At 63.3% G+C, this 55,895-nt stretch carries 51 protein-coding genes and 2 pseudogenes (2 of these 53 running past the window's edge); 35 read left to right on the top strand and 18 right to left on the bottom strand.

The features are described 5' to 3' along the window. A protein-coding gene (gene purU, locus ACF8R4_RS08880; protein WP_060497200.1) for a formyltetrahydrofolate deformylase crosses the window boundary here: on the bottom strand, positions 1–817 show its 5' portion. It extends 50 nt beyond the left edge of the window; only the first 817 of its 867 coding nucleotides appear in the window; it begins with the start codon at positions 815–817; its stop codon lies beyond the left edge, outside the window. A gap of 211 nt (positions 818–1,028) precedes the next feature. On the opposite strand from purU, the gene ACF8R4_RS08885 reads away from it, so the two are divergent. Further along, positions 1,029–1,430, top strand: coding sequence for a hypothetical protein (locus ACF8R4_RS08885; protein ID WP_060497199.1), 402 nt, complete (start codon positions 1,029–1,031; stop codon positions 1,428–1,430). Positions 1,431–1,592: 162 nt separating this feature from the next. On the opposite strand, the gene ACF8R4_RS08890 is transcribed toward ACF8R4_RS08885, so the two are convergent. Next, complete coding sequence (locus ACF8R4_RS08890) at positions 1,593–3,269, bottom strand: sigma-54-dependent Fis family transcriptional regulator (protein ID WP_104834528.1); 1,677 nt, start codon at positions 3,267–3,269, stop codon at positions 1,593–1,595. Positions 3,270–3,643: 374 nt separating this feature from the next. On the opposite strand from ACF8R4_RS08890, the gene ACF8R4_RS08895 reads away from it, so the two are divergent. From ACF8R4_RS08895 to ACF8R4_RS08925, 7 genes are all read left to right on the top strand, one after another. Continuing rightward, positions 3,644–3,901 (top strand): phenol hydroxylase subunit, encoded by a 258-nt coding sequence (locus ACF8R4_RS08895; RefSeq protein ID WP_060497197.1) that lies wholly within the window; start codon positions 3,644–3,646, stop codon positions 3,899–3,901. A 55-nt stretch (positions 3,902–3,956) separates the two neighbouring features. Continuing rightward, positions 3,957–4,952, top strand: coding sequence for an aromatic/alkene monooxygenase hydroxylase subunit beta (locus ACF8R4_RS08900; protein WP_392492236.1), 996 nt, complete (start codon positions 3,957–3,959; stop codon positions 4,950–4,952). Beyond that, complete coding sequence (locus ACF8R4_RS08905; RefSeq protein WP_019097310.1) at positions 4,949–5,218, top strand: MmoB/DmpM family protein; 270 nt, start codon at positions 4,949–4,951, stop codon at positions 5,216–5,218. Before ACF8R4_RS08900 ends, ACF8R4_RS08905 begins: the two co-directional genes overlap by 4 nt. A gap of 32 nt (positions 5,219–5,250) precedes the next feature. Beyond that, entirely contained in the window at positions 5,251–6,765 is a 1,515-nt protein-coding gene (locus tag ACF8R4_RS08910) for an aromatic/alkene/methane monooxygenase hydroxylase/oxygenase subunit alpha (protein ID WP_104834531.1), read from the top strand. A 64-nt stretch (positions 6,766–6,829) separates the two neighbouring features. Beyond that, positions 6,830–7,189, top strand: coding sequence for a phenol hydroxylase subunit P4 (locus tag ACF8R4_RS08915; protein WP_016714637.1), 360 nt, complete (start codon positions 6,830–6,832; stop codon positions 7,187–7,189). Positions 7,190–7,200: 11 nt separating this feature from the next. Beyond that, positions 7,201–8,262, top strand: coding sequence for an NADH:ubiquinone reductase (Na(+)-transporting) subunit F (locus ACF8R4_RS08920; RefSeq protein ID WP_392492239.1), 1,062 nt, complete (start codon positions 7,201–7,203; stop codon positions 8,260–8,262). 75 nt (positions 8,263–8,337) lie between these two features. After that, positions 8,338–9,237, top strand: a complete 900-nt coding sequence (locus ACF8R4_RS08925) for a transporter (RefSeq protein WP_182408420.1) — start codon at positions 8,338–8,340, stop codon at positions 9,235–9,237. Positions 9,238–9,310: 73 nt separating this feature from the next. Here the strand turns inward: ACF8R4_RS08925 and ACF8R4_RS08930 are convergent, their stop codons facing one another. After that, positions 9,311–10,009, bottom strand: coding sequence for a pirin family protein (locus ACF8R4_RS08930; protein ID WP_060497192.1), 699 nt, complete (start codon positions 10,007–10,009; stop codon positions 9,311–9,313). Positions 10,010–10,183: 174 nt separating this feature from the next. Here ACF8R4_RS08930 and ACF8R4_RS08935 point away from each other — a divergent pair, with 174 nt between their 5' ends. Next, on the top strand, positions 10,184–12,700 hold the full coding sequence (locus ACF8R4_RS08935) for a UvrD-helicase domain-containing protein (protein ID WP_392492241.1): 2,517 nt from the start codon (positions 10,184–10,186) through the stop codon (positions 12,698–12,700). 7 nt (positions 12,701–12,707) lie between these two features. On the opposite strand, the gene ACF8R4_RS08940 is transcribed toward ACF8R4_RS08935, so the two are convergent. Beyond that, positions 12,708–17,582: an NEL-type E3 ubiquitin ligase domain-containing protein gene (locus ACF8R4_RS08940; RefSeq protein ID WP_392492243.1), complete on the bottom strand. Its 4,875-nt coding sequence runs from the start codon at positions 17,580–17,582 to the stop codon at positions 12,708–12,710. A gap of 182 nt (positions 17,583–17,764) precedes the next feature. On the opposite strand from ACF8R4_RS08940, the gene ACF8R4_RS08945 reads away from it, so the two are divergent. The 4 genes from ACF8R4_RS08945 to ACF8R4_RS08960 all read left to right on the top strand — a co-directional run bounded on the left by ACF8R4_RS08945 (position 17,765) and on the right by ACF8R4_RS08960 (position 20,960). After that, positions 17,765–18,691, top strand: coding sequence for an alpha/beta fold hydrolase (locus ACF8R4_RS08945; protein ID WP_060497189.1), 927 nt, complete (start codon positions 17,765–17,767; stop codon positions 18,689–18,691). Positions 18,692–18,766: 75 nt separating this feature from the next. Beyond that, positions 18,767–19,186, top strand: coding sequence for a VOC family protein (locus tag ACF8R4_RS08950; protein WP_060497188.1), 420 nt, complete (start codon positions 18,767–18,769; stop codon positions 19,184–19,186). Next, positions 19,183–19,962: an alpha/beta fold hydrolase gene (locus ACF8R4_RS08955; RefSeq protein WP_060497187.1), complete on the top strand. Its 780-nt coding sequence runs from the start codon at positions 19,183–19,185 to the stop codon at positions 19,960–19,962. The genes ACF8R4_RS08950 and ACF8R4_RS08955 overlap by 4 nt, the downstream gene beginning before the upstream one ends. A gap of 116 nt (positions 19,963–20,078) precedes the next feature. After that, positions 20,079–20,960 carry a sterol desaturase family protein gene (locus ACF8R4_RS08960; protein ID WP_104834534.1) on the top strand — a complete coding sequence of 294 codons (882 nt, stop codon included), beginning with the start codon at positions 20,079–20,081 and terminating at the stop codon, positions 20,958–20,960. Here the strand turns inward: ACF8R4_RS08960 and ACF8R4_RS08965 are convergent. Then, the gene (locus ACF8R4_RS08965) at positions 20,943–21,629 is read right to left on the bottom strand and encodes a helix-turn-helix domain-containing protein (protein ID WP_060497185.1); all 687 of its coding nucleotides are present in this window, start codon (positions 21,627–21,629) and stop codon (positions 20,943–20,945) included. The two genes, ACF8R4_RS08960 and ACF8R4_RS08965, sit on opposite strands and share 18 nt — an antisense overlap. 193 nt (positions 21,630–21,822) lie before the next feature. Here ACF8R4_RS08965 and ACF8R4_RS08970 point away from each other — a divergent pair, with 193 nt between their 5' ends. Then, a complete protein-coding gene (locus ACF8R4_RS08970) occupies positions 21,823–23,502 on the top strand; it encodes an MFS transporter (protein WP_060497184.1) in 1,680 nt (559 codons plus the stop codon). 128 nt (positions 23,503–23,630) lie between these two features. Here ACF8R4_RS08970 and ACF8R4_RS08975 read toward each other — a convergent pair whose 3' ends face one another. Further along, the gene (locus ACF8R4_RS08975; RefSeq protein ID WP_104834535.1) at positions 23,631–24,200 is read right to left on the bottom strand and encodes a hypothetical protein; all 570 of its coding nucleotides are present in this window, start codon (positions 24,198–24,200) and stop codon (positions 23,631–23,633) included. A gap of 35 nt (positions 24,201–24,235) precedes the next feature. Then, the gene (locus ACF8R4_RS08980) at positions 24,236–24,622 is read right to left on the bottom strand and encodes a VOC family protein (protein WP_104834536.1); all 387 of its coding nucleotides are present in this window, start codon (positions 24,620–24,622) and stop codon (positions 24,236–24,238) included. Positions 24,623–24,768: 146 nt separating this feature from the next. On the opposite strand from ACF8R4_RS08980, the gene ACF8R4_RS08985 reads away from it, so the two are divergent. Further along, complete coding sequence (locus ACF8R4_RS08985; RefSeq protein ID WP_060497181.1) at positions 24,769–24,954, top strand: hypothetical protein; 186 nt, start codon at positions 24,769–24,771, stop codon at positions 24,952–24,954. Between the two features lie 147 nt (positions 24,955–25,101). Next, entirely contained in the window at positions 25,102–26,007 is a 906-nt protein-coding gene (locus ACF8R4_RS08990; RefSeq protein WP_013972086.1) for a LysR family transcriptional regulator, read from the top strand. Positions 26,008–26,056: 49 nt separating this feature from the next. Here the strand turns inward: ACF8R4_RS08990 and ACF8R4_RS08995 are convergent. Beyond that, a pseudogene (locus ACF8R4_RS08995) lies at positions 26,057–26,320 on the bottom strand (hypothetical protein); the annotation flags it as partial. A 92-nt stretch (positions 26,321–26,412) separates the two neighbouring features. On the opposite strand from ACF8R4_RS08995, the pseudogene ACF8R4_RS09000 reads away from it, so the two are divergent. The 5 genes and pseudogenes from ACF8R4_RS09000 (at position 26,413) to ACF8R4_RS09020 (ending at position 31,307) form a co-directional block, all read left to right on the top strand. Continuing rightward, positions 26,413–27,762: pseudogene (locus tag ACF8R4_RS09000) on the top strand (hypothetical protein). Positions 27,763–27,896: 134 nt separating this feature from the next. Continuing rightward, complete coding sequence (locus ACF8R4_RS09005; RefSeq protein WP_060497180.1) at positions 27,897–28,493, top strand: paraquat-inducible protein A; 597 nt, start codon at positions 27,897–27,899, stop codon at positions 28,491–28,493. Then, positions 28,490–29,119 carry a paraquat-inducible protein A gene (locus ACF8R4_RS09010; protein ID WP_392492249.1) on the top strand — a complete coding sequence of 210 codons (630 nt, stop codon included), beginning with the start codon at positions 28,490–28,492 and terminating at the stop codon, positions 29,117–29,119. The genes ACF8R4_RS09005 and ACF8R4_RS09010 overlap by 4 nt, the downstream gene beginning before the upstream one ends. Beyond that, positions 29,119–30,759 (top strand): intermembrane transport protein PqiB, encoded by a 1,641-nt coding sequence (locus ACF8R4_RS09015; RefSeq protein WP_060497178.1) that lies wholly within the window; start codon positions 29,119–29,121, stop codon positions 30,757–30,759. The genes ACF8R4_RS09010 and ACF8R4_RS09015 overlap by 1 nt, the downstream gene beginning before the upstream one ends. 11 nt (positions 30,760–30,770) lie before the next feature. Beyond that, positions 30,771–31,307, top strand: coding sequence for a membrane integrity-associated transporter subunit PqiC (locus tag ACF8R4_RS09020; RefSeq protein WP_060497177.1), 537 nt, complete (start codon positions 30,771–30,773; stop codon positions 31,305–31,307). A 245-nt stretch (positions 31,308–31,552) separates the two neighbouring features. Here ACF8R4_RS09020 and ACF8R4_RS09025 read toward each other — a convergent pair whose 3' ends face one another. Then, positions 31,553–33,307 carry a phosphoethanolamine transferase CptA gene (locus ACF8R4_RS09025; protein ID WP_082426318.1) on the bottom strand — a complete coding sequence of 585 codons (1,755 nt, stop codon included), beginning with the start codon at positions 33,305–33,307 and terminating at the stop codon, positions 31,553–31,555. A gap of 158 nt (positions 33,308–33,465) precedes the next feature. On the opposite strand from ACF8R4_RS09025, the gene ACF8R4_RS09030 reads away from it, so the two are divergent. Beyond that, on the top strand, positions 33,466–33,624 hold the full coding sequence (locus tag ACF8R4_RS09030; RefSeq protein ID WP_082426317.1) for a DUF2986 domain-containing protein: 159 nt from the start codon (positions 33,466–33,468) through the stop codon (positions 33,622–33,624). Positions 33,625–33,795: 171 nt separating this feature from the next. Here ACF8R4_RS09030 and ACF8R4_RS09035 read toward each other — a convergent pair whose 3' ends face one another. Next, positions 33,796–34,146, bottom strand: a complete 351-nt coding sequence (locus ACF8R4_RS09035) for a hypothetical protein (RefSeq protein WP_104834540.1) — start codon at positions 34,144–34,146, stop codon at positions 33,796–33,798. A 211-nt stretch (positions 34,147–34,357) separates the two neighbouring features. Further along, the gene (locus ACF8R4_RS09040; RefSeq protein WP_392492251.1) at positions 34,358–34,948 is read right to left on the bottom strand and encodes a biliverdin-producing heme oxygenase; all 591 of its coding nucleotides are present in this window, start codon (positions 34,946–34,948) and stop codon (positions 34,358–34,360) included. 163 nt (positions 34,949–35,111) lie between these two features. Between ACF8R4_RS09040 and ACF8R4_RS09045 the strand changes: the two genes are divergently transcribed. Next, positions 35,112–35,603: a GNAT family N-acetyltransferase gene (locus ACF8R4_RS09045; protein WP_060497173.1), complete on the top strand. Its 492-nt coding sequence runs from the start codon at positions 35,112–35,114 to the stop codon at positions 35,601–35,603. Positions 35,604–35,616: 13 nt separating this feature from the next. Here ACF8R4_RS09045 and ACF8R4_RS09050 read toward each other — a convergent pair whose 3' ends face one another. Then, on the bottom strand, positions 35,617–36,525 hold the full coding sequence (locus tag ACF8R4_RS09050) for a LysR family transcriptional regulator (protein ID WP_060497172.1): 909 nt from the start codon (positions 36,523–36,525) through the stop codon (positions 35,617–35,619). A gap of 93 nt (positions 36,526–36,618) precedes the next feature. Here ACF8R4_RS09050 and ACF8R4_RS09055 point away from each other — a divergent pair, with 93 nt between their 5' ends. The 7 genes from ACF8R4_RS09055 to ACF8R4_RS09085 all read left to right on the top strand — a co-directional run bounded on the left by ACF8R4_RS09055 (position 36,619) and on the right by ACF8R4_RS09085 (position 42,377). Beyond that, entirely contained in the window at positions 36,619–37,566 is a 948-nt protein-coding gene (locus ACF8R4_RS09055; protein ID WP_392492252.1) for a ketopantoate reductase family protein, read from the top strand. Further along, the gene (locus tag ACF8R4_RS09060) at positions 37,563–37,961 is read left to right on the top strand and encodes a VOC family protein (protein ID WP_016714609.1); all 399 of its coding nucleotides are present in this window, start codon (positions 37,563–37,565) and stop codon (positions 37,959–37,961) included. Before ACF8R4_RS09055 ends, ACF8R4_RS09060 begins: the two co-directional genes overlap by 4 nt. Next, a complete protein-coding gene (locus ACF8R4_RS09065) occupies positions 37,958–38,413 on the top strand; it encodes a MaoC family dehydratase (protein WP_060497170.1) in 456 nt (151 codons plus the stop codon). Before ACF8R4_RS09060 ends, ACF8R4_RS09065 begins: the two co-directional genes overlap by 4 nt. Next, positions 38,410–39,642, top strand: coding sequence for a CaiB/BaiF CoA-transferase family protein (locus ACF8R4_RS09070; RefSeq protein WP_060497169.1), 1,233 nt, complete (start codon positions 38,410–38,412; stop codon positions 39,640–39,642). The genes ACF8R4_RS09065 and ACF8R4_RS09070 overlap by 4 nt, the downstream gene beginning before the upstream one ends. Then, positions 39,639–40,457 (top strand): shikimate dehydrogenase, encoded by an 819-nt coding sequence (aroE, locus tag ACF8R4_RS09075; protein WP_060497168.1) that lies wholly within the window; start codon positions 39,639–39,641, stop codon positions 40,455–40,457. The genes ACF8R4_RS09070 and aroE overlap by 4 nt, the downstream gene beginning before the upstream one ends. Positions 40,458–40,460: 3 nt before the next feature. Next, on the top strand, positions 40,461–40,898 hold the full coding sequence (aroQ, locus tag ACF8R4_RS09080; protein WP_060497167.1) for a type II 3-dehydroquinate dehydratase: 438 nt from the start codon (positions 40,461–40,463) through the stop codon (positions 40,896–40,898). A gap of 66 nt (positions 40,899–40,964) precedes the next feature. Beyond that, complete coding sequence (locus ACF8R4_RS09085; RefSeq protein WP_104834546.1) at positions 40,965–42,377, top strand: MFS transporter; 1,413 nt, start codon at positions 40,965–40,967, stop codon at positions 42,375–42,377. Between the two features lie 16 nt (positions 42,378–42,393). On the opposite strand, the gene ACF8R4_RS09090 is transcribed toward ACF8R4_RS09085, so the two are convergent. Beyond that, positions 42,394–43,161 (bottom strand): LysR family transcriptional regulator, encoded by a 768-nt coding sequence (locus ACF8R4_RS09090; protein WP_060497165.1) that lies wholly within the window; start codon positions 43,159–43,161, stop codon positions 42,394–42,396. 122 nt (positions 43,162–43,283) lie between these two features. Here ACF8R4_RS09090 and ACF8R4_RS09095 point away from each other — a divergent pair, with 122 nt between their 5' ends. Next, the gene (locus ACF8R4_RS09095; RefSeq protein ID WP_060497164.1) at positions 43,284–44,015 is read left to right on the top strand and encodes an SDR family oxidoreductase; all 732 of its coding nucleotides are present in this window, start codon (positions 43,284–43,286) and stop codon (positions 44,013–44,015) included. An 18-nt stretch (positions 44,016–44,033) separates the two neighbouring features. Here ACF8R4_RS09095 and ACF8R4_RS09100 read toward each other — a convergent pair whose 3' ends face one another. Further along, on the bottom strand, positions 44,034–45,407 hold the full coding sequence (locus ACF8R4_RS09100; protein ID WP_060497163.1) for an 8-oxoguanine deaminase: 1,374 nt from the start codon (positions 45,405–45,407) through the stop codon (positions 44,034–44,036). A gap of 194 nt (positions 45,408–45,601) precedes the next feature. Between ACF8R4_RS09100 and ACF8R4_RS09105 the strand changes: the two genes are divergently transcribed. Beyond that, the gene (locus ACF8R4_RS09105) at positions 45,602–46,813 is read left to right on the top strand and encodes an MFS transporter (RefSeq protein ID WP_060497162.1); all 1,212 of its coding nucleotides are present in this window, start codon (positions 45,602–45,604) and stop codon (positions 46,811–46,813) included. Here the strand turns inward: ACF8R4_RS09105 and ACF8R4_RS09110 are convergent. From ACF8R4_RS09110 to ACF8R4_RS09120, 3 genes are all read right to left on the bottom strand, one after another. Beyond that, positions 46,783–47,718, bottom strand: a complete 936-nt coding sequence (locus ACF8R4_RS09110; RefSeq protein ID WP_060497161.1) for a LysR family transcriptional regulator — start codon at positions 47,716–47,718, stop codon at positions 46,783–46,785. The genes ACF8R4_RS09105 and ACF8R4_RS09110 overlap by 31 nt on opposite strands. A 150-nt stretch (positions 47,719–47,868) precedes the next feature. Continuing rightward, positions 47,869–49,449, bottom strand: coding sequence for an aldehyde dehydrogenase (NADP(+)) (locus tag ACF8R4_RS09115; protein WP_164524636.1), 1,581 nt, complete (start codon positions 49,447–49,449; stop codon positions 47,869–47,871). 118 nt (positions 49,450–49,567) lie between these two features. Then, complete coding sequence (locus ACF8R4_RS09120) at positions 49,568–50,950, bottom strand: APC family permease (protein WP_060497159.1); 1,383 nt, start codon at positions 50,948–50,950, stop codon at positions 49,568–49,570. Between the two features lie 280 nt (positions 50,951–51,230). On the opposite strand from ACF8R4_RS09120, the gene ACF8R4_RS09125 reads away from it, so the two are divergent. From ACF8R4_RS09125 to ACF8R4_RS09135, 3 genes are all read left to right on the top strand, one after another. Continuing rightward, the gene (locus tag ACF8R4_RS09125) at positions 51,231–52,073 is read left to right on the top strand and encodes a helix-turn-helix transcriptional regulator (RefSeq protein ID WP_060497158.1); all 843 of its coding nucleotides are present in this window, start codon (positions 51,231–51,233) and stop codon (positions 52,071–52,073) included. 42 nt (positions 52,074–52,115) lie between these two features. Next, positions 52,116–53,498, top strand: a complete 1,383-nt coding sequence (locus ACF8R4_RS09130; protein WP_060497157.1) for an aspartate aminotransferase family protein — start codon at positions 52,116–52,118, stop codon at positions 53,496–53,498. Positions 53,499–53,663: 165 nt separating this feature from the next. Then, positions 53,664–55,157 carry an aldehyde dehydrogenase gene (locus ACF8R4_RS09135; protein WP_392492257.1) on the top strand — a complete coding sequence of 498 codons (1,494 nt, stop codon included), beginning with the start codon at positions 53,664–53,666 and terminating at the stop codon, positions 55,155–55,157. A gap of 69 nt (positions 55,158–55,226) precedes the next feature. Here the strand turns inward: ACF8R4_RS09135 and ACF8R4_RS09140 are convergent, their stop codons facing one another. Then, on the bottom strand, positions 55,227–55,895 hold the 3' portion of the coding sequence (locus tag ACF8R4_RS09140; RefSeq protein WP_016714594.1) for a FadR/GntR family transcriptional regulator. It continues 57 nt past the right edge of the window; the window shows 669 of its 726 coding nt (coding positions 58–726); the start codon falls outside the window, past its right edge; the stop codon is at positions 55,227–55,229.

A 55,895-nucleotide genomic window follows, 5' to 3' on the forward strand; every position in this document is an offset into this window, starting at 1 on the left:
GGTGGTACTTCACCGCGCGGGACAGGGCGATGGTCTCGGTGTCGCGGCCGATGGCAACCAGGTCGTCCGGGGCGTAGGCGTGATCCACGCGCTGCACTTCCTGCTCGATGATCGGGCCTTCGTCCAGGTCGCGGGTCACGTAGTGGGCGGTGGCGCCGATCAGTTTGACCCCGCGCTGGTAGGCCTGGTGGTAGGGCTTGGCGCCTTTGAAACCGGGCAGGAACGAGTGATGGATGTTGATCGCCCGGCCTGACAGTTGGCGGCACAGGTCGTCAGACAGAATTTGCATGTAGCGTGCCAGCACCACCAGTTCGGTGCCGGTGTCTTCGACAATGCGCAACAGTGCGGCTTCCTGTTCGGCCTTGGTTTCCTTGGTAACGGGCAGGTAGACGAAGCGGATGCCCTGGCGCTCGGCCATGGGGCGCAGGTCCAGGTGGTTGGACACCACGGCGGTGATCTGCATGTCGAGCTCGCCCTTGGCATGCCGGTACAGCAGGTCGGACAGGCAGTGGTCGAACTTGCTCACCATCAGCAGCACGCGCATCGGCCGGGCGCTGCTGTGCAGGCTCCACTGCATGTCGAAGCGCTGGGCCACGTCGGCAAAGCCCGCCTCCAGCTGCGGTGTGTCCCCTGTGGTACCGGTGTTGTAGCGGAACACTGCGCGCATGAAAAAGCGCCCGTTGTCCTCGTCGTCGAACTGCGCCATCTCGCTGATGTAGCAACCGTGCTCGGCCAAGTAAGTGGTCACCGCAGCGACGATGCCGGACACGGCCGGGCAACTGACGCGCAGGATGAAGTGATCGGGAGCGGGGTGCATGTCGGGTAGGCCTCGTGATGGAGTGGGGCAGGTCGGGCACAAGGGCAAAAGAAGCTTCGCGAGCAGGCGAAGTGATGTTTCTTGGTGGGAATATAAATTTCCTTTAGGAGATTTATAGGCGAAGTGAGGGGTGGCGGTCCAGGGGTTTGTGAAATTTTTTATCCTGGCAGGAAAGTTTTTTGAGGCCGCTTTGTAGGGCTATGCTTGCTCCATGACTACGCCACCCCCCTTGCGCCAACCATGCCCCCCTGGTGCCTGCGACTGCGGCCGCGAACATCTGGGCGAGCATCCGCAGGCCGCACAGCGCATCCTGCTACTGACCCGTCAGGAAGAGAAACGCCTGCTCGAACGCCTGGAAAACCTCAAGGACCTCGAGGACCTGCAACGCCTGCAGCAACGGATGTACGACAATCTCGGCATCCGTGTGCACATCGCTCCCGGGTTCAACGAAGTGCGCACCATGCGTGGCATTGTCATCGAACTGGATGACCAGCCAGGGCTGTGCCGCAGGACCCGGCAATCGATCCCGGCGGCGATCCGGCGCGGGCTGGAGCGTAACCCGCAGGTGGCCTTCCGGTTGCTCGATACCCATGACTTGCTGCGGGATGCCTGACGGTGGATCAGGTGTAGAAGCGGGTTTCCCCGCGAAGCTGGCGGCGCGGTACAGGGCACCGGTTGCGCCAATGTTCGCGGCTGAAGCCGCTGCTACAGGGATCGCGCCAGCGTTTGGTTTGTGTGCAAGGAAGCCGTTTGCAAAAAGTACGATCCGGTGGATTCACCCCTTCTTCAGCCTGTAGGCGAGGGCAGGGCGGGTCATGCCGAGCAGGCGTGCGGCTTCGGAAACGTTCTGCCCACAGCGCTGCATGGCCTCTTGCATCAGTACCGCCTCGACGGCGTCCAGGCCTGTACCGCTGTCGAGAATCTGCGCCACCCAGCCGGGCGAAGCCTGGTCACTGCCTGCCACCAGTCGGCCATCGCTGCCCAAGCCAATGCTGTCGGTAGCCGGAGGGGCATGCGGGAACAATGCGTCCAGGCCGATACTCTGGTTCTCATCGGTGATGATCACCCCGCGCTCCATGAGGTTTTCCAGTTCGCGGATGTTGCCCGGCCAGTCGTATTGCAGGCACACCTGCATTGCCCGGTCGCTGAGCCCACGGGTTTTCTTGCCGTAGCTGTGGTGCAGGCGGCCGAGGAAGTGCTCGATCAGCAGCGGGATGTCTTCGCGGCGCTCGCGCAGTGCCGGGATGTGCACCGGGAACACGTTCAGGCGGTAGAACAGGTCGGCCCGGAAGCGCCCATCCTTCACGGCCTGTTCGAGGTTTTCGTGGGTGGCGGCGATCACCCTTACATCCACCGGCCGCGTGCGGCTGTCACCCACGCGCTCCAGTTCGCCTTCCTGCAGCACACGCAACAGGCTGGCCTGGGCGCGCGGGGTAAGCTCGACGATTTCGTCCAGGAACAGCGTGCCGCCGTTGGCCCGTTCGAAGCGGCCCATGCGTGCCTGCTGGGCGCCGGTGTAGGCGCCTTTTTCGACGCCGAACAGCTCGGCTTCGATCAGGTCCGGGGGTATGGTCGCGCAGTTCAGCGCCACGAACGCGGCGCCAGCACGCTCGCTGCGCAGGTGCAGGCTGCGGGCGATCACTTCCTTGCCAACCCCGGTTTCGCCCAGCAACAGCACCGAGGCCTTGCCAGGGGCGACTTTGTCGGTGAGTGCGCAGCAGCGCCGGTATACCGCCGACTGGCCGATGCCGTAGAACTGCCCCGACTCGTACTGCAGGCGCTGGCGCAGGTTGGCCACCTGCACCTGCAGCGACTGCAGCTCGTCGATCACCGGGTCGCTCTGGAAGTAGCGCAGGAAGGTGTCGGCATCCTCCCATTGCTCCACCGGCTTGCCAATGATGCGGCATTCGCTGCCACCGCAGCCACGGCAACTGACCTCCTTGTACAGCACCTGGCGGCCGAGGAAGAACGAGCTGTAGCTGATGGCGTAACCGAGCAGCATCCAGCACACCGGCTGCTCGGAATGCAGGGCTTCGGACTGGCAGTTTTCCACCTCGAAGGAGTCTTGCCATTCGATGTCGGCGTAGAAATGGCCGTTGTCCAGGTCGATTTCCAGCTGCAGCGGGCGCACCTTCACCATGCCCTTGAGCGAATGCAGTTGCGGGCCGATGAAGAACATATCCACCGGGTTGCCATTGGGCCGCAGCTTGCGCGCCAGCTCGGCGTCCTTCAGCCCCGACTGGTAGCCCAGGCGCAGGAAGAAGCCCTTGGCCCGCTCCACGCCGAGCATTTCGATCAGTTCGCGGCGCATGCTGGCCATGGTTGCGGCCTGCACCAGCAGCATGCGCTGCTCGTCCAGCCAGATCTTGCCTTCGGTGCCTTCGAACCGTACCCGTTCGGTCAGGTCCTTCAGCGCCGGCGCAGGTTCCGGCGCCCTGTACTGGGTAATCATTCGCTTGCGCCCCTTGCTTGTAGTTGTATGGGGAGTCGGCGTGCGCCCGCTCAGGCAAGGCGGGTTTGCTGGTCACGCCGGGACGACCGCAGTCTGCAGGCAAGGCCTGGGTCGTTCTCTTTTCTAAACCGCCTGAAAGCGGCGCAAAAGTCAATCGTCGGTGACGTTTGCCATTTGCTCAAACGGCGCTGGCGCATTTGAGCAAATGATCAAACGGGCAGCCGGCAGCGTGCGCATAGCGCTGCCTCAGGGCAACGCGTAAAAAAATTAAAAGCCATTAAATACAATTGGTTGGGTTGAGTTTTTGGCGAACTTAACGCGCCTGGCACAGCCGTTGCTCAAGCCCATGGCACGTCCAACCAGAGCACCAGCGCATGACTCAAACCACCACCACCTTCGAGCAAATGCCGCGCTACGTCCGCGTACGTAGCGAGCCGGACGCCGCCTTCGTCGAGTTCGACTTTGCCATCGGTTACCCGGACCTGTTCGTCGAACTGGTCCTGCCACGCACGGCGTTCGCCAGTTTCTGCGCCAGCAACCGGGTGCGCCATATGGACGCTGCGATGGCCGCTGCCGTCGATGCCGACATGCGCAAGTGGCGCTATGGCGAAAGCCGCGGCGCGGACGAGTAGCGCGCCGCTTGCTGGCGCATTGCATTCCCACAACAACAAGTACAGGACGCCTTGCATGAGTATCGAGATCAAGACGGCCACGGTCGAGCCGATCCGCCAGACCTTCAGCCACACCCGCCGCCGTTTCGGTGACAAGCCGGCCAGCCGCTACCAGGAAGCCAGCTTCGACATCGAGGCCGCCACCAACTTCCACTACCGCCCGTTGTGGCAGCCCGACAAGCTGCTCAACGACCCCAGCCGTACCGCCGTGCAGATGGCTGACTGGTACGCCGTCAGCGACCCGCGTCAGTACTACTACGGCGCCTACGTGCAAGCCCGGGCGCGCATGCAGGAAAACGCCGAGCACAGTTTTTCCTTCTGCGAAAAGCGTGAGCTGCTGGCCAGCCTGCCGACCGAAACCCGTGCATTGGTCGCGCGCCTGCTGCTGCCGCTGCGCCATGCCGAGCTGGGCGCCAACATGAACAACAGCGGCATTGCCGCCGATGCCTTCGGCACCAGCGTCACCCAGATGCACATGTTCCACGCCATGGACCGCCTGGCCATTGCCCAGTACCTGTCGCGCATCGGCCTGCTGCTGGAGGACGACGGCCTGGCGTTGTTGGCCGAGGCCAAGCAGCGCTGGCTGGACGAGCCGGCCTGGCAAGGGCTGCGCCGCTACGTAGAGGACAGCCTGGTGGTGCGTGACTGGTTCGAGCTGAGCCTGGCGCAGAACCTGGTTAGCGACGGCCTGCTGTACCCGCTGTTGTTCGAACACTTCGATGCGCAACTGGTGGCCATCGGGGCAGGGCAGCTGGGCATGCTCACCGAGTTCATGCGCCTGTGGTTTGCCGAGAGCCAGCGTTGGGTGGATGCCCTGGTCAAGACCGCTGTTGCCGAAAACACGCACAACCAACAGTTGATCGAAGGCTGGGTGTGTGAATGGCGCAGCCGTGCCGTGCAAGCGCTGCTGCCGCTGGCCGAGGCCGGCCCAGGCCGTGACGCGCTGGATGCTTGTGACAGCGCCTTTGGCGCACGCCTGAAAAAACTGGGCCTCAGTGGAGACGCCGCATGACTTCCCTCGTGTACATCGCCTTCCAGGACAACGACAGCGCCCGCTACATCGTCGAGGCCATCACCCAGGACAACCCGCATGCCCAGGTGCAGCACCAGCCGGCGATGATCCGCGTGCAGGCCGAAGGGCGCCTGGAGATTCACCGCGCCACGGTGGAAGAAAAGATCGGCCGTGAATGGGACGTGCAGGAAATGCTGATCGACGTGATCACCCTCGGCGGCAACGTCGAGGAAGACGAAGACTGCTTCGCCCTGCACTGGAACTGATCCGCACAACGACAAGAACAAGGGAGACCACCATGGCCGCCAAACGCCTCAACCAGAAAGACAAGTACCGCTGCCTGACCCGCGACCTGGGCTGGGAACCAAGCTACCAGAGCAAAGACGCCATCTACCCCTACGAGCGGTTCGAGGGCATCAAGATCACCGACTGGGACAAGTGGGAAGACCCGTTCCGCCTGACCATGGACGCCTACTGGAAGTACCAGGCCGAAAAAGAAAAGAAGCTGTACGCCATCTTCGATGCCTTCGCCCAGAACAACGGCCACCAGAACATCTCTGACGCCCGCTACGTCAACGCCCTGAAACTGTTCCTGAGCGGCGTCACCCCGCTGGAGTACCAGGCCTACCAGGGCTTCGCTCGTGTCGGCCGGCACTTTGGTGGCGCCGGTGCACGGGTGGCCTGCCAGATGCAGGCCATCGACGAACTGCGCCACGTGCAGACCCAGGTGCACGCCATGAGCCACTACAACAAGCACTTCAACGGCCTGCATGACTTCGCCCACATGCACGACCGGGTGTGGTTCCTGTCGGTGCCCAAGTCGTTCTTCGAGGATGCGCGCACAGCCGGCCCGTTCGAGTTCCTCACCGCCATCTCGTTCTCGTTCGAGTATGTGCTGACCAACCTGTTGTTCGTGCCGTTCATGTCGGGTGCCGCGTTCAACGGCGACATGGCCACGGTCACCTTCGGCTTTTCGGCGCAGTCCGACGAAGCCCGGCACATGACCCTGGGCCTGGAGGTGATCAAGTTCCTGCTGGAGCAACACGAGGACAACGTGCCCATCGTGCAGCGCTGGATCGACAAGTGGTTCTGGCGCGGTTACCGGCTGCTGACCCTGGTCGGGATGATGATGGACTACATGCTGCCCAACAAGGTGATGTCCTGGGCCGAAGCCTGGGAGGTGTACTTCGAACAGGCCGGTGGTGCGCTGTTCAAGGACCTGGAGCGCTACGGCATCCGCCCGCCGAAGTACGTCGAGCAGACCACCATCGGCAAGGAGCATATCAGCCACCAGGCCTGGTCGATCTTCTACCAGTACAGCCAGGCCACCAACTTCCATACCTGGATCCCCACCGACGAGGAGCTGGACTGGCTGTCGGCCAAGTACCCGGACACCTTCGACCGCTACTACCGGCCGCGCTACGAGCATTGGCGCGAGCTGCAGGCGCGTGGTGAGCGCTTTTACAACCCGACGCTGCCGATGCTGTGCCAGATCTGCCAGATCCCGCTGGCCTTCACCGAGCCGGATGCGCCCACGCAGCTGAGCCACCGCAGCCTGGTGCATGAGGGCGAGCGCTACCACTTCTGCTCCGATGGCTGCTGCGACATCTTCGCCTTCGAGCCGGACAAGTACGTGCAGGCCTGGCTGCCGGTGCATCAGATCCTGCAGGGCAACTGCGGTGGCGGCGATGTCGAGGCGGTGGTGCGTGATTACTACAACATCGACCCCGGGCAGGACAACTTCGAGTATCAGGGTTCGCCCGAACAGCAGCGCTGGCAGGCCTTGCAAGGCACCGGGCGCAAGGCCGGCTGAAGCACCGAACCACCAGGGCGCCGTTAACGCGCCCTGGCCCTACAAGAACAAGAGGAACAACGCCATGCCCGTGACTGCCATCGGCACCTACACTGCCCAGCCCCTGGACCGCCAGGCCAACTTCCACGGCGCCCAGCTGGTGTACCTGTGCTGGGAAAACCACCTGCTGTTCTGCGCACCGTTCACCCTGCCGGTGGACCCGGCGCTGCCCTTTGCCGCTTTCATCGAGCAGGTGGTCAAGCCGGCCATTGCCCTGCACCCGGATGCTGCCCAGGTGGACTTCGCCACTGCACGGTGGCGCCTGGATGAGCAGCCCTTCACGCCCGACCTGGCCCGAGGGCTGGCAGCCAACGGCATCACCCACAAAAGCCTGCTGCACCTGCACACCCCCGGCCTTGAAGGCCTGGGCGGTAGCCACAACTGAGGAATGCCGCCATGAGCTATCAAGTCACCATCGAACCCACTGGCGAACAGATTGAAGTGGAGGAGGGGCAGACCATCCTCGAAGCCGCCTTGCGCCAGGGCGTGTGGCTGCCGTTTGCCTGTGGCCACGGCACCTGCGCCACCTGCAAGTGCCAGGTACTGGAAGGCGAGGTCGCCCTCGGTGCCGCTTCGTCCTTCGCCCTGATGGACATGGAACGCGACGAGGGCAAGGTACTGGCCTGTTGTGCCATCCCGCAGAGCGACCTGGTCATCGAGGCTGACATCGACGTCGACCCGGACTTCGCCGGCCTGCCGGTGCAGGACTACCACGCCGTAGTCACTCGGCTGGTCGAACTGTCACCGACCATTCGCGGTGTGCACCTGAAACTCGACCGGCCGATGGCCTTCCAGGCCGGGCAGTATGTGAACCTGCAACTGCCTGGCATTGAAGGCAGTCGCGCATTCTCACTGGCCAACCCGCCCCAGCAGGCGGACGAGGTGGAACTGCATGTGCGCCTGGTGGAAGGCGGCGTGGCCACCGGGTACATTCACCAGCAGCTCAAGGTGGGCGACGCGCTGGCGCTGTCCGGCCCGTACGGGCAGTTTTTCGTGCGCAGCTCCCAACCGGGCGACCTGATTTTCATCGCTGGCGGCTCGGGGCTTTCCAGCCCGCAGTCGATGATTCTCGACTTGCTGGCGCGTGGCGATACCCGCCGCATCACTCTGTTCCAGGGCGCCCGTACCCGTGCCGAGCTGTACAACCGCGAACTGTTCGAAGCGCTGGCTGCCCGCCATGCCAACTTCAGCTATGTGCCAGCCCTCAGCCAGGCTGCCGAAGACGCGCAGTGGCAGGGTGTGCGCGGTTACGTGCACGACGCCGCCAGGCAGCATTTCGAGGGCCGCTTCAACGGCCACAAAGCTTACCTGTGCGGCCCGCCGCCGATGATCGACGCGGCCATCACCTGCCTGATGCAGGGCCGCCTGTTCGAGCGCGACATCTTCATGGAGCGCTTCTACAGCGCCGCTGATGGGGCGTCTGAAGGCCAGCGCTCGGCCCTGTTCAAACGCATCTGACCCTTTGACGCCTGGCTCCCTGGCCACAGGGGGCTGGCGTGCACCCGACCGATAACAACAAAAAAGGTTGACCCGATGACTCCGACCCTTGCAAACCTGCTGCGCCTTGCCGTGTGCGCCTCGTTGTTCGGCGCTGCCAACCTGTCCCATGCAACCGAAGGCGGCGGCACGTCCTACCCGCTCGGTGCCGAAAACTACATGTCCGGCGCCATGCCACCGCCGGGTTTTTATGGCCAGCTGTTCGTCAACCACTACGAAGCCGACAACCTGCGTGGCAACGACGGTCGCAAACTGCCGGTGGACTTTCGTGTACGCGCCAATGCCATTGTGCCGCGGTTGATCTGGGTAAGCGATTACACCGTGCTGGGTGGCAGCCTGGCGCTGCATGCCATCGTACCGCTGGTAGACCTGAAGGTATCGCTCAACGGCCAGTCGCAGCATAACAGCGGCCTGGGCGACGTGATCTTCGGCCCGGCGCTGGGCTTTCACCACAGTGACAAGTTCCATAGCATCCTGGCCTTCGACATGATTGCCCCCACCGGGCGCTACGACAAGAACGACCTGGCCAACCCCGGGCGCAATTACTGGGTGTTCGAGCCGGTGTATGCGATGAGCTACATCGACCCGGCCGGGCTCAACCTGGATGCCAAGGTGATGTACGACTTCAACCGGCGCAACCCGGCCACCGATTACCGTTCGGGGCAGGAGTTTCATGTGGACTATGCCGTGGGATGGGGGCTTGGCAATGGCTGGGTGCTGGGGGTAGGGGGGTATTACTACCGGCAGACGACTGACGACCGCCAGGACGGTGAGCGTATCGAAAACAACAAGGGGCGCAGTTTTGCCATCGGCCCGTCGATCAAGTACAGCGGCAAGGATGGCTGGTTCGTGACGGCGAAGTGGTCGAAGGAAACCGAAGTGCGCAACCGCGCCCAGGGTGATGCCTACTGGTTGAAGCTGACCTTGCCCTTCTGAAAGGGGGCTGCTGCGCAGCCCATCGCCGGCAACCAGTGCAGGCATTACAAGGCTCCCTGCACTGGCTGATTCATCAGGCCACATCCACCAGCACGATCTCGCTGTCTTCGATGGCGGTCACCCGCAGCACTTCTTCCTGCTCGATTGCCACGCCATCACGTGCCTTGGCCCGCAACCCGTTGACCTCTACCAGCCCCTTGGCCGGCACCAGGTAACCCCGGCGTGCGGCATCGAAGCGGTACTCGGCGGTTTCCCCAGCTCGCAAGGTGGCAGCCACCAGCCGCGCATCGGTGCGAATCTGCAGGCTGTCTTCATCGCCCACGCGGCCGCTGGCCAGGGTCACGAAGCCTTCACCACGTTCGCCTTTGGGGAACGGCCGAGAGCCCCACTGCGGTGCTTCTCCGGTGCGCTCCGGCACGATCCAGATCTGGAAGATGCGTGTGTCGACGTCCTCCAGGTTGTACTCGCTGTGCACGATGCCGGTACCGGCGCTCATCACCTGCACGTCACCGGCTTCGGTACGGCCCTTGTTGCCCAGGCTGTCCTGGTGGCTGATCGCGCCTTCACGCACATAGGTGATGATTTCCATGTCGCGGTGCGGGTGCGGCGGGAAGCCGCTGCCGGCTGCGATCAGGTCGTCGTTCCATACCCGCAGGTTGCCCCAGTGCATGCGCGCCGGGTCGTAGTACTCGGCAAACGAGAAATGGTGGTGGGCGTCGAGCCAGCCATGGTTGGCGTGGCCGAGGCTATCAAACGGTCGCAGTTGCAGCATGATGGTGCTCCTTGAATCAGTGGAATGACGCCATGATGCGCGAAAAAAACATCGAAAATAAGCGTAAATATCGGCTTAAAGTAATCAGTTTAATAGATGTGATTTCTGTTGGCCTTTCTTCGCTTCATCGCCTAATCCACTGATCTGCAAGCATTCGCTGGCGATTTTCCTTCGATGCAGCGAACATGCCCGCTGATTTTGTTTTTCAACGGAGTGACCGTGGCCCACGAGCAACCCCAGGCCCCCGCCGACCTTACCCCGCCCGCCCAACTGCCCTGGTTTCGTCGCCTGGTCGCCCGCCTGCTGGGGCGTGGCCTGACCCGCCTGCAGGCTCAGCACCGCGACTCATGGTTCCTGGGGCACGCCGAGGGCCAGCGCAGTGGCCATGCCGAGGCTGAGCGTGAAGGGTTTGAGCGTGGACGGATGGAAGGCTATGAGGCCGGGCGCCAGGTGCTGGTGATCCGCGACTCCCGTCCAGACACCGCTGGTGTGCCGGGCCGGGACGATAACCTGTTCGACGACTGGCGCCTGCCGTTGACGGCCGAGCTGAAAAAGCGCTTCAAGGCCGATGTCGCCCAGCGTTTGCCCGCCGAGGCCCAGCCCAGTGCCGCACAGTGGAAGCTGATTTTCAGCGACACCCCGTCCACCTGCGTGGTGGCTGGGGCTGGCGCGGGTAAGTCCACGTCGCTGGTGCTGCGCATTTTGCTGCTGCGCCATTACCTGGGCTACGAGCTGGATGCGATGACCGTGGTCACCTTCACCCGCGAGTCGCGCAAGGATTTCATCAAGCGCCTGCTTCAAGTGTTTGCCCTGTGGCAGATCAATCTGCAACCGGTGCAGGCCCGCGAACTGGTGCGTACCTTCCATTCGCGCATCCTGCCGCTGGTGCGCAGCCTGCCGGGCTTCGACCAGGTGCGCGCCTTCGAGACGCTGGGCAACGAGATGCCCGCCGGGCGTGAGGCCGAGGCCGACAGCAACCCGTTCGACCTGCGCCTTAACGATGCCCAGCGTCAGCAACTGAACCAGTGCTACAGCAGCTTGCTGGGCGAGAGCCCGCGTTTTGCCGAACTGGTCGGCCTGTTGCGCAGCGAAGCGTTGCAACTGAAACCACTGGACCCGAACAACCCCGATGTGCAGAAGCGCGCACAGGTAACGCAGCTGGCGGCCCAGCGCGACGAAGAGCTGTGCGATGTGATCGAGGACCTGTGGTTCGCCGCTGGTGCCTGGCCGATCAAGGGCATCGAACCCTGCCGCGAAACCGTCGACATCCGTGGCAGCCGCTTCCATGTGCATGGCCGGCTGGAAGGCCAGGGGCCTTGGGTGGTGCTGGGCTTCGACCCCGCAGAAAGTGCCCAGTACCAGCGCCCCGGCGCCAAGCTGGCAGTGCGTGCCGAGTGGGCGGTCAAGCGCACTTTGTTGCAGGCCTTCTGCGACCGGCCGCTGATTTGGCTGGACAACTACGCCATGGCCCGGCGCCTGGCGGCCTCGCTGGCGGGTGATGCCGTGGCTGGCCCGGGGTTCGAGTACAAGGTCAAGGGTGAGCTGGCCCCGGCGCCACTGCTGGATGGCTTTGTCGGCGCGGCCAATTTCATCGAGAACCTTGGCCTGGACGTAAATAATGCAGTGGCGGCGATGAGTTTCCCGTCCGGCGACAGCGATGCCTTGTTCTTCGAGGCCCTGGCCCTGTACTGGAAAGCCCTGGAAGCGCACCTGCTGGACCAGTCGCCACCGGTGATGAGCTACAACCGCATGTTCGCCCTGTTTGGCGAGAACAACCCGGAAAACCTGCAACTGCTGCCCGACCCGCTGCTGCGGCCACTGGCGCACCTGATGATCGACGAGTTCCAGGACGTGTCGCCGCAGATTGTCAGCTGGCTGCGTGCCTGCCTGGCCGAAATACGCCGACGTGGCCCGGCCATGCACACCGGGCGCCATGCGCAGCATTCCTCGCTGCTGTGCGTGGGGGACGACTGGCAGTCGATCTACGGCTGGCGTGGCAGTTCGCCCAAGTATTTCATGGAGTTCACCAAGGCCTTCCCGTCGCCGGCCAACACCCGGGTGATGCTGGTCGACAACTACCGCTGCCAGCAGCAGGTGATCGACGCGGCCGAGCATCTGGTCAAGGGCACTCCGGCGATTGCCGGCAAGAAAGCCCGGGCCAGTGGCCCCGCAGCCGAGCTGCCGGGTTCGCCGGTCAAGGTGTTCGACCGTGACGAGGCCGCCTTGGGCGAAACGCTGATCGAGCACTACCAACGGGGCGAGACGGTGATGATGCTTTACCGCAAGGGCAGCGACAGGGCCTTGATGAACGAGCACCTGCAGAGCGTGCTGCACGCCGAGGCGGCATTGCCGGCCGAGCAGCGCCGACTGCGTCAGCTCACCTACCACAGTGCCAAGGGTTTGCAGGCCGATGCGGTGTTCATGTTGGGCGACTGCCAGTACCTGACGAGTTCGCCTTACAAGAACCAGGTGTACCGCCAGGCCGGGCTGGGCAGGGCCGGTGATGCGCAGGCGTTCGATACGGCGCAGAAGGAAGAAGTGCAGCGCCTGGCCTACGTGGCGGTGACCCGCGCCGTGCAGCACTGCTACTGGCATGTGGAGGCCGCCAATGGCGAAGCGGCGGCGGCCCCGCGGGCGTCCAGCCAGGTGGATGGCCGGCAGGCCTTCTTCGAAGACCTGCGCGGGCAGTGATTACCGCTTAGCCGCCGAGGGTTTGCGCCTGGCGAGTGAGGCTGGTCAGCAGGCCGGTTTCAACCTGTTGCTGCTCGGCAGTCAGCACGTCCACCCCTTGGCGGTACTGCTGCTCGTTGATCGAGACGCGACGCAGCACTCCTTGAGCACTCAATGGGCTTTCAGGCATGACGCCGGCCAGCGCTCGTAGAACAGAACTGTCCAGGGAGGTGACCGGGTCGGCGGTTTCATCCAGGCAGTAGTATAGGTAGTCCAGGCCCGGCCGCCAAAAGTCGGTGATCAGGCTGAACTGTGCCGCATGCTCACGTTTCAGGTACTCGACCCAACCCGGCTGCTGGTTCAACCATTGTTCCCGCGCGTTGGCATCCGTATCCAGCGCCAGGACCGCAGCTTTCACTCGGTCGATGATGGTCTGGTTGATCCTGGCTGTGTCGCGGTACAACATGCCTCGGCTTGGCTCAGGATAGTCCAGCGCGGTGGCCAGAGACTGGCGCAACGCCAGGCGCACCTCGATATCGTCCACCAGCCCCGTTTCCAGGTCGAAGTCCGGAAACGCGGAGGGCTCGTCGAGCACATCGTAAGCGGGAAGATCTTCATCGAAGACGCCATCGAGCAGCGCCTGTTTGCGCAAGGATCTTTTCCAGCTGATGCGGTCGGCCAGTTGATTGACCTGTTCGCGTCGGTACAGCTTGCGATACAGCCTCAGCAGATCGGTGGGTCGGCTACCGGCACGGCCTGCGGCTTCGTGGGCCAGTACCTCTATTTCCAATGCGCTGAAAGCGTCGGCGCCTGCGTCTCCACAGGTTGGGGGGAAGTCGCCCGCCACGGTGGCCAGGCGCTCACGTAGCTCGGTGTCTTCAGCAGCCTTCTCCAGCAAGTCCCAGACACGTTCGCTCACGGTTTCGGCATCGCGCAGCGCTTCTGCCGACTGGGCGAGACGCTCCAGTACCCCTAGCAACGCCGCGTTTTCACCTTGGTCGAACAAGTCGCTCCACAGTTGCTCTTCGGCATTGCTCGCGTCGCCACGGAAAATGCTTTGCCACTGTGGCACGTCCTCTGCGTGTTCGAATACGTTGACGCCACTGCTGCCCAGGCGTGCACGTGTCTGGGCTTCCAGCGTGTTGTAGTTGAACAGCCAGCGGCGCTCAGGCAGGCGCGCGGCGACGTCACGGGCGAAGGGGGTACGCAGCACCCTTGGCAGGTCTGGCAGTGTGCGAATGCGGTTGGAGGAGAGGTTGAGATAGCGCAGTTGGTACTGGGGCTGGCTCATGAGGGTGGTCAAGCTGTCGGGCCATTGCTGCAGTTCGCAACGCTCGAGGTCCAGGTGGCTGAGGCGGGCCATGAAGCGCAGGTCGGGTGGCTGCTGCAATGGGTTGCCGGGCATGTGCAATACCATGGGGTGAATCATGTCCTGAAAACGGGCTGCGAGGGTTTCATCGAGTGTGATCTGATTGTTGCCCAGGCCCAGTGCATCCAGTGGCAAGCGCGCAAGGAAACTCAAGCTGGCGTCATCAAGTTGCAGGCGGTTACGGCTGAGGCCAAGTATTCTCAGGCCGGGCATCGCCTCTATGGCTTGTTGGGCAGTGGCTGTAAGGGCAGTCAAGCCATTGCTTGTCAGGCCCAGCTCGCGTAGCCGTGGCGCAGACTTGAGCGCCTCGAACAGTGTTTCGGCGTCCATGTCGGGGTTGCCGATGATTTCCAGTTTTTCCAGGTTAGGGAAGTTTGACAGCAAGCCGCTGTCCAGGCGCCGCAGTTGCAACCCTTCAAGCGTCAGTTGCCGGATATGCGGCATGCGAGCAGTGAACGTTGGCAGCGCTTCCAGCCGCATGCGGTCCAGCACCAGTGCCTCGCGTTGCGCGCCACCTTCACGCCGGGAAGCACTCATCAGCCGTTCGGCGCATTGCTGGCGATCAAAGCGCTCTTCCAGCGAAGCTGAAGCGTTGGCCCAGCGGTTGAGGTCACGGCTGAGGGTACGCTGTTCTGCTTCCAGCCGACTGATGGCGATACCCAGGTCGCCCCCTTGGGCAAGATCAGCTTGCAGCGCACTGATTTGCGGGCTACTGAGTTCGGGGTAGAGTGCTCGAAGGCGGCGGGCGGCGGGCAGGCCCCGACCACTCAAAGGGTAGCCAAGTTGGCCGTTGGCCATGCGCAAGGGGGAGCGGAAGCTCGGCTTGACGGGCTGTTGGCCAAGCAGTGAGGCGCAGCGCTGGCGATCGGCGAGGGCAAGTTGCAGCAACTGGGCCGAGTCAGCCTGTGGGTGCTCGGCTTGCAGGGCCTGTTTCAGGCGTTGGCTGTCATCGTTAGCCAGGCTGCGCCTGAACATGCCGAGGATGGCGCGGTCTAGCCGCGCACGGGCTTGCAGACGGCGGGCTTCTTCGGCAATGCGAAGCGGCACCCGTCCGTTTGTCAGGCTTAGCCGTTCGGCGTTGCTGATGTTGGCCAGTAACGCTTCAAGCGCACTGTCCGGCAAGCCGGGAAACTGCCGGGCGAGGGGGTGGGCGGCTGGGGGGAGGACGGGCCGGCGGCTTTGCTGCAGGCTGCTGAACAACGCCTCGCGATGCGCTTCCAGATGTGTCGCGAGCGCGTTGTTCAAGGCAGAAGATCGTTGCTCGGGCGGTGTGTCACCCAGCAGTCTCAGCGAGACTTCTTCATCCATTTGAGCCAGCACGGTCTGGCTCAGTTGGCCATTTTCCAGGTCGCTGCGGGTGACTTCGATTTCTATTTGCCCCGTCGAACGGGGCGGGCCGTAGCGCATAGACTCGCCCCAGGGTTCTGGCCCTTTGTAAACCTTGAGTACAATCCCCTCAGACCACCCCGGCAGGCGCAGCAGTTCAGGTAAGACAAAGTCCTTGTACGCTGCCAGCGGCAACCCATGGCGTACGCGATCGATGATCTGTCGAGCCTCGTTGTCGAGTTGCAGGCGTTGCAAGGTGTCGATCAACAGGGCGGGTGGGCGTGAGCCTGTTGCCTGGTTACGGCGTAATACACTTTCATCGGTACCGGTACTGCGCATGGCGTAGTCCAGCTCGCTTTTGTCCAGGCCAGTGGTGTAGTTGCCCAGGCGGCTCATGAGTTGCTGGTGGTCCCATTCCAGCGGTTGTTCATGGTCGAGTTGCCAGCGAGCGTCACCCTGATGCAACAAGCGCGGCGCATAGGCCTGTGCATCCTCGGGGTGGCGCACGCGCCATTGTTGCTCGGCGTCCTGAAACACTTCGTATAGCGTCCCATTCAGCTTCAGGTAGGTCTTCCCATCGACGTGCACATGGCCGAGCGAATCGGGTTGAACTCCCTCAGGGATAGCCGCTGGGCTTGCATACGGCTTCATGTCGGGGTGCCAGAGCACCTCCTGATCGTCGTGCCACACACTCGTCAGTGCATCGACGAAGCCTGATGCCTGAACGATCTTGGCGCCTACCGCAAAACCGGCGATGACCGCCGCATTGATGGCCAATGATTCCAGTTGCACCAGCGCTTGCTGGGTATCGCCTTCTTCCCAGGCCTCGAACCCGGTGAACACAGAACTCATCAGGTCGTAGGCGAAAACACCAAGCATGACGGTGTTCAGCCCGGGCACGAAGAACGCAGCCACGTTGAGCACAGTCATGCCGATATCGAGCCAATGCTTCAGGCGCTCGTTGCGGGCCTTGGCGTCTACGTCGGCAGTGGGGACAGCAATGATTTTCGCGTCGGCCTTCATGCGCGCAAGGTGCGCGTTGTACAAGGTGGCCCAGGGATCGGTGCGGATGGGCGAGGGGGTGAAATGGAGTACAGGCTTGTGTCGGGGTCTGTGTATGCCTGCATCGTCCTTCTCGAACAGCGCGTTCTCCAGTTTGTCGGCCAGCTCCTGTTGCCTGTCCTTGTAGGCGAAATGGACCAACGCACGACGGAATGTCCTCTGCAGCAAGCGTCTGCGCAGGTGCTTGCCTGCTGCCTGGAGTGAGGCAAATTCCCTGACCGGGTGCTCGTTGTCTTCAGGTATGTAAACAATGCACGGGTTTATCTGGCTAGGCTCGTCGGGCCCGATGAAGAGGATCTCGTGGATGGGGATACCGAACAGGCTGAAGTTCCAGCAGCGCAACGGCTGTTCATCATAGGTGGGCCGGGGCTTGCCATCGCATAACTGAATGAGCGCATTGCCCCCGCGGTCGCTCAGCAGGCCTTTGAGCTTTGCGATCAGTGCCTGCACCCTCAAAGCTTCACGGCTGGCTTGAATCGACAGGCGCTGGACTTCAGCGCGGTTGGCGCCCTCATGGGTTGCCAGCAGGTGATCTTGATAGCGCTGGCCCAGGTCCAGTGCCCGACAATGCTTGACGAAGTCCGCCATCGTCAGCCCTGGCAAAGGGGTTTCGCTGCCTGGTGCACAGGTGAGCCTGCTGTAGGCGCCTACTTCATCCAGGCTTTCGAAGTTGTGCAGGGCCGCCTCCAGCAAGCTACGTGCTTGCGGCTCGCCCATGGGGCGGGTGGCCAGCACATCCACCTTCCGGTCAGGAAACAAAGGCACTTCCAGGTCAGGAACGCCGGTCCAGATATCGGCATCGGCTTCAAAGGGCTGAAAGACATACTGCGCCCTGTCTACGGGCACACTCACATTCAACTGCTTGGTTAGCAGAGGCGTGCTGAATGTGATGATGTCCTTGAAGCCCGCAAGAGCTGCCTTGAGTTGCGCCAGGCATTTGTTTCGCGCCTTGATGGCGTTGCGCAACTGCTCGCGCGCGGGCGCATCGGCAGTGGCATACCATGGGTAAGGGGTGCCATCTTCAGCCAGATAGTCCCTGCGCAGGCTTTGCACCACTTTTTGCGTGTGTGCGGGGTGTAGCGCCTTGCTCCATTTGGGCAATGCACGGGTTATCTGGTTTTTATGCAGCGGCGTGGGGGTTGTCATGGTCATGACCTCTTGCGTAGAGGGGATAGTCCACACTCATCAAGGCGCCGTGGTGCGGTAGATAGTTGTCGGTAGCGGTCGGTCTTGCGCATGCGTGTGTCGGTGAGGGGCCAGCAGCAGGGGGAGATCTGCGAGAGGGTGGAGGCAGGCCATGGCGCAGGCTTCAGCCAAGGAGAATTGCAATGCGTTCGCTGTGCAGTCCGAAAGACCACCTGCTAGACCTTGATGGTATTGAAATAGCGGTCCGCACCTGGGGCGCCGAAGACGGTATTCCCGTATTGGCCTTGCATGGCTGGCTGGACAACGCTGCCTCGTTCGAACGCTTGGCACCGATGCTGGACGGTTGTTTCGTGGTGGCCCCCGACCTGGTTGGTCACGGCCGTTCGGACCATCGCCGCCGCGACAGTGGCTATTACCTCTGGGAGCATGCCGAAGATATGCTGGCGGTGACCGACAGTCTGGGGCTGGCGCAGTTCCATGTGCTGGCCCACGGCATGGGAACCGGGGTGGCATCGCTGCTGGCGGCCATGACCAGCGGCATTGCCAGCATGACCTTCCTCGACGGCATGGGGGCACCGTTCACGGTGGCCGAGGATGACCGCGTGCAGCACCTGGCGCGGGCCTACCGGCTCAAGCGCATGGTGCAGCGCAGCCAGCTGCCGGGGTTTGCCGAGCCAGACCCCGGCCGCTTCGACGACCTGGACACCGCCCTGGCGCAACGCCGCGAACGCCTGGACACCGAGCTGTCGGAAGGTGCCGCACGGCTGCTGGCGCTGCGCGACCTGCTGCAACTGGGCGATGGCTACTGCTGGCGCCACGACCCGCGGCTGGTGCTGCCCGAACCGATGCCGCTGACCGAGCGCGAAGCCTGCGAACTGCTCAACCAGATCAGCTGCCCGTTGTACCTGCTGTTTGGTCGCCAGGGGGCATTCACCGGCGAAGCCTTTACCCGGCGCGAGGCCGCCTTGCCTGGTCAGGCGAAGATTTCGTGGCACCCGGGCGGGCACCACTTCCACTTGGAGACCCCGGACCGGGCGCTGGTCGACCAACTGTTGCGCATCCTGACGCGGCATGAAGGGCGCGTGCTGCAACGGTTGGTTAACGAGTAGCTGATTCTGGTCACGCCGGGCGAAGCTGGGCTATGGTGGCGAACGTATTCGCGCACACGGAACAAGGAGCCCGGCATGCGACCGTTCGCTATCAAGCACATAGACCATCTTGTTCTGCGCGTCAGCGACCTGCCGCGCAGTGTTGCCTTCTACACCGAGTTGCTGGGTTGCGCTGTCAGCCGCGTGCGCGACGACCTGGGCATGGTGCACCTGGCCACGGGCACGGCGATGATCGACCTGGTGACCCTGGACGGCCCGCTGGGCCAGCCAGGCGGGGCGGCACCGGGGGTGGAGGGGCGCAACCTGCACCATTTCTGCCTGCGTATCGAGCCGTTCGATGAGGTGGCATTGACGGCCTACCTGGAAGCCGCCGGGGTCAAGGTTGAGCCCGCAGAGAAGCGTTATGGTGCCGAAGGCGAGGGGCTGTCCCTGTACTGTTACGACCCGGATGGCAACCAGGTCGAGTTGAAGGGGCCGGTGGCGGCGGCGGTATGAGCGCACTGCACAGCCATGAGCATTGGATCGACACCGCCCAAGGCAGGCTGTTCGCTCAGGAGTGGGTACCCCTGCAGGTGCAGGGGGCGCCCATTGTCCTGCTGCATGATTCGCTGGGTTGTGTGGCGTTGTGGCGCGACTTTCCGGTGCAGTTGGCCCACGCCACCGGGCACCGGGTAATCGCCTACGACCGCCTGGGCTTTGGCCGGTCCGACGCACACCCGGGCAGGTTGCGCCTGGGGTTTGTCGAGAACGAGGCGCAGCAAGGGTTCACGGCGCTGCGCGAGTACTTTGGCATTACCGATTTCATTGTCTTCGGTCACAGCGTTGGCGGTGGCATGGCCGTGGCCTGTGCGGCGGCCTTCGCCAGCCAGTGCGTGGGGCTGATTACCGAGTCGGCGCAAGCGTTTGTCGAAGCGCGTACCCTTGAGGGCATTCGTGCCGCCGATCTGCGGTTTGCCGCGCCCGGCCAGCTGCAACGGCTGGAGCGCTACCACGGCAGCAAGGCCGAATGGGTACTGCGCGCCTGGGTGGACAATTGGCTGGCTGAGGATTTTGCCGAGTGGAACCTGGATGCCGTGTTGGCGCAGGTCCGCTGCCCGCTGTTGAGCCTGCATGGCGATAACGACGAGTTCGGCTCGCCAGTGCACCCCGAGCGGCTGGTGGCGCTGGCGGGTGGGCCGGCGGCGATGCAGTTGCTGCAAGAGTGTGGGCATGTACCGCATCGGGAACAGGCTGAGGGGGTGCTGGCAGCGGTCGTGCAGTTTTTGCGGTAACGCTGTTCTTGAAGTGGACGCCGGTTCCGCGTAGCGGCCAAGCATGCGCCGTTCTTTCAAGCGCCCACCTTGCCTAAGGCCTAACACTGGCGGCTCCTGACTGACTGGAGTCGCCCATGCGCACCCTGTATGCCCCACTGTTCTTCTTTGGCTTCATTGCCGCCGCACTGTCACTGGCAGCCCAGCCGTTGTGGCTACTGCCCCTGCTGGCCAGTGCCGTGTTGCTGTCATTTATCTGCGAACGGCTCATCCCCTTCAAGGTTGTCTGGAATCAGGTACAAGGCGAGGGGCGACGTGACCTTTGCCATGCGCTGGTCAATGAATGCCTGACCCTCTGCAGCGTGGCGACCATTCCGCTGCTTGCCACCTGGCTCCCGGGTACGGGGCTTTGGCCTGATCACTGGCCGTTGGCCCTGCAGTTGCTGCTAGCCATTGCGCTGGCCGATCTGGGCATCACCCTGGTGCATTACGCCAGCCACCGCAGCCCGCTGCTGTGGCGGCTGCATGCGGTGCACCACAGTGTCACGCGTCTGTACGGTTTCAACGGCCTGATGAAGCATCCTCTACACCAGTTGCTCGAAACCCTGGGCGGCACCTTGCCGTTGTTGCTGCTTGGCTTGCCCGTCGAGGTGGCATCGCTGCTGGCGTTCAGTGTGTCTATCCAGCTGTTGCTGCAACACAGCAACGTGGACATGCGCATTGGCGGCTTGCGCCATGTGTTCGCCTGGGCGCCGGTGCATCGCCTGCATCACCTGAAGTACGGCAGCACTGGCGACGTCAACTTCGCGCTGTTCTTTCCGCTCTGGGACCGGCTGCTTGGCACGGTCCTGTACCTGCCAGGCTATGCGCTCGCGGACGACGACATGGGCATCGGGGATCGGCCCGACTATCCGCAGGCCTACCTGGCGCAATTGCGCGAGCCGTGGGTGAACGGCGATGCTCATTCACCTGCGGTATTGCCAGCGGGGTTGTGTCAGGCGTTAGCCGACCGTACGTAGACGCAATCCGCACAAGGCGGCCCGGGGGCTGAGGCCGAACTGCCGGCGAACGCTGCGGGTGAAGTGGGCCGAGTCGGCAAACCCTGCCGCCAATGCCGCTTCGGTCAGGCTGGCGCCGCTCAGCGCCCTTTGCATGGCCACACGCAAGCGCTGCCACAACACCAGCCGCCGCACCGACAGCTTCAGTGAACCGCTGAACAGGCGCTCCAGCTGGCTGATCGACAGCGTCGCGGTACTGGCCAGTTCCCGGGCCGGCAAGGCTTGCTCATCGAGCGCGCGGATGCGCTGCAGGGCTTTTCCCAGGCGGGGGTCGAGCCGGCGGCGCGGCCAATGCCCAAGGCTTTCTGCCAGGTGTTCTGCACGGTTGCCCGCGTGCTCGCAGGCCAAGGCAAGTTCTGCCAGGTCGAATGCCAGCGGCTCGGCGAACAGGGTAAGGCACGGTAAGCCATGACTGAGGATGGCATGAGGTTGCTGCGAGGCAATCAGCACCTGCGGGCCGCTGCAGATCTGCTCGCCCACGCGCACCTCGATATCGGCGCCGAGGCCGACAAGCACCTGATGCGCGTAGTGCACATGACGGTCGGTCGTGCCGAGTGTAGAAAGCAGCAGGCAGTGATCGTCAGCCAACCAGATATCGCCTAGCCAGCCCGGTGTAGCCGTATTGTTCATGCTGCCCTCCGCAGTGCGGCCAGGCGGGTGGATATCCCGCCAAACCCGATTATGCTTCAGTTACCTTGCTGCGATCCGAGGCGGCCTGCCTCGTCGTGCTTCGCGCAACCAAAGCAAGCCCCAGGGCCTGGGTGCGACGGTGAAGTGGTTGTGAGGTGCTCCGGCCTGCATGAAGACATGACGGAGGCAACCCATGGCGGTTTTCGACAGCACATCCACGGGCAGTAGCGCGCCCCAACGCGGTATCTCCCGGGAGGAGCGCAAGGTCATCTTCGCCTCTTCCCTGGGCACGGTGTTCGAATGGTACGACTTCTACCTGTACGGTTCCCTGGCGGCGATCATCGCCAAGCACTTCTTTGCCGGGGTCAATGAAACCACCTCGTTCATCTTCGCCTTGCTCGCCTTTGCTGCCGGGTTCGCCGTACGGCCATTCGGTGCCATCGTATTCGGCCGCCTGGGCGACATGATCGGGCGCAAGTACACCTTCCTCATTACCATCGTGATCATGGGCCTGTCCACCGCTGTCGTCGGCCTGCTACCTGGCTACGCCGCAATCGGTGTGGCCGCGCCGATCATCCTGATCACCCTGCGCCTGCTGCAGGGCCTGGCACTGGGTGGCGAGTACGGCGGCGCGGCCACCTACGTGGCCGAGCATGCACCGAAGGGGCGGCGCGGCTTTTTCACCGCCTGGATCCAGACCACAGCCACCTTGGGGCTGTTTCTGTCGCTGCTGGTAATCATGGCGTGCCGCACGGCCATGGGGACCGAGGCCTTCGAGGCCTGGGGCTGGCGGGTGCCATTCCTGCTGTCGATCCTGCTGCTGGCGATTTCGGTGTACATCCGCATGCAGCTCAACGAGTCACCGGTGTTCATGAAGATGAAGGCCGAAGGCAAAGCCTCCAAGGCACCTCTGACGGAGTCGTTCGCCCGTTGGGACAACCTCAAGGTGGTGATCATGGCGTTGTTGGGCGGCACTGCTGGCCAGGCCGTGGTGTGGTACACCGGGCAATTCTATGCGCTGTTCTTCCTGTTGCAGATGCTCAAGATCGAGCCACAGACGGCCAACCTGCTGATTGCCGGCTCGCTGCTGATCGGCACGCCGTTCTTCATCTTCTTCGGCAGCTTGTCTGACCGCATTGGCCGCAAGAAGATCATCATGGCCGGCTGCATTATCGCTGCGCTGACTTATTTCCCGATCTTCAAGGCGCTGACCGAATACGGCAACCCGGACGTGTTCGTTGCCCAGGAGCAGAACCCGGTGGTGGTGGTGGCAGACCCTGGCCAGTGCGCGTTCCAGTTCGACCCGGTGGGCAAGGCCAGATTCACCAGTTCCTGCGACATCGCCAAGAGCCTGCTGGCCAAGCGCGCCATTCCCTACACCAACGAGGCGGCCGAACCTGGCAGCGTGGCGCAGATCCGTATTGGTGAGCGGTTACTGCCGAGCTTTGAAGGCAGGAGCATGGCCGCAGCGGACTTCAAAGTGCAGAGCGAGGCGTTTACTGCAACCTTGAGTGGTGCATTGAAAGAGGCGGGCTACCCGGAAAAGGCTGACCCGGCGAAGATCCACTACCCGATGGTGCTGTTGCTGCTGACCCTTCTGGTGATCTACGTGACCATGGTCTACGGCCCGATTGCCGCCTGGCTGGTAGAGCTGTTCCCGGCGCGTATCCGCTACACCTCGATGTCGCTGCCTTACCACATCGGCAACGGTTGGTTCGGCGGCTTCCTGCCGACGGTTGCGTTTGCCATGGTGGCGGCGACCGGGGATATCTATTACGGCTTGTGGTACCCGATCGTGATTGCCGTGATGACGGCGGTACTGGGGATCTTCTTCATGCCAGAGACCAAGGATCGGGATATCAGCCATACCTGAGATTAATGGGCCGCCTGCGCGGGCCCTTTCGCGGGCAAGCCCGCACACAGGTACAGTACAGCTTTCAAGTCCTGGGCTGTACCTGTGGGAGCGGGCTTGCCCGTGAAAGGGCCGGAACAGGCTATCAATCAATCGAAATAGCCACGCAAGCCAAAGGCATATCCGGTATCCACATCAGCAGCCTGACCCCGACTCCAGCGCTTCTTCAAAACAAACTCGAACGCCGGCTCGTACACACCGTCCCGCACCAGTGCCCCCGCCAGCACCTCCACGTCATACCAGCCATTGTCCAGCTCGATGATCGGCCGCCCCGGCACCTGGTAGCGAGCCATCAGGTCGCCCAAGGTCTTGGGCGTGAAATGCTGCAGGATGCGCCAGGTGTACAGCATCAGCGCACCGTGCTCCACCCGCAGCACGTAGCCATTGCGCCGGTGCTTCAGGCGGCTGCCGGGTTCGCGCAGGGCCGGGGTGTAGCCATCGAGGGTGAAGAGGATGCGATAAGGCAGGTTGTCGACCCCGGCCAGCGGCAGCACGATGCCTTCGCGTACGGCCTGGTCGCCACTGTCGTCATGGGTGAATGCATAGGCAAGGTCGTCGGGCAGCTCATGTTCCTGTTTGAAGCGTTCGAGCAGCTGGATATCGCCAAGCAGAAAGTAATCGACCAGGTCGTTGAGCACTTCGCTGAATTCGTGGCGCATCTGTTTTCCTTGTTGTTGCGCGTGAGGGTGGATTATCAGTGCTTCTGGGCAATCTGGATCAGGTTGCCACACGTGTCATCGAACACGGCCACCGTGACGGGGCCCATGTCGGTGGGGGGCTGGGTAAACTGCACGCCCGCCGCGCAAAGCCGGGTGTACTCGGCCTGGATATCGCGCACGCCGAACGAAGTGGCAGGAATGCCGTCTTGCTTCAGCGCGGCCTTGTACACCTTGGACGCCGGGTGCGCGTCGGGTTCCAACAGCAGCTCGACACCGTTGGGGTCGTTGGGCGAAGTGAGGGTCAGCCAGCGGTGCCGGCCCATGGGGATGTCATGCTTGGGCTCGAAACCGAGTACATAGTGATAGAAGGCCAGGGCCTTGGCCTGGTCGTCGACGAAAATGCTGGTAACCACGATCTTCATTGGCGCACTCCGTATCGCTGAGGCCGTTGGGTATCAGTAAAGACGTTCAGAGATTATTGGCCAGTGGCCGGGTTTCCAGATGGGGTACCGGGTGAGCGGACGATAGAGTCTATCTGGCAAGTTCACCCAACCCAGGAGTAACGTACATGCAAGATGAACCGAAAGCCGAATTGCCAGGTAACGCTGAACAACAGACGCTGGAACATGTGGAGTCTGAAGTGAAACTCTCCAGGCGCAAGCGTGGCGTGGCCCCTGTCGTGGGGATGCCATGTGAATCAGGGTACAAACTTGTTGGGGATGACTGTGCGATGGCGAATATAGACTTCGAGTGATCCGGTGGGGGCTTCAGGTGGCCCCCCTCAAAAAACCTGCTCAAGCCATAGGTAAATCCTTTATCACCCAGCCCCCATTCGCCAGCGCCCAGGGTTAAAGTGTCAGCCATGATCCCTGCGTGCCCATCGGGCACCAAAGAGGTACCCGTGGCTGCCTATACCCTGCGACAACTCAAGTACTTCGTCACCACCGTGGAGGCCGGCAGCGTTGCCGAGGCTTCGCGCCAGCTGTACATCGCCCAGCCGTCCATCTCCACGGCCATCAAAAGCCTGGAGGAAAGTTTTGGTGTGCAGCTGTTCATCCGTCACCATGCCCAGGGTGTGTCGCTGACGCCCAGTGGCAAGCGCTTCTACGCCAAGACCAAGTCGCTGCTGCAGATGGCCCATGAGTTTGAGCAGAACGCCCTGGCCGACAACGACACCGTGGCCGGGCAGATCGACATCGGCTGCTTCGAAACCGTGGCACCGTTGTACCTGCCGCGGCTGATTGCCGGCTTTCGTCAGCGTTACCCGGGCGTGGATATCCGGCTGCGCGACGGCGAGCAGCAGGACCTGATCCAGGGCCTGACGGCCGGCACCTTCGACCTGGCATTTCTCTACGATCACGACCTGGACGGTACCATCGAAGCCGAGCCGCTGATGCCGCCGCAAAAGCCCTATGTGCTGCTGCCGGAAAACCACCGTTTTGCCGGCCAGGCCCAGGTCTCGCTGCGCGACCTGTGCCCGGAGCCGATGATTCTGCTGGACGTAGCCCCCAGCCGCACCTACTTCGTCAGCCTGTTCAACGAGATGGGGCTGACGCCGAACATCGTTTTCAGCTCGCCGTCGATCGAGATGGTGCGTGGCATGGTCGGGCAGGGCTTTGGCTTTTCGCTGCTGGTGACACGTCCGCATTCGGAATACACCTACGACGGCCAGCGCCTGGCCATGCTGGACATTGCCGAGCCGGTGGCGCTGTCAGGGTTGGCGGCGGCGTGGTTGAAGCGGGTGCAGCTGACCAAGCCTGCACAGCTATTCGTGGAGTTCTGTAGGGAAGAGCTGGCGAAGTTCTGAGGCCGGCACGCCATGCCGCCTGATTCAACGGCATGGCGTGCCAGGGTGGTCAAGGATTGACCTGATAGCCGCGGCCTTGCAGGCAGCCGCTGTAGGCACTGGCATGGGCCTGGGTTTTTGCTTCGTCCTGGCCGCGCCTGTCCTGGCGCCGATCCTGACGCTGACGCATGCCACCGACTGCGGCACCGGCGGCAGCCACTTCGCCAGCGCGGTTTTGCCGGTATTGCTGCTTGGCATCGTCACTGGCCCGGTCATACAACGCTTCATGCTGGTTGCCGCGCACTTGCGCGCCCACTGCACCGGCAGCCGCGCCGCGTACCTGAAAACAATAAAGGAGTCTCTGTATCCGCCGTGGATAAATGCCCGGCACGATACCAGGTGTGCAGCCGATCAAGGAGATCATCGATGAACCAGCCCCATGGAACACTCGCCACACTGGCCATGACGGCCACGCTGTTCAGCCTCGCTGCCCAGGCCGGTACCTATCCGGACTATGGCTATGCACCACCCGACAGCTACAAAGGGCCGACATTTACCCTCAGCCAAAGCTACCCGACGTCACCACCCAATGGCGTGCCGGCGTTCTTTGCAAAGCTGCCTGACAAGCGCGACAACAACTTCGAGACATGGCGCCCGTACATGGAGGCGGCGAAGCGCTATTGCCTGGAGGGTAACGTCGAGGCTGACTGGTATGTGCAGCACAACAGGATTCGGCAGTGGTACCACATGCCCTGGCAGCATTACGGGCCGCTGGGGCGTGAGGGCATACACGGGCTGACCAAGGAGGCGCAGATCCAGGTCAAGCAACTGGCCAGCACACAGACGGCGACCGGCCAGACCTATGCCGTGGGTATCTACAACGACATTGGCGCCTACACCCTTGGGCAAGTCTGGAAAGACCCGAACAACCCAGACCCCAGCCATACCGCCCAACCCAACAGCTTTACCAACGGTACGGTGGTGTGCAAGGCGCTGTTCGCCGACATCGACCGCAGCACGGTGCCGTTCCTGGCCAACCCGGTACTGTGGCAGGGCTATATCACGGACACGTTCACCTCGGCCAACCGCAAGCTCAAGGACGTGGCGCTGATCCAGATGGACGTTGCCGTGCGCGACACGCGCATTGCCGAAACCGGGTGGATTTTCGGTACGTTCCAGTACAACGGGGCCATGAGCGGCAAAGCCAGCTGGGACAACCTGGTACCGGTGGGTGTCATGTGAGGCAACGACCCGCAGGTCACCGGTAATGACCACACCAACCCTGAGCCCACCCAGACCCGGATCAACAAGGCGCTGCAACAGACGGCCATCAACGCCAATACCCGAGAGCTGCCGCCCACCCACCTGGGGTGGAACGGCCGCCTCAACGGGCCGGTGGACAACCCCAACAGCTCCTGCCTGAGCTGCCATGCCACCGCCGAGGCGCCGCAAGTGGCGATCATGAATCCGCTGTTCCAGTCCAACCCGCCATCTCCGGGTTCGGACGAGTGGATGAAGTGGTTCCAGAACATACCGGCAGGGCATGCCTTCACCCCGGCTACGCAAAGTACCGACTACAGCCTGCAGATGTCCGGTGGCATGGTTAACTTCTACCAGTGGAAGTGCGACATGAGCGGTATCTATGCGGACGGCAGGAATGCCTGCGCCAAAGTTGCCAGCATGAAGTTGAAGATGGCCACCCCGGGTAGCGCCGCGCAGCAGCAGCCGGTGCAGCGTGTGATACGTGACCCGAGCCTGGAACAGTTGCTGGAGTAACCCTGTGCAAACCTCCGGGTAGCACGTGCCCGGAGGTTTCACGACAAGGTGCGCATGCACCGAACGCATTAAGGTTTTCCCGTCTAGGCTTGCTGACGTAGCTGTGCCCTGCAGGCCTACCCGTGGGAGCCAACATGACCCAGCCCCAAGGTCTGATCATTTGCGAGTACTGCGACACGGTGTATCACCGTGCGACGCTGCGCAAGCATCAGCGCGCCCTGTGCCAGCGCTGTGGCGGCGTGCTGTACCGGCATACGTCCTTGACCCTTCAGCAGAGGCTGGCACTGAGTGTGACCGGTGGCATCCTGCTGGTGTTCGCCAATGCCTACCCGGTGATGACCATCGGCATGCAGGGGCTTACCCATTCGGCGACGTTGTGGGACTCGGTGCAGATCCTCAGCCACGGCAGTATTACCTTCATCGCCCTGGTCATGGCGCTGTCGATCATCGTTGCGCCGGTGCTGCAGATTGCCGTGTTGTGCTGGGTGCTGAGCTTTGCCCTGGCTGGTCAGCGTGCCCCCGGCTTTGCCCTGTGCATGCGCGGGCTGGAGAGCCTGCGGCCCTGGAGCATGCTGGAGGTGTGCCTGCTGGGGGCGATGGTGGCGGTGATCAAGCTGGCCGGGTTGCTCGATGTGATCCCGGGCATCGGTTTGCTGGCCCTGGCCGCGCTGAGCATGCTGATCATTCATATCGCCGGCAAGGACATCCGCGATTTATGGGAGCAGGTATGACTGCCCCGGCCAGCGCTGACGACCTCGGCCTGTGCCTGTGCCATGGCTGCGGCCAGGCGTGTGACCTGAGCAGCGGCGCGCAAACGTGCAACCGCTGTGGCGCTGCCATCCATCGGCGCAAGGCCAAGGCCATCAGCCGCGGCTGGGCGTTTCTGCTGGCCGCGCTGGTGTTTTACATCCCGGCGAACCTGCTGCCTGTCATGCACACCGAAATGCTCGGCAGTGGCAGTGAAAGCACCATCGGCGGTGGGGTGCTGGAGTTCTGGGAGGCGGGGGCCTGGGACATCGCACTGATCATCTTCATTGCCAGCGTGGGTGTGCCTGCCATCAAGTTCTTTTCGCTCGGCCTGCTGCTGTATACCGCCCAGCGTGGTTCCACCTGGGCCTGCCGGCAACGGTCGCAGCTGTACCGCTTCGTCGAGCTGATCGGCTACTGGTCGATGCTCGATGTCATGGTGGTGGCGCTGGTGGCGGCACTGGTGCAGTTGCGCGGGCTGGGCACCATCGAGCCACGGGTGGGCATCCTGTTTTTCGGCATGGTGGTGGTGCTGACCATGTTGTCTGCAATGAGCTTCGATCCACGCCTGATCTGGGATAGCCATGCCAACGAGGGGAGGCCGCACTGATGGGGCAACAGACTGACGAACGTGAGGGGGTGGGGCAGGTTGAAGTGCGCACCCGACGCTGGAGCGTATCGCTGGTGTGGATCGTGCCGATACTGGCCATCCTGATCGGCGCTTCGCTGGTGGTGCGCAACTGGATGCAGCAAGGGCCGGTCATTGCCATTTCCTTCCACACAGGGGAAGGGCTGGTGGCGCACAAGACCCAGGTGAAGTACCGCAGCGTGGTGATTGGTGAAGTGACCACGGTGGAACTGGCCGACGACAGGAAGAGCGTGGTGGCCAAGGTGCAGTTGTCGGACGATGCCCGTTCGTTCGCCACACAGGGCGCGCGCTTCTGGGTGGTGCGCCCGCGCATCGGCGTGGGTGGGGTGTCCGGGGTGGACACGCTGCTTTCGGGCAGTTTCATCGGGGCTGACTCCGGCGAGTCGAACGTGCCGGAAAAGGCCTTTGTCGGCCTTGAACTGCCGCCCCCGATCACATTCGACGAAAAGGGCAAGCGTTTTACCCTGACTGCCAGCGACCTTGGCTCGCTGGACGTGGGCTCATCGATCTACTACCGCAAGATTCCAGTGGGTGAGGTGGTGTCGTTTGCCCTGCAGGACGATGGCAAGGGGGTAGAGATTGGCGTGTTCGTGCAGGCACCCTATGACAGCTTCGTCACCACGGATAGCCGCTTCTGGAACGCCAGCGGCATCGACATGCAGATTGGCGCCAACGGCCTGAAGGTGGATACCGAATCGCTGTCATCGATCCTGGTGGGTGGGCTGGCTTTCGGCTCGCCTGATTTTTCCCCCCAGGCCGAGGCTGCTGCCGACCAGGCCCGCTTCCAGCTGTTTGCCGACCGCGACACCGCGTTGGCACCCCCTAATGGCCAGGCGCAGTATTTGCGTTTGCGCTTCGACCAGGCCATGCGCGGCCTTTCGGTGGGTGCGCCGGTGGAGTTCAAGGGCGTGGAGTTTGGCCGGGTTACCTCGGTCCAGCTTGACTACGATGCCGCCCGCCAGAGCTTTCCGGTGGTGGTCGATGCGGTGATCTACCCGCAACGGCTGGGGCCGGTGCACCGCAAGATGCTCTCGGTGTTCAAGCACGCCGAGGGCGATATGGATGGGGCCAGGCGGTTGATCGGCACCTTCGTCGAACATGGCCTGCGGGCCCAGGCGCGCAGCGGCAACCTGATCACCGGGCAGATGTTCATTTCCCTGGATTTCTACCCGGATGCCCCCAAGGTCGCCTTCGACATGGCCGCCAACCCCATCACCATCCCCACACTGCCGGGTAGCCTGGAACAGTTGCAGGAGCAGTTGCAGCGGGTGGTCGAGCGCATTGCCAAGCTGCCGCTGGAAAGCATCGCCGGCAACCTGGACGGCAGCCTTCGAGAATTGCGCGCCAGCCTCAAACAGTTCAATGGCCAGACGCTGCCGGACGTGAAGGTCGCGCTCGATGAAGTGCACAAGACCCTGCGCACGGCCAACTCGGCCATTTCCGAAGGTTCGCCACAGCGCGAGCGGATGGGCGAAACACTGGATGAGCTGGAGCGCATGTCGCGTTCGCTGCGTGACCTCGCCGATTACCTGGGCCGGCACCCCGAGTCGCTGATTCGCGGGCGGCCAAAGGCGGCCGGCGCCGAAGCGCTTGAACCCTGAGGAGACAGCCGATGCAACGACTGCGCAATGTGTGTGTGGCCAGCCTGCTGGTGTGGCTCGGGGGCTGCAGCAGTACGCCGAACAACTACCACACGCTGATGGCGAGCGAGCCGGTGCGCGACAGCGGGCAGCGCATCCAGGTGACCCGGGTGGTGGTGCCGCCGCAGGTGGACCGCCCGCAACTGGTGGTGCGGCAGGGCCAGAGCGGCCTGGCCATTCTTGAAACGGAATGGTGGGGCGCCAACCTGGTGGATGAATTTCGCAGCGCCTTGCAGGACCAGTTGGGCGGGCCGGCGGCAGGCAGCAAGGCGGCACTGCGGGTGGATGTGCAGCGCTTCGATACGGTGCCGGGGCGCTATGCCTCGCTGGAGGCCGTGTGGCGCCTGAAGCAGGCAGGGCAGGCCGAACTGACCTGCCGCACGTCGGTGCAGACGGCCGCGGACAACAGCATCACCAGCCTGGTGAATGCGCACCAGGCCAACCTGCGCAAGCTGGCCGAGGCGGTGCGGGGGAGTGCCCGGAAAGGCAGTTGCGCTGCATCGGTATGAGTGCCACGCGGGCGGCGCGCTGGCATCCTGGCTTCAGGACTGTGTGGCGCGGCGCAGCGGCACTTCGCGCAGCAGCCAGGACAGTGCAAAGGCCACGCTGGTGATCAGCCCGGCCAGCAGGAATACACCGTGCATCGCAACAGCGACACACCAACGATGAAACCGATCTGCCCGGCGAGCACGAAGCGGACGGGATATCGCAAACCCTGCAGGAGCAGCACAAGGCTGCTCCTGCAGGTGTCGGCTTACTGCCGGGTGCTGGCTGTTTCCTGTGCCTGCTCAGGCTTGTCCAGCGGCAGGTGGTCGAACTCGCGCAAGCCATCCTTGCGGTAGGGGTCGCCGATCCAGCGCTGTGTTGCCACGAACTGCGGGCTTACCAGGCTCTTGGCCGGCTCGAAGCGGTCATAGCTCAGCCCGGCCAGGTCGGACAGGGTATGAATCAGGTGCGAGCTGCTGTACGGGCGGTTGGCCATCGCCTGCAAGTCACGAGGGTGCTCGGCCTGCCAGCTGGGCGAGGTCCACAGCAGGAACGGAATGGTGTACATCGGCCGGGTCGGCGCGCCCTCGTTGCGCCCGAGGCGGTCGTGGTCGCCGGAGCTGTACACGTCTTCACCGTGGTCGGACAGGTACACCAGGAAGCCATTGGGGTTACCGGCCGAGTAGCGCTTGATCAGGCTCGAGACCACGTAGTCGTTGTAACGCACCGCATTGTCGTAGAAGTTGTAGGTTTTGACCTGGTCCGGCGTCAGTTTGCCTGGCACACCCTGGTTGTCGGTGAAGTGCGTGTAGTCGTCCGGGTAGCGGTAGCGGTAGTCCATGTGCGTGCCCAGCAGGTGCACGATGATGAACTTGTTCGGTGCAGGGTCCTGCAGGGCCTTTTCGAACGGCGCCAGCACCACGTCATCGTACTGGCTGGCATTCTGGTTGCGCTGGTTGTTCAGGTACACCGGCGCGTCCGTCTGCTGCGAGAAGGTGGTGAGCATGGTGTTGCGCTTGGTCATGGTCTGCTGGTTGGTGATCCAGAAGGTCTTGTAGCCTGCCTGTTTCATCAGGTTGATCAGCGACGGGTCGGTGAGGAAGCGGTCCGGGTTCTGCTCATCGCCGAAGGTGAGTATCTGCTGCATCACTTCGATGGTGTACGGGCGTGGCGATACCACATCGCGAAACACCGTCAGGCCTTTGTCGCTGGCGGCCAGGGCGTCGAGGTTGGGCGTGGTGTCGCGGTTATACCCGTACAGGTGCATGTGCTCGCGGGTGGTGGACTCGCCCAGTACCAGCACCAGGGTGCGGGGCGCCGTTCCGCTGCTGTCACGCAGGTTTTGCAGCGGCGGCAATGCGGCGTTCTGGGCCAGCAGTTCCTGCATGTTGTCCAGTTGCTGGCGGTACTGCCGGTAGCCGACCAGCAACTGCCAGGGCACGGCGGGTTCCATGCGCTGCTGCACCTTCTCGGCGGCATCGGCGAAATTGCGCTCCTGGGTGACCATCTGCTTGTAGAACGGGTACACAAGGTTGGCTACCAGCAACAAGGCGACCACCGGCAGGCGGCTGCGCAGGGGCAGGCTGACCGGGCGTACGCGTTTCCACAGCAGCACCGCCACCAGCGTGTACAGCAGCAATGCCAGGCCCAGCCAGATGCTGAAGTACTGGCTGAAGTACTCACCGGCTTCGGCGGTGTTGGACTCGAACATTACGAAGATGACGCTTTGCGAGAACTCCTGGCGATAGATGCCGAAGTAGCTCAAACCCACCAGCGATGCCCCCCACAGCACCAAGCCGATGACCGCTGCAGTCGCGCGGGTGAAGCGCGGCACCAGCAGCACCGGGGCCAGCCACAGGCTACTGAGGAAGAGCGCATCACGAAAACCGGCAAACCCGGTCGTTCCGCTGAACAGCAGCAACGCCTGGGTTACACCGGAAAAGTACCAGAAGAACAGCAAAAGCCAGCCCAGGCCGGCCCAGTCCACGCGCTTGTGCGCGGCGGGGGATGTAGTGTGTGACACGTATGCCTCGTCGTACCTTGGTAGCCAGCAGGATTGCTGCGGCCAGAAAGGGTGTGACGCTAATCTGTGGGCTGTGAAAATAACGTCAACGTGGCGAAATGCGCAGGCCGCACGGGTATGATGGCAGCCGCTAAAACGTACTGACAGGCCCTGTGGATATGAACCGTCGTAAGAAGATCAAGCAGCTATTGCAGGCGCATGCCAAAAAGGCCAGTGCCAAGCTGGCACCGCGCAAGCCCAAATACATTTGCAAGGCTGACCGTTTGAAGATGGAAGCCGAGGCAGCGGGGGATGCCGCTAACCTTACTGAGAGCTGATGCCAGAAACGCCTGCCATGGATCAATGCATAAAGCTCTGATTAAGCAGCGATCCTGTGAGAGCGTGCTTGCCCGCGAACACCGGCGAAGCCGGTGCAATACACCGCGTCGTCTTCTTCGCGGGCAAGCCCGCTCCCACAGGGTAGAGAGGCGCCTGCCGGGGCTCGCCGGTCAGCGGCGGTAGTAGCGGTGTTCGTCATAGTGACGCTGGTGCATTGCCCGCTCATGGCGGCGCTCCCAGTCACGGCGGCGTTCCCAGTCCCGCCGCCGCTCCCAGTCCCGTCGGGCTTGCTCGCGCCGCCATTGCTCACGGCGCCAGTCGCTTCTGTGGTCATGCCAGCGGTCGTCATCATGCGCCAACAGCGTGGCCGGCTGTTCGACGGCCATGGACGCCACGCTCGACCAAGGGTTGCCGGCAGGCTGCAACGGTGACTGAACGGCGGGGGCCTGGGCCACCGGGGCTTTCATTTGTGTTGCCGATGCCGAACCCATTGCCGCGAACGAGAACAGGCCGAGCAGCATCAACCTTGCGACATGTATTTTCATGAGCGAAGCCAACCTCTGATAACAATTGAGCCATCTGGCCAGCAGGTGGGGGCGCGGCGTGTCTCACGTTACGCTACCTTTCTGTGCCTCCCTCATAGACACGCAATCAAGAAAAAGTTCGCTGCAGCAACAACTTGTAGAACTTCGATGGCCTATCACCCGGCGGCGGCCGTTGATAGGCACCCAGTCATTCTTCTGCGAACACCTCTCGCAGGTGCGCCTGGTAACTGTCGAACGCGGCAATCGCGCCAGCGACCACTGCGGCTTCGTCCTGCTCGTCCAGCACCAGGCCGTCGAGCCGGGCAACGAACTCGCGCCAATGCAGCGCCCGGCCGTCCGGGTGTGGCGCCAGGTGGCGGGCGCCTTGGTCGCCATCGAGCCCCAGGCGCTGGGTTTGCTTGAACAGAAACGCCGCACCCAGATTCGAACCTTCGCTGCAATATAGCCAGCCCAGGGCCTCGACCGGGTCGACGCAGACTTGTTGAGGGTGCGTGGGCAATGGCAGGCCGAGATCACGCAGGTCGGTTTCGACCGCAGCGAAGCGCGACAGCCCAACCAGCCCCGGCAGGTGCTGGTTGAGCTGCGCATCGTTGTACAACGTCAACAGGCTGCCGTGAAAGCGGTGCTGTACCTGCAGGAAGCGGCCATAGCGCTCGCGGTTTTCGAAAGGGCGTGCCGCCATCACCAGTTGATCGACGCTGTCATGGTCCCTACTGCTGGCTGCTTTCAAGCGTTTGCAGCGGCCGGGCTCCACGAGGGGGGAGGGTGCAGCGGTCATAGGCGTATCCGTGGTGTGAGGGGTATACGCCCATCATGCTTGCCATCCTTGGCCAGCATCAAGCACCACGTGGCTGGCTTGGCCGAGGGTGGTGGCCCGATATCGCCAGAACACACGCCTGATTTACCATGGCAGACGCTTTCACGTTTCCAAGGAATCAGCCATGAGTACTCCCCAGTTCCGCACCCCCACCGCCGCAGACGCCGAGCGCTGCTACGCCATTGAAATCGGCGCCTATGAAGGGGATGAGGCGGCCACCCTGGAGAAGATCCGCACCCGCATCGCACAGTACCCACAGGGTTTTCTCATTCTGGAAAACGCGGGTGAGATCGTCGGTTTCATCAACAGCGGCTGCGCCCACGAAGTTGTCATGTCTGATGAAAACTTCAAGGAACTGGTCGGCCACGACCCGGTAGCACCGAACGTGGTGATCATGTCGGTGGTGGTGGACCCGGCACATCAGGGCAAAGGCTACGCCAAACGGCTGATGGAAGCATTCATCGCCCGTATGAAAGCGTCGGGCAAGCAGACCATTCACCTGATGTGCAAAGAGCAGCATGTGGCCCTGTACCAGAAGCTGGGCTACCGGTATGTGAAGCCGTCACCGTCGGACCATGGCGGCATGGCCTGGCACGAGATGATCATGGGCCTGTAAGCGAGGACGTGCTTCAGGCCGGGCGGCCGAACAGGTTGTGGATCACCTCCCTCAGCCAGCGGTTGCCACTGTCCTGGTGGTAGCGAGCGTGCCAGTGTTGCTTCACCGTGAAACCCTCAACTGCAAACGGGCAGTCGTGCACTTGCAGGTCATGCATATCGGCTAGCGTCTGCCCGATGTGCCGAGGCAGGGTTGCGACCAGGTCCGTAGTGCCGACGATCATCCCCAGCCCGAGAAACGCGGGTAGCTCCAGCACGATGCGACGTTCGATGCTGGCGCGCGCCAGCCCCGCTTCCAGCAACTTCTGGCCGGTCCCCGCGCTGATCTGCACATGGCCCTCAGCGTGGTAGCGGGCCAGGTTCATGCCGCCTTCCAGCCGCGGGTGCTGGCGGTTGCTCAAACATACCCAGTCCTGTTCGAACAGGACCTGCTGGTACATCCCGCCACCCAGCCAAGGGACAAAGCCGATGGCGAGGTCGGCCTCACCCGACTCCAGCGCGCTTTCACTATTGCCATCGATGCGCACAGCCTCCAGGCGGATGCCCGGCGCATGCGTGCGCAGGTGGTTGAGGATGCTTGGCAGCAGGGTGATATGGCTGGCATCGCTGACACACAGGCGAAAGCGCCGTTGTGCCGTGGCGGGGATGAACTGCGGCTCCCAGGCGGTGAGCCTGCGCAGCGACTCAAGGACTTCGCGGCAAGGCCCGATCAACTGGTCGGCGCGCGGGGTAGGGGCCATGCCGCCGGGGGTGCGCACGAACAGAGGGTCGTTCAGTTGCTGGCGCAGGCGGGCCAGCCAGATGCTGATGGTCGGCTGGCTCTGGCCCAGCTGTTCGGCGGCACGCGTAACGCTACGGCAGTGGTAGAGCACATCGAACAATTGCAGCAGCTTGGGCTCGGGCAGGGCGTCGGCAGCAGGCATTATTGTAAATCTCAATCAGCATATTGCGGTCATTGTATAGCGCGAATAAAGCCCGCTGCATAAGGTAATCGCAAACCACAGGAGGTCTGCGATTTGAAAGTCTGCATTCTGGGTGCCGGCGCCTTGGGCTGCGCCATTGGTGCGGCGCTGAGCGAGGCCGGGCATGAAACCTGGCTACTAAACCGTGGCCGCGAGCATGTCGAAGCGATGAACCTGCACGGGTTGCAGGTGCAGGATGAGCGCGGTGAGCGCCAGGTGCGCGTCAACGCCACCACTGATGCCAACGACGTGGGTGTGGCCGAGCTGGTCGTGGTGCTGGTGAAGTCATTCCACACCGCCGAAGCGATGGCCGGGGCCACCGCGCTGCTGGGGCCGCAGACGCTGGTGCTGTCGCTGCAGAACGGCTTGGGGCACGAGGACATTCTGGCTGAGGTGGTCGGACGGGAACGGGTGCTGGCGGGTAAGACCTATGTGGGCGGCGTGCTACTTGCACCCGGTTCGATTCGCGCTGGTGTGGCGGGCAAACACACTTACATCGGTGAACTCGACGGGCAGTTTTCAGCGCGTGTCCAGGCCATCGCCGAGGCCTTCAACGCTGCCGGGCTGGCCACCACGGTCAGTGACAACATCCTCGGTACCATGTGGGACAAGCTGTTGGTCAATGTCGCCACGGGCGCACTCAGCGGTATCACCAAGCTCAGCTACGGCCAGTTGTACAGCGAGCCGCTGCTGGCCAGCACTGCCAAAGCGGCGGTGGCCGAGGCGATTGCGGTGGCCGAGCGTGCCGATATAAGCCTGAGCCTGACCAGCCCCGACGCCGCGTGGGCCTTGGCCGCCGAGGGCCTGCCATCGAGCTTCCGCACCTCGATGCTGCAAAGCCTGGAAAAAGGCTCGTTCACCGAAATCGACTTCATCAATGGCGCTGTCGTGCGCTGGGGCCAGCGCCACGGCGTCGCCACACCGGTAAACGCCACGTTGGTGGCCTGTATCAAGGGCATCGAACGCGCGATGGCCGATCATCAGAAAAGGGACAACCCATGAGCCAGCCAAAAGCCTACCTTGAACACGTGGCGTTCTGGGTGCAGGACATCCAGTGGCATATCCGTTTTTTCAGCGAAGTGTGTGGCATGACCATGCGTGAGGTGCAGGGCAGCGTCGAGCAACCGGCGCAGTACTGGACGCTGGGCGGCCTGCAGTTCATTCACCAGCCCGACTTTGCCGGCCCTGAGGGGCGCATGGCACACCTGGGCATCATGTGCGAAGACCTGGAGAGCGTCCTGGCAGCCGCCCAACGCTATGGCGTCAGCGAAATGCCCCAGGGCCGCAACTGGCTGCGCTTGCCGGACGGTCTGGCGGTGGAGTTCATTCAGGCGTTGCCGGCGAAGTGTGTTGCCCAGGCACTGGCCATCGACCCGCGTGCGCAGGTGCAGGCATGAGCGTGGTGGAAAGGTACTGGGATGATGCCCGCGAAGGCGATGAGTGCATCAGCCCCACCTATACCGTAACCCGTGAGCGCATCCTGGCCTACGCCGATCTCACGGGTGATCACACCCCGGTGCACGTTGACGAGGCCTACGCCAACGCCAGCCACTTCGGCTGCCTGGTTGCGCACGGTCTGTTCGGGCTGTCGATCGCCGATGGCCTGAAGACCCAGTGCGAGTACCGCTTCTTGCCGGGCATGTCGCTGGGCTGGACCTGGGATTTCGTGTTGCCGATCAAGGTCAACGATGTGTTGCATGTACGCATGCGGGTGGGGGCGATGCGGCCGAGCAACAGCCGGCCAGGCTGGGGCATCGTGGTACTGCCGTCAGAGCTGGTCAACCAGCATGGCCAGGTGGTGCAGCGCGGCGAGCACCGGTTGATGGTGCCACGGAGGGGGCAGGCATGAGCCAGGCATTGCCATTGGCGGGTATCCGCGTCATCGATTACAGCCACTTCCTTGCCGGGCCCTATGTGGGGCGCTGCCTGGCGGCGCTGGGCGCTGAAGTGATCAAAGTCGAGCGGCCGGGCAGCGGCGATGCTGGCCGCCAGCACGCCTTTACCCTGGATGATCAGCAGAGCGGCTACTTCCTGCAGATGAACATGGGCAAGCAGGGCGTCAGCGTGAACATGAAGGACCCACGCGGAAAAGCCTTCATGCAGCGCCTGGCCGACTCGGCCGATGTATTCATTGAAAACTACCGCCCCGGCGCGCTGGACAAGCTGGGGCTGGGCTATGCCGAGCTGTCGGTGCGTAACCCGCGCCTGGTGTACTGCTCGATCTCCGCCTATGGCCACACCGGGCCGGATGCCCACCGCGCCGGTTTCGGGCTGATTGCCGAGGCCAAGAGCGGGATCATGCAGATGGTCGGTGTGCCGGGTGAGGCGCCGCCATTGCTGCGCATTTCGCTGGGCGACATGTACACCGGTATTCACGCCGTAGCAGCGATCAACGCGGCACTGTTGGGGCGCGTGAGCAGTGGGCGCGGCCAGCACATTGACATGGCGCTGTACGACACCTTGGTGTCGATGCACGAGTACGCCGTGCAGTGCTACACGCTGTCCGATGGCACAGTGCTGCCCGAGCAGACCGGCCACGACATGCCCACGTCTACCTTGTACGGCGTGTTCCGCGCCGCTGATGGCGATCTGGTGATTGCAGCCCAGGTCGATGATGCCTGGCGGCGCTTCGCCGCCATGCTCGAAGCCAACGGCGGCCCGGCAGGTTTTGGCAGCGATAACCGCTACCACGACCTGAATGGCCGCAATGCCCACCGCGAGGCGATTCTGGCGGTGGTGCGTGAATGGGCGGGTGCGCGCTCGGTGGCGGAGATCCTTGCCTTGCTCGACACCGTCGACATTCCCAGTGCCAAGGTACAGCGTATCGATGAGGTGTTGGCCGACCCGCAAATCCAGGCGCGCAACATGGTCATCGAACAGCTGCACCCTCGCTACGGTACCCTGCGCCTGCCCAATCTGCCGTTCCGGTTTTCCGACTGTGACACCACGATCCATCAGGTAGCCCCGGACCTCGGCCAGCACAACGCCGAAGTGGCCGCAGCGCTTGGCTTCAGCCCTGAAGAAATCACCGCCCTGCAGGCAGACGGTGTGTTGTTTACCCACGGAGATACACGATGAGCGACCGCTACGCAGTGATCGGCCGACCGATCAACCACACCAAGTCACCGCTGATTCATGGCCTGTTCGCTCAGGCCTGCGGCCAGCAACTGGAATACGGGGCTATTGAAGGCTCGCTGGACGGTTTTGAGGCCCAGGTGTTGCAGTTTCGCACTGACGGTGGGCTGGGCATGAACATCACCGCCCCGTTCAAACTGCGTGCCTTCGAGCTGGCCGACCGGCGCAGCGAGCGCGCGCAGTTGGCCCGGGCCGCCAATGCGCTGAAGTTCGAGGATGGCCATATCACAGCTGAAAACTTCGACGGCATCGGCTTGCTGCGCGATATCGAAGCCAACCTCGGTGAGCCGCTGCGCAACCGCCGCGTGCTGATGCTTGGCGCCGGTGGTGCAGTGCGCGGCGCGCTATTGCCGTTCTTGCACGCGCAGCCCAGCGAGCTGGTGATTGCAAACCGCGACATGACCAAGGCCTTGGCACTGCGTAACGAACTGGATCACCCAAGGCTGCGTATCAGCCGTTACGAAGCGCTGGAAGGGCAAACCTTCGACATTGTGGTCAACGCCACTTCCGCCAGCCTTGTCGGTGAACTGCCGCCGCTGCCTGGCGGGGTGCTGGGCGACGCGCGACTGGCGTATGAACTGGCCTACGGCAAAGGCCTCACGCCGTTCCTGCGCCTGGCGCGCGAGGCCGGTGTGGCACGCCTGGCGGATGGCGTGGGTATGCTGGTCGAGCAGGCCGCAGAGGCGTTTGCCTGGTGGCGAGGCGTACGGCCTGAAACCCGTGCCGTGATCGACCGCCTGACGATTGCGCTGGAATAAGCCATGGTTGCCAATGTCCTGATGCTGCACGGTATCAACCACAACATGTTTGGCAAGCGCGACCCGCGCCAGTATGGCACGGCAACCCTGGCCGATATCGACCAGGCCTTGGAGGCGCTGGGCGCGGAGCTGGGGGCAAGGGTCGAGAGCTTCCAGAGCAACTTCGAAGGTGCCCTGTGCGAGCGTATCCATCGGGCCTTTGACGACCGGGTGGATGCAGTGCTGATCAATGCCGGGGCGTGGACGCATTACAGCTACGGTATTCGTGATGCACTGGCCATTCTTGAGGTGCCGGTGGTTGAAGTGCATATGTCGAACATCCATGCTAGGGAACCGTTTCGGCACCATTCGGTGTTTGCCGAGGTGGTGCGTGGGCAGATCTGCGGGTTTGGTGTCGAGACTTACCTGCTGGCGTTGCGTGCAGTCATGCGCATGCTCTAGGTCCCGGCTCCCACAGGGGCCGCTCACGGCCCCATGGATTCATTGCCAACCAGAAGGACGCGTACCTTGGCCAATCCGGCAGCCCCCTATACCTCGCGCCAAGCCACCTGCATCGCCTTGCTGGTCGCCATCACCTTCTTCATGGAAAACCTCGACGCCACTGTCATTGCCACGGCGCTGCCGCAGATGGCCAGTGATTTCGGCGAAAATGCGGTCAGCCTGAACATCGGCATCAGTGCCTATCTGCTGGCGGTGGCGGTGTTCATTCCGCTGAGCGGCTGGGTGGCCGACCGCTTCGGCGCGCGACAGGTGTTCGCCGGGGCCATTGGCCTGTTTACCGTGGCGTCGCTGCTGTGTGGGATGGCCACCAACCTGCAAACCTTCATCGCCGCGCGGGTATTACAGGGTATTGGCGGTGCCTTGATGGTGCCGGTAGGCCGGCTGGTGGTGCTGCGTACCACCGAAAAGAAAGACCTGGTGAAAATGCTTGCGGTGATCACCTGGCCCGGGCTGGTGGCACCAGTCCTGGGGCCACCGCTCGGTGGCCTGATCGTCACCCATTGGTCGTGGCCCTGGATCTTCTACCTGAACATCCCCCTCGGGTTGGTGGCGATCGCGGCGGCCTGGTTACTGGTTCCGAATGCCCGTTTAGATGAAACGCGCCGTTTCGACATGCTGGGCTTCGTGTTTCTGGCTTCGGCTTGTGCGGCGTGGCTGGTCGGCCTGGAAATGCTTGGTTCACTGGCGGGGGGCAGCCTGGAGGGCGGGCTGACGCTGGTGTTGCTGGGTGGGGGGTTGAGCGGGTTGGCGATCCGTCACTGCAAGCGCCATCCTGCACCGCTGTTGCCACTGGAGACCTTGGCTATCCCCACGTTCAGGGTCAGCATCGTGGGCGGTACCTTGTTCCGCCTGTCGATCAGCGCCTTGCCGTTTTTGATCCCTCTGCTGTTGCAGATCGGTTTTGGCCTGTCGCCAGTGGATGCCGGGCTGCTGGTGCTGGCGATCTTCGCGGGCAACCTGGCGATGAAGCCGTTCACCACCCGCTTGCTGCGCCGTTATGGCTTTCGCCGGGTGTTGCTGGTCAATGGCGTGATTGGCGTTGGATGCATTCTGGCTTGCCTGGGCTTGCAGCCAGGCATGCCGTGGTACTGGATGGCGGTGGTGCTGTTCGTGGGCGGGCTTTCGCGCTCGATGCAATTCACCACCTACAACGCTGTCGGCTTTGCCGAAGTGCCCAAGCAGCAGATGGGCGAGGCTTCGACGTTGTTCAGCATGTGCTTCCAGCTGGCGATGGCCTTGGGGGTGGCGGTGGTGGCGCTGCTGCTACGCGTAGCGATGATGGTGCGGGGGGGCGAGAGTGAGATGTCAGTCAGCGACTTTCACTGGGCGTTGATCGGCGTTGCATTGATCGCCTGTGTCGCGTTGGTGGATGCCATCCGCTTGCCGAGCAACGCCGGGGAGCACGTGCTGCGCACTTGATCGTTGAAGGGTCCGGCTACAAGGCATCACGCAGCTGGATGACACCGTCGAGCGCCAGCGCCTGGGCCGAGTAGCACAGGCCGATGCGTCGGCGCAGGTCCAGTTGTGGCATAGGCTCGCTGTGTACGCCACGGTGCTCGGCCGCCAGTGACTCCGGCACGATCGCGGTGCCCAGGCCTGCGGCGACCAGCTCCAGGGCCAGGGCAAAGCTATCGGCCTCTGCCACAGGCGTGCCGCTGTAAAACGGTTGCAGGCGCTGATGGCTGGGCTGTGCAGGGCAGGTGATCCACTGGGCCTTGGTGGGGGCCTGCGGTGCGGTCGCCAGGACGAACCGGTCGCTGTGCAGCGGCAGAAACAGTTCATCCTCACAACGCAGTTCCTCGCTGGCGAGCCGCACTGCGCCCATGCAGCCGGTCACCAGTTGCAGGCGCACCGGAGGCTGGAGGGCTGCCGCTGCCAGCACCACCTTGCCCAGCACCGCCGCGCTCACATCCTGCTCGACACCGATCTGCAACGGCGTGCGTTCACGATCCCCTTTGAAGCGCCCAAGCAGGCGGTTGGCATCGGCGACCATGCGCTGCGCCTCGGGGTACAGCGCCCGGGCATCCTCTGTTACCTCAACGCCGCGGGCCTGGCGAACGAACAGCGTGGTGCCCAGCGCTTCTTCCAGTGCCTTGATGCTGCCGGAAAGCGCCGGTTGGCTAAGGTGAATCGAGCGCGCGGCGGCGGTGATGTTGCGCTCTTCGAACACGGCGATGAAGGCACGAAGCTGGCGATAGTCCATAGGGTACCCATAAGTGATGCCGATGGCTGTGAAAGGAATTTCCCATTTTTCGCAAGAAAAACAGGTTTCTATACTGGCTCTACTTCTTACCCATAGGCAAATCGGATAACAGGATGGTGACCATGACCAACACCCATAAACCCTTGGTAGTCATTACCGGCGCCAGCTCCGGCATCGGCCTGGCCACCGCCAGGCTACTGTCCAGCCGTGGCCACGCCTTGCTGCTGCTTTCGCGTCGCCTGGCGCCGATGCAGCAACTGCAGTTGCCAAACACGCTGGCACTGTCGGTTGATATCACCGACCGCACTGCGGTGCAGGCCGCCGTCGCCGAAGCCGAAACGCGCTTTGGGCCGGTAGACGCGATCATCAACAATGCGGGGGTGATGCTGTTGGGCAACATCACCACCCAGGACCCGGAGCAGTGGGACCGCATGCTCGACGTCAACGTGCGTGGGCTGCTCAACGGCATCCATGCCGTGGCCAGCGGTATGGTCGAGCGCAAGCACGGCACCCTCATCAACGTCAGCTCCGTGGCCGGTCGCAAGGCATTCCCCAACCATGTCGCCTACGTCGGTACCAAGTTCGCCGTCACTGGCCTTTCGGAAAACCTGCGTGAAGAACTGGCGCCGAGCAACGTGCGGGTGATCACCATCGAGCCAGGCGCGGTCGATACCGAGCTGCTCAGCCACACGACCGATGATGCCATCAAGGCCGGCTACAACGACTGGAAGCAGGAAATGGGCGGGGTACTCACGGCCGAGACCATTGCCGAGACCATCGGCTTTGCCTACGGCCAGCCTCAATCGGTGTGCATTCGGGAAATCGTGGTGTGCGCTACCCGCCAGCAGGCGTGACGGGTAACGCGGGGTGCATCACGCACCGCTGACCAGTTGGTGCGCCAGCTGGTTGTGGCGCTCCAGCACGCGGGGCAGGTCGACGGTGGTCAACTGGCCGTCCTGGACCACCACACGGCCGTTGATCACGCTGGTGTGCACCTGGGTCGGGGTGCAGAACACCAGTGCCGCCAGCGGGTCGTGATGGCCGCCGGCATAGGCCACGTGGCCCAGGTCGAAGGCGACGAAGTCGGCGACCATGCCGGGCGCCAGGGCGCCGATGTCATTGCGGTTGAGCACCTTGGCACCGCCCAGGGTGGCGATTTCCAGGGCTTCGCGTGCGGTCATGGCGTCGGGGCCGAAGCCTACCCGTTGCAGCAGCAGGGCCTGGCGCACTTCACCGATCATGCTGGCGCCATCGTTGGACGCCGAACCATCGACCCCCAGGCCCACCGGCACGCCGTGGTCGCGCATCTTGCGCACCGGGGCGATGCCCGAGGCCAGGCGCATGTTCGAGCAAGGGCAGTGGGCGACCCCGGTGCCGGTGCGGGCGAACAGCTCGATGCCGTGCTGGTCGAGCTGCACACAGTGTGCATGCCAGACATCATGACCGACCCAGCCGAGGTCTTCGGCGTATTCGGCGGGGGTCATGCCGAATTTCTCGCGGCTGTAGGCGATATCGTTGACGTTTTCGGCCAGGTGGGTGTGTAGCGACACCCCGTATTGGCGCGCCAGGGCGGCGGCTTCGCGCATCAAGTCGCGGCTGACCGAGAAGGGCGAGCAGGGCGCCACCACGATACGGCGCATCGCGCCATGGCTGGCATCGTGGTAGTCCTCGATCAGGCGCTGGGACTCCTTGAGGATGTCGGCCTCCTTTTCCACCACCGCGTCAGGCGGCAGGCCGCCCTGGCTCTGGCCCACGCTCATGCTGCCGCGCGCGGCGTGGAAGCGCATGCCGATTTCGGCGGCGGCATGGATGCTGTCGTCGAGCTTGCAGCCGTTGGGGTAGATGTACAGGTGGTCGCTGGAGGTGGTGCAGCCGGACAGGATCAGTTCGGCCATCGCGGTCTGGGTCGACACCGCGATCATTTCGGGGGTAAGGCGTGCCCAGATCGGGTACAGGTTGGTCAGCCAGTTGAACAGCTCACCGTCCTGGGCAGCAGGCACCACGCGGGTGAGGCTCTGGTACATGTGGTGGTGGGTGTTGACCAGGCCCGGGATCACCACTTTGCCGGCCATGTCCAGGATGACATCGGCCTGTTTTGGCAAGGTGTCGCTGGAGCCGACCTGCTTGATCAGGTTGCCTTCGATGAACAGGCCGCCGTGTTTGATTTCGCGGCGTTCGCCGTCCATGGTGACCAGGAGTGCAGCGTTTTTGACGAGGAGGGTTTTCTTGCGGGTTGCAGATGACATGGCTAAGGCCCGTCGCAATACGCATCGGCGTTTACCGATGTCGTAGGCGAACGGTTATGTAATCAGAATTCCTGAAAGTTGTATACATTGACCGGTTATTGATGAATATGGATCATTTAATTTGTGAAATATGACCAGAAATAGGAATTCATTTTGCCAATAGACTGACAGCCTCTTTTCTGGAGCCTGTCTTGATGTCTGTTCATGAATCCAGCCTTGGGGCTGCCACTGCCGGCCGAAACGTTGCTATCAGCATCGCCATCCTGGCCTTCTCGGCATTCCTGATCGTCACCACTGAGTTCCTCATTGTCGGGTTGCTGCCCGCGCTCAGCCAGGACCTGGGGATATCGATCTCGATGGCGGGCCAGTTGGTCACGCTGTTTGCCTTTACCGTCATGCTTACCGGCCCGGTCTTGACAGCCGCACTGGCCCATCTGGACCGCAAGCGGTTGTTCATCACCATCCTGCTGGTGTTTGCCGCAGCCAATGCGCTGGCTGCGGCATCGAACAGTTTCTGGGTGCTGGCTATCGCGCGGGTGATTCCGGCTTTGGCATTGCCGGTGTTCTGGGGCACCGCCAGCGAAACGGCCGGGCACCTGGCCGGGCGTGATCGCGCGGGGCAGGCCATCGCCAAGGTTTATCTGGGCATCTCGGCGGCGATGTTGCTGGGCATTCCGCTGGGTACCGTGGCGGCCAATGCCGTGGGCTGGCGTGGCGCGTTCTGGATACTGGCCGCGCTGTCGCTGCTGATGGCGTTGGCCATGGGGTTGTGGATGCCGCGAGTCGCCCGCACGGCGAAAATCGATTTCATGCAGCAGGCGCGCATTTTCAAGGAGCGCTATTTTCTCGCCAATGTGCTGCTGTCGGTGGTGGTGTTCACTGCGATGTTCACCGGCTACACCTACCTAGCCGATCTGCTGCAGCGGGTTGTCGGCGTCGCACCGGCACATACCGGCTGGTGGCTGATGGGCTTTGGCGCAGTCGGCCTGTTTGGCAACTGGATCGGCGGGCGCGCAGTGGACCGTTCACCGCTCTGGGCGACGGCGCTGTTCCTGCTGCTGCTGGCCATAGGTATGGCGGCGCTGGTGCCGCTGGCAGGTTCCGGCCTGGCATTCTGCCTGGCACTGGCGGTGTGGGGCATTGCCAACACGGCGCTGTACCCCGTCAGCCAGGTGCGGGTGATGGGTTCGGTGACGCATGCCCAAGCCTTGGCCGGTACCACCAATGTGTCGGCGGCCAACGCTGGGATCGGCCTGGGCGCCGTGCTCGGTGGCATGACCATCCCTGGTTTGGGTATCGAGTACCTGGGCTACATGGCCGCCGGTGTCGCGCTGTTGGCGCTGGGCTTGGTGCCGCTGGTGAGCAGCCTTTCGCGTCAGCCCGCTGTGCTGGCACGGGTGCCGTGAGGCGACAACCGGGGCAGCAGATAGTCACGCAAGGCGCGCACCTTGGGTAACCCTTCGCGGCTTTTCAGCCACACCAGGTTCATCGGCAGGCCGTCGGTGGCCAGGGCCGGCAACACCTCCACCAGGCGCCCTTGATCGAGGTGTTGCTGGGTCAGCCAGGTGGGCAGCTGGCCGATGCCATGTCCGGCCAGCACGGCTGCAACTTCCCCCTCGCCGTCGCCCACCGCGATGCGCGGCTGCACGGTGCGTCGCTCCATCTCGCCAGGTTGGCGGCCCTTGAAGAACCATGGGCTGACCATGCCGTCGGTGTGGCCATAACCGATGCAGTGATGGTGTTCCAGGTCGCGCTCGTCTTGCGGCACGCCGTGCTTTTCCAGGTAGGAGGGGGCGGCACAGAACATCAGGCGCTGGGCACCGAAGTACTGGTGGCCGAGCGCGGCCGGCCATGCATCCGGGCCTCCGATGCGCACGACGATATCGATGCCTTCGTGCACCGGGTCGACAAAACGATCGGAAAACGACACATGCGGCTGCAGCAGAGGGTGCAGGCGGATGAAGTCGAGGATCAGTGGCAGCACATGCAAGCGACCGTAGGAGGCGGGCAGCTCTATTCGGACTTTGCCGTGGGGTTGACTATCGCTGGCGACCAGTGCGTGCTCGACCTCTTCCAGGTCAGTCAGCACCGAGGTGCAAGTGCGGTAGAACACCACGCCCGCCTCGCTGAGCGACAGGCTGCGGGTGGTGCGATTGAACAGGCGTGCGCCCAGGCGAGCCTCCAGCCGGGCCACGCTCTTGCTGATGGCCGAGCTGGTGAGGTTGAGCCGCTCGGCGGCTGCGGTGAAGCTGCCCATATCGGCGACGGCGACGAAAACATCGATGCCTTTGAGGCGTTCGGAGGAGTACATGGCCGGCCTTTTGATGAATTGGGTTTGATTGTCGGTGCTGCATTATTCAATGCTGACAACCAAAATTCATCAATGGTGTGAGCCTGTAACGTCCTCTTCGCGGTGATTAGGCGCCTCGAAGAGGACGGCACAGGCTACCTCAGTGCCCGATCAAACCGTCTCCCGGGTGGCCACACCATCCACCAACCGCGCAATCCCCAGCGGGTTGGCGCTTTTCAGCGCATCCGGCAGCAGTGCCTCCGGGTAGTTCTGGAAGCACACCGGGCGCAGGAAGCGGTCGATGGCCAGGGTGCCGACCGAGGTGCCTCGGGCATCGGACGTGGCCGGGTAAGGCCCGCCATGCACCATCGCGTCCGATACCTCTACGCCGGTCGGGTAGCCGTTCAGCAGCAGGCGCCCGGCCTTGCGTTCCAGCAGTGGCACCAGTCCGGCAAAGGCGTGCAGGTCGTCAGGCTCGGCAATCAGGGTGGCCGTCAGCTGGCCCTGCAGGTGGCGCAACGCCTCGGCCAGTTGCTGGGCATCGGCCACTTCCACTACGACGGTGGTCGGGCCGAATACTTCTTCCTGTAGCAGTGGGTCGCCGTTCAGCAGCAGGCTTACGTCAGCCTTGAACAGCTGTGGCCGGGCCTGGTTACCGGTTTGCGGCTGCCCGGCCAGATGCTGGATGCCTGGGTGTGCCAGCAGGTGCTGCACATCGTTCTGGTAGCTGCGCAGGGTTCCGGCATTGAGCATGGTCTGTGGACCCTGGTCGGCCATCCGCGCCACCAGCGTGTGCACGAAGTGCTCGAACTGCGGCGACCGAATACCGATGACCAGGCCCGGGTTGGTGCAGAACTGCCCGCAACCCAGCACCACCGAGGCGGCCAGCTCTGCAGCCACTTGCTCGCCACGGGCCAGCAGCGCCTGGGGCAGCACGATGACCGGGTTGATGCTGCTCATTTCGGCGAACACCGGGATTGGCTGCGGGCGCGCGGCAGCCATGTCGCACAGGGCGCGGCCACCCCGCAGCGAGCCGGTGAACCCCACTGCCTGAATGGCCGGGTGCTTGACCAGCGCTTCGCCCACGCCGGCACCGTAGATCATGTTGAACACCCCTGCCGGCATGCCGCTGCTGGCCACGGCGCGGTCGATGGCTGCGGCGACATAAGCGGCCGTGAGCATGTGCCCGCTGTGCGCCTTGAACACCACGGGGCAGCCCGCTGCCAGCGCCGAGGCGGTGTCACCCCCTGCGGTGGAGAAGGCCAGTGGGAAGTTGCTGGCGCCGAACACGGCCACCGGGCCCACGCCGATGCGGTACTGGCGCAGGTCCGGGCGTGGCAGCGGGGTACGCTGGGGCAGGGCGCGGTCGATTCGGGCGGCGTAGAAGTCGCCACGGCGTACCACCTCGGCAAACAGGCGCAACTGGTTGCTAGTACGGCTGCGTTCGCCACGGATGCGGGCTTCGGGCAGTGCGGTTTCGCGGGTGACATGCTGGATGAAGTCGTCGCCCAGGGCGTCCAGTTCGTTGGCGATGGCGTCGAGGAAGGCGGCGCGCTGTGCCGGGCGGGTACTGCGGTAGGCCGGGTAGGCAACCTCGGCAGCCTGCACGGCAGCCTCGATTTCGTCGCCGGTTGCCTGGTGGAAGGCGTACGGCAGCGGCTCGCCGCTGTGGGCGTCGAAGCTGTTCAGCAGCACGTCCCCGTTGCCGCTGAGTTGGCCGGCGATGTGGTTCAGGCGATGTTCGATGGACATTTCGGTTCCCGTTGGCAATGACAGTCGTTGCGCTGGGACTGTAGGCGGCTAACGGGAGGCTGAATAATGATTAATGCGGATCGGGTGATAACGAACGGTTATCACCCGGTGCTCAGCGTCACTCGGCCATCTGCAACTCCGGCAGCTTCACCCGGAACGCCTTGGTCAGCCCCATCAGCACCACCAACCCCATGCCCATCCAGCACAGGCCGATGGTGAACGACAGGCTGGTCAGGCTGCTCCACAGCCACAGGGTGCTAAGGAAACCCAGGCCGGGAATGGCGCCATACAGCAGGTAGTTGCGGCCACCGCGTAGCTTCTGATCGACCAGGTAGTGCTTGACCACCGCCAGGTTTACCGCCGAAAAGGCGAACAGGGCGCCAAAGCTGATCATGTTGGCCACGGTGTCGAGGGTGATGACCAGGGCGATGAGGGACAGCAGGCTGACCACCAGAATGGCAGTCGCCGGTACGCGCTTTTTCGTCACCAGCTGGCCGAACGCACGCGGCAATGCGCCGTCGCGGCCCATGGCGAACAGCACGCGTGAGACGCTGGCTTGGGACACCATGGCCGAGGCGAAGCAGCCGGCCACGTAGGTGGCGGTGAACGCAGTTACCAGCCATTCGCCGCCCACACGGCGCATGACATCCACCGAGGCCGAGTCCGGGTCGGCAAAGCTGCCCCAGTCGGGGAACACCATTTGTGCGCAGTACGACACTACCAGGAACAGCAAGCCGCCGATCAGCGACACGGCCAGGATCGCCACGGGAATGCGGTAGGTCGGGTTGTTGGTTTCCTCAGCCATGGTCGACACCGCGTCAAAGCCGAGAAACGACAGGCACAGCACGGCGGCGCCCGTCATGATCAACGGCACGTTGAAGCCTTCGTGATGGAAGGGGGCCAGCAGCGACACCGGCTCCGCCTGTCCGTTGAGCTTGAGCACGGACAGGGCGACGAAGACGATGATGAACACCAACTGCGCTACCACCAGGATCCAGTTGACGCGGGTGATCGACTCGATGCCGATCAGGTTGAGGAACGTGACCAGGGCAATGGAGCCCGCCACCCACACCCAGGCGTGGATCGCCGGAAAGTATTCCGACATGTAGATGCCGATCAGCAGGTAGCTGAGCAGCGGCAGGAAGATGTAGTCGAGCAGCAGCGTCCAGCCGGTGATGAAGCCGATGTGGCTGCCGAAGGCTTTGCGCGTGTAGGTGTAGACCGAGCCGGAGTAGGGGTGGGCCTGGACCATGCGGCCGTAGCTGTAGGCGGTGAGCAGCATGGCGGCGAGGGTGAGCAGGTAGGCGGTGGGCAGGTGCCCTTTGGTCATCTGGGTGACCAGCCCGTAGGTGGTGAAGACGGCCAGGGGCACCATGTAGGCCAGGCCGAACAGCACCAGGGCGGTCATGCCCATGGACTTACGGAAGCGGCCGGTGCTGAAGCCGGGGTGTGACGGTGCATGCGAAGCAGGCGAATGGGCTGTACTTGTTGTTGTATGCATTGCTAACTCCTGGAAAGGGATGCAGGGCACCGCAGTACGCGAGCAGGCTCGCTACCGGTGGGGGGTGTGCAAGGAGGTCGAGCGCAAGGCTCGCAGCGCTGGGGCGGTTTGATGCTCCCACACCCTGTGGGTGCCCGGAATCACCCTTTGGGGTGAGGGGGCGCCCCTTGGCCGACTCACCCCAACGGGTGATTTCGGTACCTGCAGCGGCGTGGGAGTATCTGGTCAACAACGCACCGCACTGGCGGCGGTGCCACTGAATAGAAACGGCAGGCCCACAGTGACTAATCAATTGCTTTCAGAACAGTGGTTCGAGCACCTGGCCAAGGTCACCGAGGCCATCGGCCGCCCGGGCTTCGCCGACAACCTGTTTGCTGCACTTGGCGTGATCCGGTCGATCCAGGCGACCACGGTGTACCTCTACCCGCACGACGGCATGCCTTGCGCGCTGTTCGAGCAGGACGACAAGGCGCCCTGGCAGCCCGAGGGCAATGTCAGCCGCTACCTGTCGGGCTTCTACCTGCTCGACCCGTTTTACGGTGCTTGCGTGGAGCAGGTCGCGTCCGGTTGCTATGGCCTGTTCGAAGTGGCCCCCGACCACTTCGAGGTCAGCGAGTACTACCAGTCGTTCTACCGCCACTCGCACCTGGAAGATGAGCTCAACTACATCCTGCAGGTGGCGCCCGGGCAAAGCCTGGCGGTGTCGCTGGCGTTTACCGACAAGCTCGATACACAGACCCGCGAGCTGTTCGGGCGCGTCACGCCCTGGGTGCTGGCGGTACTCGGCAAGCACTTCGCCGGGCTGGACAGCCGCGCCGGGCGTTTCGAGAACATCCTCGAACAGCGCATCCACGCTGCGCTGAACAACTTCGGCAGCTCGTTGCTGACCGAGCGTGAATGCCGTATTGCCCAGCTGATCCTGCGTGGCCACTCGACCAAGTCGCTGGCCGAGCGCCTGGGTGTTTCGGAAGACACCATCAAATCGCACCGCAAGAACGTCTACGCCAAGCTCGACATCGGTACCCAGTCCGAGCTGTTTTCCCTGTTCATCGACGCGCTGGCCAATGCCCAGGGTGTGCTGGGCAAGGACCCGCTTGAAAGCTACATGGGCAAGCTGCGCTGAGCGACGGCTGCCCTGCAACCCCACCGCAAAGGAAAACCAACAATGAACGCGCCTTTCGCCCCGCAACGCCAGACCCGTGACTACCAGGCAGCCGACGCCGCACACCATATCCATGCCTTCCTCGATCAGAAGGCGCTGAACGCCGAAGGGCCGCGGGTGATCGTGGGGGGCGAACGCATGCACCTGTGGGACAGCGAGGGCAAGCGCTACCTGGATGGCATGTCTGGCCTGTGGTGCACCCAGCTCGGTTATGGCCGCCGTGACCTGACGGCCGCCGCTGCCACGCAGATGGACCAGCTGGCGTACTACAACATGTTCTTCCACACCACCCACCCGGCGGTGATCGAGCTGTCCGAGTTGCTGTTCAGCCTGCTGCCGGGGCACTACAGCCACGCGATCTACACCAACTCGGGCTCCGAGGCCAACGAGGTGCTGATCCGCACCGTGCGCCGCTACTGGCAGGTGGTGGGTCAGCCAAGCAAGAAAATCATGATCGGCCGCTGGAACGGTTACCACGGTTCGACCCTGGCGGCCACTGCACTGGGCGGCATGAAGTTCATGCACGAAATGGGCGGGTTGATTCCGGACGTTGCGCACATCGATGAGCCGTACTGGTACGCAGAGGGTGGCGAGCTGACCCCGGCCGAGTTTGGCCGCCGTTGCGCCTTGCAGCTGGAGGAAAAAATCCTTGAGCTTGGCGCCGAGAACGTTGCCGGCTTTATTGCCGAGCCGTTCCAGGGCGCGGGCGGCATGATCTTCCCGCCGGAAAGCTACTGGCCGGAAATTCAGCGCATTTGCCGCCAGTACGACGTGCTGCTGTGCGCCGATGAGGTGATTGGCGGCTTTGGCCGCACCGGCGAGTGGTTTGCCCACGAATACTTCGGCTTCGAGCCCGACACCCTGTCGATCGCCAAGGGCCTGACCAGTGGCTACGTGCCCATGGGCGGCCTGGTGCTGAGCAAGCGCATTGCCGAGGCGTTGGTAGAGCGCGGTGGGGTGTTTGCCCATGGCCTGACCTATTCCGGCCACCCGGTGGCGGCGGCGGTGGCCATTGCCAACCTGAAGGCGCTGCGCGACGAAGGCATCGTGCACCAGGTGAAGGACGACACCGGGCCCTACCTGCAACGCATCCTGCGCGAGGTGTTCGCTGACCACCCGTTGATCGGCCAGGTGCAGGGTGCCGGACTGGTGGCGGCGTTGCAGTTTGCCGAGCACAAGCCAACGCGCAAGCGTTTTGCCAACGAGAACGACCTGGCCTGGCAGTGCCGTACGTTCGGTTTCGAGGAAGGGGTGATCATTCGCTCGACCCTGGGCCGGATGATCATGGCCCCTGCCTTGATCGCCAACCACAGCGAGCTGGATGAGCTGGTGGAGAAGACGCGGATTGCCGTGGACCGCACGGCCCGGTTGGTCGGCAAACTCTAACCCGCTCGCAAGCCCGACACATTTCTCTGTGGGAGCGGCCGAGCCCGCGAATCAGCCGCCGCAGTGCATGGCACCGGCTTCGCCGGTGTTCGCGGGTAAACCCGCTCCTACAGGAGACGCGCAGCCCTTCACCAAAAGACTGCTCCAAAGGTTTAAGGAGTACAAATGTACACCCTCGAATTCTGGCAACAACGCGCCTCGGACCTGTACCTCCCGTCGCAGGCACTTATCAGCGGCAAAGCCGTCCACGCCCAGGATGGCGCCACCTTCGCCGCCATCAACCCCGCCACCAACGCCGTACTGGCCAAGGTCACTGCCTGCGGCCAGGCTGAAGTCGACCTTGCAGTGGCCAGCGCCCGCCGGGCCTTCGAGCAAGGCCCGTGGCCACGCATGGCCCCCGGCGAGCGCAAGAAGGTGCTGCTGCGCCTGGCCGAGCTGATCATGGCCCATCGCGAAGAACTGGCCTTGCTGGACTCGCTGAACATGGGCAAGCCCGTCATGGATGCCTACACCATCGATGTGCCGGGCTCGGCCCAGGTGTTCGCCTGGTACGGCGAGGCGCTGGACAAACTCTACGACCAAGTGGCACCCACTGCACCCAACGCGCTTGCCACCATTACCCGGGAAGCGCTCGGTGTGGTCGCCGCCGTGGTGCCCTGGAACTTCCCGCTCGACATGGCCGCCTGGAAGCTGGCCCCGGCGCTTGCGGCCGGCAACAGCGTGGTACTCAAACCCGCCGAGCAATCCCCGTTCTCGGCCCTGCGTCTGGCCCAGCTGGCCCTGGAAGCGGGCTTGCCGGAAGGTGTGTTGAACGTGATACCGGGCCTGGGTGAGCAGGCGGGGCAGGCGCTGGGCCTGCACCCCGACGTAGACTGCCTGGTATTCACCGGCTCTACCCAGGTTGGCAAGTACTTCATGCAGTACTCGGCGCAGTCCAACCTCAAGCAAGTGTGGCTGGAATGCGGTGGCAAAAGCCCCAACCTGGTGTTCGATAACTGCCAGGACCTGGACCTGGCGGCGGAAAAGGCCGCCTTCGGCATTTTCTTCAACCAGGGCGAGGTATGCTCCGCCAACTCGCGGCTGTATGTGCAGCGCTCGATCCATGACGAATTCGTCGAGCGCCTGCAGGCCAAGGCACGCCAGTGGATGCCGGGTAACCCGCTGAACCCGGCAAGCCGCGCCGGTGCCATTGTCGATGCCGAGCAGACCGGCCGCATCGAGGCCGCCATTACCCGCGCCGGGCAAGAGGGCGCCAGGTTGGTGTGTGGCGGTCGGCGTTTGACTGTCGAAGGCTCGGACAACTACATCGAGCCGACCATTTTTGCCGGTGTCGAGGGGCGCATGCGCCTGGCGCGGGAGGAAGTGTTCGGGCCGGTGCTGGCGGTCAGCGCCTTCGACACGGAAGAAGAGGCGGTGCGCCTGGCCAACGACAGCCTGTATGGCCTGGCTGCCTCGGTGTGGAGCGATGATTTCAATCAGGTGCACCGGGTGGCGCGGGCGTTGAAGGCCGGCACGGTGTCGGTGAACACGGTAGATGCGCTGGATGTGACGGTGCCGTTCGGCGGGGGCAAGCAGTCGGGGTTTGGCCGCGACTTGTCGCTGCATTCGTTCGACAAATATTCGCAGCTCAAGACCACCTGGTACCAGCTGCGCGCCTGATGCGTTGTTCATGAACTGCGTCGCCTGCTTCGCGGGTTCACCCGCGAAGAGGCCAGCGCAGGGCAGCGATCAGGCCTTGCTGTCGAGCAAGCGCTGATACCGCGACAGGCTCTCTTCCAGGTGTTTGCGCAGCGCCGTGCGCGCACTGGCTACGTCGCCCATGCTGATTGCCGACAGGATTGCCCCGTGTTCACGGGCGATTTTCTTGATATGCGCCTGGCGGTTCTTGCCGGTGACCTGCCCATGCTTGAGGTTCAGGTCGAGGATGATGTCCGGCCCCAGCGCCTCCAGCAGTTGGGTGAAGTGCGGGTTGCTAGTGGCGCGGGCAATCGCCAGGTGGAACTCGAAGTCGGCCTTGGCTTCTTCCTCTTGCGTGGCGCCGTCCAGCGAGTTGAAGCGGTCGAACGCCTCGGTGATCGCCGCCATGCTCGCAGGGCTGCGGCGCTCGGCGGCGCGGGCGACCGATTCGGTCTCGATGCCCAGACGCAGTTCAAGGATCTGCGCTGCAGCGCGTACATCATCGACAACGCTGTCGATGGCGAAGCCGATGCGCTTTACATCCTGCTCGACCACGAATACGCCCACACCCTGGCGAGCGATCAGGCGCCCGCCAAGGCGCAGCGAGGCCACCGCCTCGCGGATGACCGGGCGGCTGACGTTGAACTCTTTGCACAGCTCCTGTTCGGACGGCAGTTTGTCGCCCGGGCCGTAGGTGCCGTTGTCGATCCGGCTGGAAAG

The organism is Pseudomonas sp. FYR_2 (assembly GCF_043106425.1).
In the GTDB taxonomy this organism is placed as follows: domain Bacteria; phylum Pseudomonadota; class Gammaproteobacteria; order Pseudomonadales; family Pseudomonadaceae; genus Aquipseudomonas; species Aquipseudomonas monteilii.

Bases quoted from the DNA above. Each gene is read 5' to 3' on its own strand.
- ACF8R4_RS08885 (WP_060497199.1), top strand. From the start codon at position 1,029: ATGACTACGCCACCCCCCTTGCGCCAACCATGCCCCCCTGGTGCCTGC.
- ACF8R4_RS08890 (WP_104834528.1), bottom strand. From the start codon at position 3,269: ATGATTACCCAGTACAGGGCGCCGGAACCTGCGCCGGCGCTGAAGGAC.
- ACF8R4_RS08895 (WP_060497197.1), top strand. From the start codon at position 3,644: ATGACTCAAACCACCACCACCTTCGAGCAAATGCCGCGCTACGTCCGC.
- ACF8R4_RS08900 (WP_392492236.1), top strand. From the start codon at position 3,957: ATGAGTATCGAGATCAAGACGGCCACGGTCGAGCCGATCCGCCAGACC.
- ACF8R4_RS08905 (WP_019097310.1), top strand. From the start codon at position 4,949: ATGACTTCCCTCGTGTACATCGCCTTCCAGGACAACGACAGCGCCCGC.
- ACF8R4_RS08910 (WP_104834531.1), top strand. From the start codon at position 5,251: ATGGCCGCCAAACGCCTCAACCAGAAAGACAAGTACCGCTGCCTGACC.
- ACF8R4_RS08915 (WP_016714637.1), top strand. From the start codon at position 6,830: ATGCCCGTGACTGCCATCGGCACCTACACTGCCCAGCCCCTGGACCGC.
- ACF8R4_RS08920 (WP_392492239.1), top strand. From the start codon at position 7,201: ATGAGCTATCAAGTCACCATCGAACCCACTGGCGAACAGATTGAAGTG.
- ACF8R4_RS08925 (WP_182408420.1), top strand. From the start codon at position 8,338: ATGACTCCGACCCTTGCAAACCTGCTGCGCCTTGCCGTGTGCGCCTCG.
- ACF8R4_RS08930 (WP_060497192.1), bottom strand. From the start codon at position 10,009: ATGCTGCAACTGCGACCGTTTGATAGCCTCGGCCACGCCAACCATGGC.
- ACF8R4_RS08935 (WP_392492241.1), top strand. From the start codon at position 10,184: ATGCAGCGAACATGCCCGCTGATTTTGTTTTTCAACGGAGTGACCGTG.
- ACF8R4_RS08940 (WP_392492243.1), bottom strand. From the start codon at position 17,582: ATGACAACCCCCACGCCGCTGCATAAAAACCAGATAACCCGTGCATTG.
- ACF8R4_RS08945 (WP_060497189.1), top strand. From the start codon at position 17,765: ATGCGTTCGCTGTGCAGTCCGAAAGACCACCTGCTAGACCTTGATGGT.
- ACF8R4_RS08950 (WP_060497188.1), top strand. From the start codon at position 18,767: ATGCGACCGTTCGCTATCAAGCACATAGACCATCTTGTTCTGCGCGTC.
- ACF8R4_RS08955 (WP_060497187.1), top strand. From the start codon at position 19,183: ATGAGCGCACTGCACAGCCATGAGCATTGGATCGACACCGCCCAAGGC.
- ACF8R4_RS08960 (WP_104834534.1), top strand. From the start codon at position 20,079: ATGCGCACCCTGTATGCCCCACTGTTCTTCTTTGGCTTCATTGCCGCC.
- ACF8R4_RS08965 (WP_060497185.1), bottom strand. From the start codon at position 21,629: ATGAACAATACGGCTACACCGGGCTGGCTAGGCGATATCTGGTTGGCT.
- ACF8R4_RS08970 (WP_060497184.1), top strand. From the start codon at position 21,823: ATGGCGGTTTTCGACAGCACATCCACGGGCAGTAGCGCGCCCCAACGC.
- ACF8R4_RS08975 (WP_104834535.1), bottom strand. From the start codon at position 24,200: ATGCGCCACGAATTCAGCGAAGTGCTCAACGACCTGGTCGATTACTTT.
- ACF8R4_RS08980 (WP_104834536.1), bottom strand. From the start codon at position 24,622: ATGAAGATCGTGGTTACCAGCATTTTCGTCGACGACCAGGCCAAGGCC.
- ACF8R4_RS08985 (WP_060497181.1), top strand. From the start codon at position 24,769: ATGCAAGATGAACCGAAAGCCGAATTGCCAGGTAACGCTGAACAACAG.
- ACF8R4_RS09005 (WP_060497180.1), top strand. From the start codon at position 27,897: ATGACCCAGCCCCAAGGTCTGATCATTTGCGAGTACTGCGACACGGTG.
- ACF8R4_RS09010 (WP_392492249.1), top strand. From the start codon at position 28,490: ATGACTGCCCCGGCCAGCGCTGACGACCTCGGCCTGTGCCTGTGCCAT.
- ACF8R4_RS09015 (WP_060497178.1), top strand. From the start codon at position 29,119: ATGGGGCAACAGACTGACGAACGTGAGGGGGTGGGGCAGGTTGAAGTG.
- ACF8R4_RS09020 (WP_060497177.1), top strand. From the start codon at position 30,771: ATGCAACGACTGCGCAATGTGTGTGTGGCCAGCCTGCTGGTGTGGCTC.
- ACF8R4_RS09030 (WP_082426317.1), top strand. From the start codon at position 33,466: ATGAACCGTCGTAAGAAGATCAAGCAGCTATTGCAGGCGCATGCCAAA.
- ACF8R4_RS09035 (WP_104834540.1), bottom strand. From the start codon at position 34,146: ATGCTGCTCGGCCTGTTCTCGTTCGCGGCAATGGGTTCGGCATCGGCA.
- ACF8R4_RS09040 (WP_392492251.1), bottom strand. From the start codon at position 34,948: ATGACCGCTGCACCCTCCCCCCTCGTGGAGCCCGGCCGCTGCAAACGC.
- ACF8R4_RS09045 (WP_060497173.1), top strand. From the start codon at position 35,112: ATGAGTACTCCCCAGTTCCGCACCCCCACCGCCGCAGACGCCGAGCGC.
- ACF8R4_RS09050 (WP_060497172.1), bottom strand. From the start codon at position 36,525: ATGCCTGCTGCCGACGCCCTGCCCGAGCCCAAGCTGCTGCAATTGTTC.
- ACF8R4_RS09060 (WP_016714609.1), top strand. From the start codon at position 37,563: ATGAGCCAGCCAAAAGCCTACCTTGAACACGTGGCGTTCTGGGTGCAG.
- ACF8R4_RS09065 (WP_060497170.1), top strand. From the start codon at position 37,958: ATGAGCGTGGTGGAAAGGTACTGGGATGATGCCCGCGAAGGCGATGAG.
- ACF8R4_RS09070 (WP_060497169.1), top strand. From the start codon at position 38,410: ATGAGCCAGGCATTGCCATTGGCGGGTATCCGCGTCATCGATTACAGC.
- aroE (WP_060497168.1), top strand. From the start codon at position 39,639: ATGAGCGACCGCTACGCAGTGATCGGCCGACCGATCAACCACACCAAG.
- aroQ (WP_060497167.1), top strand. From the start codon at position 40,461: ATGGTTGCCAATGTCCTGATGCTGCACGGTATCAACCACAACATGTTT.
- ACF8R4_RS09090 (WP_060497165.1), bottom strand. From the start codon at position 43,161: ATGGACTATCGCCAGCTTCGTGCCTTCATCGCCGTGTTCGAAGAGCGC.
- ACF8R4_RS09095 (WP_060497164.1), top strand. From the start codon at position 43,284: ATGACCAACACCCATAAACCCTTGGTAGTCATTACCGGCGCCAGCTCC.
- ACF8R4_RS09100 (WP_060497163.1), bottom strand. From the start codon at position 45,407: ATGTCATCTGCAACCCGCAAGAAAACCCTCCTCGTCAAAAACGCTGCA.
- ACF8R4_RS09105 (WP_060497162.1), top strand. From the start codon at position 45,602: ATGTCTGTTCATGAATCCAGCCTTGGGGCTGCCACTGCCGGCCGAAAC.
- ACF8R4_RS09110 (WP_060497161.1), bottom strand. From the start codon at position 47,718: ATGTACTCCTCCGAACGCCTCAAAGGCATCGATGTTTTCGTCGCCGTC.
- ACF8R4_RS09115 (WP_164524636.1), bottom strand. From the start codon at position 49,449: ATGTCCATCGAACATCGCCTGAACCACATCGCCGGCCAACTCAGCGGC.
- ACF8R4_RS09120 (WP_060497159.1), bottom strand. From the start codon at position 50,950: ATGCATACAACAACAAGTACAGCCCATTCGCCTGCTTCGCATGCACCG.
- ACF8R4_RS09130 (WP_060497157.1), top strand. From the start codon at position 52,116: ATGAACGCGCCTTTCGCCCCGCAACGCCAGACCCGTGACTACCAGGCA.
- ACF8R4_RS09135 (WP_392492257.1), top strand. From the start codon at position 53,664: ATGTACACCCTCGAATTCTGGCAACAACGCGCCTCGGACCTGTACCTC.